Source organism: Pseudomonas sp. Marseille-Q1929 (assembly GCF_017316265.1).
In the GTDB taxonomy this organism is placed as follows: domain Bacteria; phylum Pseudomonadota; class Gammaproteobacteria; order Pseudomonadales; family Pseudomonadaceae; genus Aquipseudomonas.
Map to the genome: position 1 here is coordinate 168610 of NZ_JAFLWU010000007.1, position 42225 is coordinate 210834.

At 60.6% G+C, this 42225-nt stretch carries 43 protein-coding genes and 1 pseudogene (1 of these 44 only partly in view); 28 read left to right on the plus strand and 16 right to left on the minus strand.

Annotated elements, in window-relative coordinates:
• The 4 genes from hrpA to J1G37_RS11400 all read left to right on the plus strand — a co-directional run.
• On the plus strand, positions 1-878 hold the final stretch of the coding sequence (gene hrpA, locus J1G37_RS11385) for an ATP-dependent RNA helicase HrpA (RefSeq protein WP_207041767.1). Its footprint begins 3034 nt before the window's first position; only the last 878 of its 3912 coding nucleotides appear in the window; its start codon lies beyond the left edge, outside the window; its stop codon occupies positions 876-878.
• 343 nt (positions 879-1221) lie between these two features.
• Positions 1222-2343: a beta-ketoacyl-ACP synthase III gene (locus tag J1G37_RS11390; RefSeq protein ID WP_207041768.1), complete on the plus strand. Its 1122-nt coding sequence runs from the start codon at positions 1222-1224 to the stop codon at positions 2341-2343.
• A 109-nt stretch (positions 2344-2452) separates the two neighbouring features.
• A complete protein-coding gene (locus J1G37_RS11395; protein ID WP_207041770.1) occupies positions 2453-3067 on the plus strand; it encodes an RNA polymerase sigma factor in 615 nt (204 codons plus the stop codon).
• On the plus strand, positions 3061-3306 hold the full coding sequence (locus tag J1G37_RS11400; RefSeq protein ID WP_017735354.1) for a zf-HC2 domain-containing protein: 246 nt from the start codon (positions 3061-3063) through the stop codon (positions 3304-3306). The genes J1G37_RS11395 and J1G37_RS11400 overlap by 7 nt, the downstream gene beginning before the upstream one ends.
• Before the next feature lie 107 nt (positions 3307-3413).
• Here J1G37_RS11400 and J1G37_RS11405 read toward each other — a convergent pair whose 3' ends face one another.
• Complete coding sequence (locus J1G37_RS11405) at positions 3414-4760, minus strand: putative porin (RefSeq protein ID WP_207041772.1); 1347 nt, start codon at positions 4758-4760, stop codon at positions 3414-3416.
• 282 nt (positions 4761-5042) lie between these two features.
• Between J1G37_RS11405 and J1G37_RS11410 the strand changes: the two genes are divergently transcribed.
• The 3 genes from J1G37_RS11410 (at position 5043) to J1G37_RS11420 (ending at position 6750) form a co-directional block, all read left to right on the plus strand.
• A complete protein-coding gene (locus J1G37_RS11410; protein WP_207041774.1) occupies positions 5043-6167 on the plus strand; it encodes a GNAT family N-acetyltransferase in 1125 nt (374 codons plus the stop codon).
• Between the two features lie 78 nt (positions 6168-6245).
• On the plus strand, positions 6246-6524 hold the full coding sequence (locus J1G37_RS11415; protein ID WP_124526593.1) for a BrnT family toxin: 279 nt from the start codon (positions 6246-6248) through the stop codon (positions 6522-6524).
• A complete protein-coding gene (locus J1G37_RS11420; RefSeq protein WP_026136614.1) occupies positions 6502-6750 on the plus strand; it encodes a BrnA antitoxin family protein in 249 nt (82 codons plus the stop codon). The genes J1G37_RS11415 and J1G37_RS11420 overlap by 23 nt, the downstream gene beginning before the upstream one ends.
• A 55-nt stretch (positions 6751-6805) precedes the next feature.
• On the opposite strand, the gene aqpZ is transcribed toward J1G37_RS11420, so the two are convergent.
• From aqpZ to J1G37_RS11445, 5 genes are all read right to left on the minus strand, one after another.
• Positions 6806-7507, minus strand: a complete 702-nt coding sequence (gene aqpZ / locus J1G37_RS11425) for an aquaporin Z (protein WP_207041776.1) — start codon at positions 7505-7507, stop codon at positions 6806-6808.
• Positions 7508-7773: 266 nt separating this feature from the next.
• Positions 7774-9606, minus strand: coding sequence for an ABC transporter ATP-binding protein (locus tag J1G37_RS11430; RefSeq protein ID WP_207041778.1), 1833 nt, complete (start codon positions 9604-9606; stop codon positions 7774-7776).
• 82 nt (positions 9607-9688) lie between these two features.
• Entirely contained in the window at positions 9689-10252 is a 564-nt protein-coding gene (locus tag J1G37_RS11435; RefSeq protein ID WP_017735360.1) for a peptidylprolyl isomerase A, read from the minus strand.
• 3 nt (positions 10253-10255) lie between these two features.
• Positions 10256-11059 carry an alpha/beta hydrolase gene (locus tag J1G37_RS11440; protein WP_207041780.1) on the minus strand — a complete coding sequence of 268 codons (804 nt, stop codon included), beginning with the start codon at positions 11057-11059 and terminating at the stop codon, positions 10256-10258.
• 14 nt (positions 11060-11073) lie between these two features.
• On the minus strand, positions 11074-11997 hold the full coding sequence (locus J1G37_RS11445; protein ID WP_207041782.1) for a LysR family transcriptional regulator: 924 nt from the start codon (positions 11995-11997) through the stop codon (positions 11074-11076).
• A 49-nt stretch (positions 11998-12046) separates the two neighbouring features.
• Here J1G37_RS11445 and J1G37_RS11450 point away from each other — a divergent pair, with 49 nt between their 5' ends.
• From J1G37_RS11450 to J1G37_RS11470, 5 genes are all read left to right on the plus strand, one after another.
• Complete coding sequence (locus J1G37_RS11450) at positions 12047-12361, plus strand: 3-phosphoglycerate kinase (protein WP_207041784.1); 315 nt, start codon at positions 12047-12049, stop codon at positions 12359-12361.
• A gap of 151 nt (positions 12362-12512) precedes the next feature.
• Positions 12513-13112: an FMN-dependent NADH-azoreductase gene (locus tag J1G37_RS11455; RefSeq protein WP_207041786.1), complete on the plus strand. Its 600-nt coding sequence runs from the start codon at positions 12513-12515 to the stop codon at positions 13110-13112.
• A gap of 203 nt (positions 13113-13315) precedes the next feature.
• Complete coding sequence (locus J1G37_RS11460) at positions 13316-14167, plus strand: carboxylate/amino acid/amine transporter (protein ID WP_207041788.1); 852 nt, start codon at positions 13316-13318, stop codon at positions 14165-14167.
• Between the two features lie 125 nt (positions 14168-14292).
• A complete protein-coding gene (locus J1G37_RS11465; RefSeq protein WP_207041790.1) occupies positions 14293-15918 on the plus strand; it encodes a methyl-accepting chemotaxis protein in 1626 nt (541 codons plus the stop codon).
• A 134-nt stretch (positions 15919-16052) separates the two neighbouring features.
• On the plus strand, positions 16053-16367 hold the full coding sequence (locus tag J1G37_RS11470; protein WP_207041792.1) for a hypothetical protein: 315 nt from the start codon (positions 16053-16055) through the stop codon (positions 16365-16367).
• 91 nt (positions 16368-16458) lie between these two features.
• On the opposite strand, the gene J1G37_RS11475 is transcribed toward J1G37_RS11470, so the two are convergent.
• A complete protein-coding gene (locus J1G37_RS11475) occupies positions 16459-17742 on the minus strand; it encodes a mechanosensitive ion channel family protein (RefSeq protein WP_207041794.1) in 1284 nt (427 codons plus the stop codon).
• A 193-nt stretch (positions 17743-17935) separates the two neighbouring features.
• Between J1G37_RS11475 and J1G37_RS11480 the strand changes: the two genes are divergently transcribed.
• Entirely contained in the window at positions 17936-19282 is a 1347-nt protein-coding gene (locus J1G37_RS11480; RefSeq protein WP_124526583.1) for a DEAD/DEAH box helicase, read from the plus strand.
• A 106-nt stretch (positions 19283-19388) separates the two neighbouring features.
• Here the strand turns inward: J1G37_RS11480 and J1G37_RS11485 are convergent, their stop codons facing one another.
• Positions 19389-19664, minus strand: a complete 276-nt coding sequence (locus J1G37_RS11485; RefSeq protein WP_207041796.1) for a hypothetical protein — start codon at positions 19662-19664, stop codon at positions 19389-19391.
• A gap of 155 nt (positions 19665-19819) precedes the next feature.
• Between J1G37_RS11485 and J1G37_RS11490 the strand changes: the two genes are divergently transcribed.
• The 5 genes from J1G37_RS11490 to copD all read left to right on the plus strand — a co-directional run bounded on the left by J1G37_RS11490 (position 19820) and on the right by copD (position 24146).
• Positions 19820-20209, plus strand: a complete 390-nt coding sequence (locus J1G37_RS11490; protein WP_207041798.1) for a transcriptional regulator — start codon at positions 19820-19822, stop codon at positions 20207-20209.
• A gap of 126 nt (positions 20210-20335) precedes the next feature.
• A complete protein-coding gene (locus J1G37_RS11495) occupies positions 20336-22033 on the plus strand; it encodes a copper resistance system multicopper oxidase (protein WP_207041800.1) in 1698 nt (565 codons plus the stop codon).
• 10 nt (positions 22034-22043) lie between these two features.
• Positions 22044-22859 carry a copper resistance protein B gene (locus J1G37_RS11500; protein WP_277990719.1) on the plus strand — a complete coding sequence of 272 codons (816 nt, stop codon included), beginning with the start codon at positions 22044-22046 and terminating at the stop codon, positions 22857-22859.
• A 49-nt stretch (positions 22860-22908) separates the two neighbouring features.
• Entirely contained in the window at positions 22909-23283 is a 375-nt protein-coding gene (gene copC, locus J1G37_RS11505) for a copper homeostasis periplasmic binding protein CopC (RefSeq protein WP_017735372.1), read from the plus strand.
• The gene (gene copD, locus J1G37_RS11510) at positions 23280-24146 is read left to right on the plus strand and encodes a copper homeostasis membrane protein CopD (RefSeq protein WP_207041801.1); all 867 of its coding nucleotides are present in this window, start codon (positions 23280-23282) and stop codon (positions 24144-24146) included. Before copC ends, copD begins: the two co-directional genes overlap by 4 nt.
• Here copD and J1G37_RS11515 read toward each other — a convergent pair.
• The 3 genes from J1G37_RS11515 to J1G37_RS11525 form a co-directional block, all read right to left on the minus strand.
• Positions 24143-25009, minus strand: coding sequence for a DUF6279 family lipoprotein (locus J1G37_RS11515; RefSeq protein ID WP_207041802.1), 867 nt, complete (start codon positions 25007-25009; stop codon positions 24143-24145). The two genes, copD and J1G37_RS11515, sit on opposite strands and share 4 nt — an antisense overlap.
• 66 nt (positions 25010-25075) lie before the next feature.
• Positions 25076-25798 (minus strand): TorF family putative porin, encoded by a 723-nt coding sequence (locus J1G37_RS11520; protein ID WP_207041803.1) that lies wholly within the window; start codon positions 25796-25798, stop codon positions 25076-25078.
• A gap of 206 nt (positions 25799-26004) precedes the next feature.
• On the minus strand, positions 26005-26184 hold the full coding sequence (locus tag J1G37_RS11525) for a hypothetical protein (protein WP_003193095.1): 180 nt from the start codon (positions 26182-26184) through the stop codon (positions 26005-26007).
• A gap of 323 nt (positions 26185-26507) precedes the next feature.
• On the opposite strand from J1G37_RS11525, the gene J1G37_RS11530 reads away from it, so the two are divergent.
• The 3 genes from J1G37_RS11530 (at position 26508) to J1G37_RS11540 (ending at position 29436) form a co-directional block, all read left to right on the plus strand.
• Positions 26508-27344: a S1-like domain-containing RNA-binding protein gene (locus tag J1G37_RS11530; RefSeq protein ID WP_017735376.1), complete on the plus strand. Its 837-nt coding sequence runs from the start codon at positions 26508-26510 to the stop codon at positions 27342-27344.
• 52 nt (positions 27345-27396) lie between these two features.
• Complete coding sequence (locus tag J1G37_RS11535) at positions 27397-27795, plus strand: DUF2177 family protein (RefSeq protein WP_207041804.1); 399 nt, start codon at positions 27397-27399, stop codon at positions 27793-27795.
• A gap of 198 nt (positions 27796-27993) precedes the next feature.
• Complete coding sequence (locus J1G37_RS11540; RefSeq protein WP_207041805.1) at positions 27994-29436, plus strand: NCS1 family nucleobase:cation symporter-1; 1443 nt, start codon at positions 27994-27996, stop codon at positions 29434-29436.
• On the opposite strand, the gene J1G37_RS11545 is transcribed toward J1G37_RS11540, so the two are convergent.
• Positions 29348-30544 carry a YbfB/YjiJ family MFS transporter gene (locus J1G37_RS11545; protein WP_207041806.1) on the minus strand — a complete coding sequence of 399 codons (1197 nt, stop codon included), beginning with the start codon at positions 30542-30544 and terminating at the stop codon, positions 29348-29350. The two genes, J1G37_RS11540 and J1G37_RS11545, sit on opposite strands and share 89 nt — an antisense overlap.
• A gap of 104 nt (positions 30545-30648) precedes the next feature.
• Here J1G37_RS11545 and J1G37_RS11550 point away from each other — a divergent pair, with 104 nt between their 5' ends.
• From J1G37_RS11550 to J1G37_RS11555, 3 genes are all read left to right on the plus strand, one after another.
• Positions 30649-31542 (plus strand): LysR family transcriptional regulator, encoded by an 894-nt coding sequence (locus J1G37_RS11550; protein WP_207041807.1) that lies wholly within the window; start codon positions 30649-30651, stop codon positions 31540-31542.
• A 142-nt stretch (positions 31543-31684) separates the two neighbouring features.
• Entirely contained in the window at positions 31685-31807 is a 123-nt protein-coding gene (locus J1G37_RS29135) for a PA1414 family protein (protein WP_003193089.1), read from the plus strand.
• 473 nt (positions 31808-32280) lie between these two features.
• Positions 32281-34335 carry an NAD(P)-dependent oxidoreductase gene (locus J1G37_RS11555; protein WP_207041808.1) on the plus strand — a complete coding sequence of 685 codons (2055 nt, stop codon included), beginning with the start codon at positions 32281-32283 and terminating at the stop codon, positions 34333-34335.
• A gap of 68 nt (positions 34336-34403) precedes the next feature.
• Here the strand turns inward: J1G37_RS11555 and J1G37_RS11560 are convergent, their stop codons facing one another.
• Genes J1G37_RS11560 through speB form a run of 4 tightly spaced genes read right to left on the minus strand, consistent with a single transcriptional unit; the run spans position 34404 to position 38713 of the window.
• A complete protein-coding gene (locus J1G37_RS11560; RefSeq protein ID WP_207041810.1) occupies positions 34404-35786 on the minus strand; it encodes a sodium:solute symporter in 1383 nt (460 codons plus the stop codon).
• A gap of 24 nt (positions 35787-35810) precedes the next feature.
• A complete protein-coding gene (locus tag J1G37_RS11565; RefSeq protein WP_207041812.1) occupies positions 35811-37319 on the minus strand; it encodes a cytosine permease in 1509 nt (502 codons plus the stop codon).
• A 21-nt stretch (positions 37320-37340) separates the two neighbouring features.
• Positions 37341-37763 carry a nuclear transport factor 2 family protein gene (locus J1G37_RS11570; protein ID WP_207041814.1) on the minus strand — a complete coding sequence of 141 codons (423 nt, stop codon included), beginning with the start codon at positions 37761-37763 and terminating at the stop codon, positions 37341-37343.
• Positions 37763-38713: an agmatinase gene (gene speB / locus J1G37_RS11575; protein WP_017134866.1), complete on the minus strand. Its 951-nt coding sequence runs from the start codon at positions 38711-38713 to the stop codon at positions 37763-37765. The genes J1G37_RS11570 and speB overlap by 1 nt, the downstream gene beginning before the upstream one ends.
• A 161-nt stretch (positions 38714-38874) precedes the next feature.
• Between speB and J1G37_RS11580 the strand changes: the two genes are divergently transcribed.
• The 4 genes and pseudogenes from J1G37_RS11580 to J1G37_RS11595 all read left to right on the plus strand — a co-directional run.
• Positions 38875-39768, plus strand: a complete 894-nt coding sequence (locus tag J1G37_RS11580) for a LysR family transcriptional regulator (protein WP_034108063.1) — start codon at positions 38875-38877, stop codon at positions 39766-39768.
• A 6-nt stretch (positions 39769-39774) separates the two neighbouring features.
• Complete coding sequence (locus J1G37_RS11585; protein WP_207041816.1) at positions 39775-40383, plus strand: DTW domain-containing protein; 609 nt, start codon at positions 39775-39777, stop codon at positions 40381-40383.
• Between the two features lie 103 nt (positions 40384-40486).
• Positions 40487-41389, plus strand: coding sequence for a cysteine synthase CysM (cysM, locus tag J1G37_RS11590; protein ID WP_017735422.1), 903 nt, complete (start codon positions 40487-40489; stop codon positions 41387-41389).
• Positions 41389-42081 (plus strand): annotated as a pseudogene (locus J1G37_RS11595) (TRAM domain-containing protein); the annotation flags it as partial. The gene cysM and the pseudogene J1G37_RS11595, both read left to right, overlap by 1 nt.
• Between the last annotated feature and the right edge of the window lie 144 nt (positions 42082-42225).

Sequence of the window (42225 nt, forward strand, 5' to 3'; positions counted from 1 at the left end):
CCGCGAAAAGCCAACAGCCGGTGGAAGCCAAGGTGTTCGCCGCTATCGCCGAGAAGACGCAACAGAAGATTGCCGGCCTGTCGATGACGGTCTATCCGGCACTGGTGGAAGAAAACGGCACGGTCAAGGAGGGGCGTTTCTCCACGGCGGCCGAAGCTGAGTTCCAGCATCGCCGCGCCTTGCAACGCTTGCTGATGCAGCAACTGGCGGAACCGGCCAAATTCCTGCGCGGCAAATTGCCCGGTCTGACAGAGCTGGGGCTGATGTACCGCGAACTGGGGCGCATCGACGCCCTGGTGGAAGATATCCTGCTGGCCAGCCTCGACACCTGCGTATTGGAAGGCGAAGCCAGCCTGCCGCGCGATGGCGCAGGCCTGGCCGCCTTGGCCGAGCGTAAGCGCGGCAGCTGGACCGAACACGCCGAGCGCCTGGCGCGTTTGACCCTGGAAGTGCTGAAGCTCTGGCATGCGCTGCAAAAGCGTTTCAAAGGCAAGATCGACCTGGCCCAGGCCGTGGCTTTGAACGATATCAAGCTGCAACTGAGCAACCTGGTGTACCCAGGTTTTGTCCGCGAAACCCCGGCGCAGTGGTTCAAGGAACTGCCGCGTTACCTCAAGGCCATCGAACTGCGCCTGGAGAAACTGCCGAGCCAGGTGCAAAAGGACCGGGTGTGGAGCGGCGAACTCAGCGGCTTGTGGGCGCAATATGAAAACCGCCTGAAAAAACACGCCCAGGAAGGCAAGCGCGATCCGCAGCTGGAGCTGTACCGCTGGTGGTTGGAGGAGTATCGGGTGTCGTTGTTTGGCCAGCAGTTGGGCACCAAGGTGCCGATTTCCGACAAGCGCCTGAGCAAGCAATGGAGCCTGGTCGAGGCCTGAGACCCAAATCCCAATCCCCTGTGGGAGCGGGCTTGCCCGCGATAGCGGTCTATCAGTTGCTGATGTGCAAACTGACCCGCCGCCATCGCAGGCAAGCCAGCTCCCACAGTTCAGGTACACCCATGGAAAAGGGTGTTTGTCCGCAGATAGCGCCAAATTCCGAGGGTTGTGGCAAACTTCGCGCCTATAAATGCCGGGATCGTCGTTACAGGCTGGCGCTTGCTGCCACGGCGCGATGGAATAAAGCGATGCCAGTTTGATGTCCGCCGGGCGGAATCGGACTACTTACAGTTTGGTACGAAGGTACCAACAATCCCTGCCTGACAGATTTAGAGGAACGACCGTGCATAACGTCGTCATCAGCGGCACTGGCCTGTACACCCCTGCCAACAGCATCTCCAACGAAGAGCTGGTGCAGTCCTTCAATACCTACGTGCAACAGTTCAACAGCGACAACGCCGCCGCCATCGAGCGCGGTGAAGTGCAGGCGCTGACTGAATCCAGCGCCGCCTTCATCGAAAAAGCCTCGGGCATCAAGAGCCGTTTCGTGATGGACAAGGAAGGCATCCTCGACCCTAAGCGCATGGCCCCACGCTTGCCTGAGCGCAGCAACGACGAATGGTCGGTGCTCTGCCAGATGGCCGTCGGCGCTGCCGAACAGGCCCTGCAACGTGCAGGCAAGACGGCTGCCGATATCGACGGTGTGATCGTCGCCTGTTCCAACTTGCAGCGCGCTTACCCGGCTATCGCCATCGAAGTCCAGGAAGCCCTGGGCATCGAAGGTTTCGGTTTTGACATGAACGTCGCGTGTTCCTCGGCCACCTTCGGCATCCAGAACGCCGCCAACAGCATCGCGCTGGGCCAGGCCCGGGCGATCCTGATGGTCAACCCGGAAGTCTGCACCGGCCACCTGAATTTCCGTGACCGTGACAGCCACTTCATCTTTGGCGACGCGGCAACTGCCGTGATCCTGGAGCGTGCCGACCTGGCGACGTCCGAGCACCAGTTCGACGTGGTCAGCACCAAGCTGCTGACCAAGTTCTCCAATAACATCCGCAACAACTTCGGCTTCCTCAACCGCGCGGCGGAAGAGGGCATCGGTGCGCCTGACAAGCTGTTCGTGCAGGAAGGCCGCAAAGTCTTCCGCGACGTGTGCCCGATGGTCGCCGAGCTGATCGGCGTGCACTTGGCGGAAAACCAGTTGGACGTGGCGGACGTGAAGCGCTTCTGGCTGCACCAGGCCAACCTGAGCATGAACCACCTGATCGTGAAAAAACTGCTGGGCCGCGAGGCCACGGTGGAAGAAGCGCCGGTGATTCTTGATACCTATGCCAACACCAGTTCGGCGGGTTCGGTGATTGCGTTCCATAAGTATCAGGACGACTTGCCCAAGGGGGCCGTGGCAGTGCTTAGCTCGTTTGGTGCTGGGTACTCAATTGGCAGCGTAATCCTGCGCAAACGCTGATTGGTCGGGAGTACGCGGTCAAAAATGTGGGAGCGGGCTTGGCGGTGTATTCAGTTTTCAGGCCCGGCCCCACATTGATCGCATTCTCAAAGTGAAATTGAGGTAGCCCATGGCAGCAGCCGACGACGCGCACCTGCTTGAGCGCCTGCTCAAGGGTGAGCAACAGGCCTACAAGGAATTGGTCACCACCTACCAGAGCGCCATGCGCGCGGTGGCCTATGCCATTGTCGGCCAGCGCCATGCCGATGAAATCGTCCAGGATGCCTGGCTGTCGGTGGTCCGCAACCTGGCCAAGTTCGAAGGACGCTCCAGCCTCAAGACCTGGCTGCTGACCATCACCGCCAACGCCGCCAAGGGCCGCTACAAGCAGAATCGCCGCGAAGTGCTGCTGGATGATCTGCCTTCACCCCACGGCACGATTGGTGATGATCGTTTTACCCCCGATGATGGCCACTGGGCCGTCGCCCCGTACGCCTGGCACCAGGACACCCCGGAAGCCCTGCTTACCGAGGATGAACTGCGCAACTGCCTGGAACACACCTTGCTGAGCCTGTCGGAGTTGCAAAGCAGTGTGCTGGTATTGCGTGAACGCCAAGGCCTGGAGTTGGAAGAGATCTGTAATCTTCTGACGCTCTCTCTCTCCAATGTCCGTGTGCTGTTGCATCGAGCACGGCTTAAAGTCTTCGCCACGGTGGAGCATTTTGAGGAAACGGGTGAATGTTGACCTGTAAAGAACAAGTGGCACGTTCCAGTGACTATCTCGATGGGCAACTGACCTTTCGTGAACGCTTGCTGGTGCGTCATCACCTGATGTTTTGCCCGAACTGCCGACGGTTTATCCGCCAGATGCGCTTGATGCAGGCCACGCTGAAGATACTGCCGGACGAGCCGGTGGGGGATGTGGATGCCTTGGCGCAGCAGCTGGCTGCCGAGCGGCTCAAGGATCAAAAAGGCGGGGAGTAAGCAGGCTCGCGTGGCGGGATCGAACGGATGATGGGGACCGATCCAACCACGCAAGACTGTTGCAGCCACCTCGGGCCGTCCTGGCCCAAGGCTTCAAGCACTCACATTTAGAACTTGGCTTCTGCGTCCAGCTGCAAGGTGTTGACCTTGGCATCGCGGTAGTTTGTCGCGCTGGAGTAATCGGCCTTGGTCAGGAAGTAAGTGGCGCCGATGGCGAAGTTCTTGTCGATGTCGTAACCGACCTTGAACTTGTGACCGCGCGAACCGGTAACACCGCCGGCGAAGTCCGAATCGGTGAAGCCACCGACCACGGCATAACGCTGGATGTCGCGGTAGTTGTAGTCCAGGTTCAAGCCAAACACTTTGGACTTGGCACCCACCAACCAGGCAGTGTCCTTGTCGCTTTCAGTGGCTTTGGTGTTTTGTACGTACTGACCGTAGAACGACAACGGTACGGCCAGGCCGCCGACGTCGATCTGGCTGAAGCCTTCATACAAGCGGTATTCGCTGGCATTGCCGGCCACGGTGTTCAGGATGGTTTCCTGTGGGGTCAGGCAGGCGGTCGAGCCGGCTGACGGGCAGCGGCTGTCTTCGTCGTTCTGGAACGCGTAGACGCTACCGCCCAAGGTCACTTTCAGGTTGTCGGTCACGGCGAAACGCGCGCCCAACTGGCCGGACGTCATGCGCATGTCGTTGCGAAATTGCACGCCTTCGCCGTTGACGTTGTCTTTGAGGCTGTAGTTACCCGCGCTGCCGAACAGCTCGGCGCTGCCACCCAGTGGGTATTTGTAGGTCAGTGCCAGACCTTCCGGGTTCACGTCGGTGTCCCAGATCACGTCGCCCATGCTGACCCACGGTTGCAGCATCTTGCCGCCGATCACGTGCAGGTTCTTGATCTGGTCTGGGTGGTAGTCGATGTAGCCGAGGTCCAGCCACAGCGCTTTCTTGTTGAAGTAGCCGTCCAGGTCCACGTTGGTGGAACGGGCGTCGTCGCTGCTGCCGGTGGCGATACGGATACCGGTGTCCACTTGCGAGTTGATCTCGGTGTAGGCACCCAGACGGGCACGCAGACGTTGGCGATCCTTGTCCTTGCCACCGTTGTTTGGCGAGCCTTCGACCTTGACGGTCTCCTGGCGCACGCGCACGTCGCCTTTGAATTGAGTCTTGGCCGCCCAGGCCAGCTTCTGGTCGAAGCTGCTCAGTTCGTTGGTTTTTTTCGCGGTGGCCGCGATCTGTTCGTTGGTCTCTTGTTGAGCTTGCCGTGCGATCTGCTGTTCTTTCTGATCCCGTGCCAGCTCAGCTTGCAGCTCGCCGTACTGGGCATTGGTGATCTGGCCGTTGGCCTTGAGCATGTCGAGCAATTTAGCGTCGACTGCAGCGTTGGCCGGTACGCTCAGGGCCAGCAACAGGCCGCCGCACAGGATCGCCGCAGTTTTAGTGGAAGCAAGACGCATATCAATCTCCGAAAGTGAGGAGGGATGGCAAACCATCCAGGACACAACCGACCGATGACGGACGGAAAAATAGCCGCCTGGTAGCACCAGACGCTCTAAAAACAGGCGTCAGTATCGCGATCGTTTATGACGGAGCAGTGGCGAAGTGATGTCATCTACATGACAAATTTTTCATGATGGGAACTATTGCTTTAGAGCCTTGTCGGCGATTCGAGGGTGTGCGAAGGCCGGCGATAAGCGATACTCGCGAGGCTTTCACGCCCTTGAGCAATGAGGATTCCGATGCCGCTGCAACGTCTGACCAGACTGTCCGAAATCGCCCCGCAGACCTGGGATGCACTGGTGCCAGACGCCCAGCCATTTGTGCGGCACGCGTTCCTCAGTGCGTTGGAAGACAGCGGTAGCGTTGGCCCGCACTCGGGCTGGCAACCGGAACACTTACTGCACTGGGAGGGCGAGCGGCTGGTGGCGGCACTGCCCAGTTATCGCAAGTGGCACTCCTATGGCGAGTACGTGTTCGATCACGGCTGGGCCGACGCCTGCGAGCGGGCCGGCATCGACTACTATCCCAAGCTGCTCACCGCCGTGCCGTTCAGCCCGGTCAGCGGGCCACGCCTGCTGGCGGCGAGTGCCGAGGACGGTTTTGAACTGCTCAAAAGCCTGCCGGGGTATCTGGAAATTGAAGGGCTCTCCAGCGCCCATATCAACTTCACCGACGGTTTGGCCGATGATGCGCTGGCCAATCAGCCAGGCTGGTTGCAGCGTCTGGGCTGTCAGTTTCACTGGCAGAACCGTGGCTACCGCGACTTCCAGGACTTCCTCGACGCCCTCAGCTCACGCAAGCGCAAACAGATGCGCAAAGAGCGTGAACAAGTGGCCGGGCAGGGCATCGATTTCGAATGGTTGCACGGCCATGAGCTGAGCGAGGTGCAGTGGGATTTTGTCTACGCCTGCTACGCCAACACCTATGCGGTGCGCCGTCAATCGCCGTACCTGACCCGCGAGTTTTTCAGCCTGCTCGCCGAGCGCATGCCCGAAGCAATCCGCGTGGTGCTGGCCAAACAAGGCACACGGCCGGTGGCCATGGCCTTCAGCCTGATCGGTGGCGACAGCTTCTACGGCCGTTACTGGGGCTGCGTGGCGGAATTCGACCGCCTGCATTTTGAAACCTGCTTCTACCAGGGCATGGACTACGCCATCGCCCATGGCGTGCAACGCTTTGACGCCGGGGCACAGGGGGAGCACAAGTTGATTCGCGGGTTTGAGCCGGTGATTACGCGGTCTTGGCACTACTTGCGGCATGCGGGATTGAAGAGCGCCGTGGAGGACTTCCTGGACCGTGAACGGGTGGGGATTGTGGCGTATGCCGAAGAGGCGCGGGCGGCGTTGCCGTATCGGCAGAACTAAGCCAGTGGTCTGGTAGCCCTTTTAAGGAAGAAAGAAATGGCACATCCTGTATGTACAAAAGTACATACAGGATGTGCCATGCTTTTTGAATGGGATGAATCCAAGAATGAGGCCAATATTGCTAAGCACGGCATCGATTTCAATGACGTTCCCGATATCTTTCGGCATCCAATGCTGGCCTTGCGCGATGATCGAGTGGATTATGGCGAAGAGCGTTGGATCAGTATTGGCTGGATCAAAATGTTAATGGGTGTGGTCGTATACACCGAACGGAGTGGTGATGTGATTCGTATCATTTCCGCCCGAAAAGCAACCAAGAAGGAGGCCAAATATTATGACGCAAACATCGAAAACTGATTGGGAGCGCCTGGCCAAGATGAATGACGAAGACATCGATACCAGTGATATTCCTGAGTTGGACGCCGACTTTTTCAAGCGTGCGGACTTACGTGTTCCGGTAAAACAAGCCGTCACGATTCGACTTGATGCGGATGTCCTGGAGTGGTTCAAAGGTCAGGGTACTGGCTATCAGACGCGTATTAATCAGCTATTGCGCCAGTACATGCAGGCCCATCAAGGCTGAAAACAGTTCAGGAATTTCAGCCCTGCCTTATCGGCAGGGCTGAGCCCGCTGTGCTTCAGGCCGGCTCCTCCTTGCCCAGCCATCGATAAGTAAAACCACCGATCACCGCACCCAGGATCGGCGCGAGCCAGAACATCCACAATTGCTGGATCGCCCACCCGCCAACGATCAAGGCTGGCCCCGTACTGCGCGCCGGGTTGACCGAGGTGTTGGTGACGGGAATGGAGATCAAGTGGATCAGCGTCAAGGCCAGGCCGATGGCGATGGGCGCGAGGCCCTTTGGGGCGCGGTGGTCGGTGGCGCCGAGGATGATCAGCACGAACATCGCCGTCATCACCAGCTCACAGACAAACCCCGCCGCCATCGAATAACCGCCGGGCGAATGCTCGCCATAGCCGTTGGATGCCAGCCCCGACGCCAGTTCAAAGCCGGGTTTGCCACTGGCAATGAAGTACAACAAGGCCGCGGCAACTGTGCCGCCGATGACCTGCGCGACGATGTACGCCGGTAACTCCTTGGCCGGGAACCTCCCGCCGACCACCAGCCCCACCGACACTGCCGGGTTGAGGTGACAACCGCTGATATGGCCGATGGCAAACGCCATGGTCAGCACCGTGAGCCCGAACGCCAGGGACACCCCCAGCAAACCGATCCCGACTGCCGGAAACGCTGCGGCCAACACCGCACTCCCGCAACCGCCCAACACCAGCCAAAACGTACCTAGACTCTCCGTGACTGAACGCTTGAACAAAGACATGGAACACGTCCTTGATAGATCGCTCTACCGAATCAGTAAAACCGTGATGCTCCCTGCACTTACTACAGCGCCTGTCTGGGCACTGCGTTGATTACAGCAGGGTTGTGGCACAAATCCAGTGCCCGAATCTGGGAGAGGCTCAATCAAATGTGGGAGGGGGCTTGCCCGCGATAGCGGAGTGTCAGTCAATGAATCTGGCGACTGATACACCGCATTCGCGGGCAAGCCCGCTCCCACATTTTGGACTGTGTTTGAGCTGTAGATTTTTAGTCGATGCCGACGAAGCCTCCCGTCTGGTGCTGCCACAACCGCGCATACAACCCACCATGGGCGAGCAACTCGGCATGGCTGCCCGTCTCGGCAATCTGGCCTTTCTCCAGCACCACCAGGCGGTCCATGCGCGCGATGGTCGACAAGCGGTGCGCAATCGCGATCACGGTCTTGCCTTGCATCAGGGTCTCCAGGCTCTCCTGGATCGCCGCTTCCACTTCCGAGTCCAGGGCCGAGGTGGCTTCGTCCATGATCAGGATCGGCGCATCCTTGAGCAGTACGCGGGCAATGGCGATGCGTTGGCGTTGCCCACCGGAGAGTTTGACCCCGCGCTCGCCCACGTGGGCGTCCAGCCCGGTGCGGCCTTCGGAATCCGACAGCAGGGGGATGAACTCATCGGCCCGGGCCTTGTGGATGGCGGCCCAGAGTTCCTCGTCGGTAGCGTCCGGCTTGCCATACAGCAGGTTGTCGCGGATCGAACGGTGCAGCAGGGAAGTGTCCTGGGTGATCATGCCGATCTGTTCGCGCAAGGACTCCTGCGCAACCTCGGCGATGTTCTGCCCGTCGATAAGGATGCGCCCGCCTTGCAGGTCGTACAGGCGCAGCAACAGGTTGACCAAGGTGGATTTGCCGGCGCCGGACGGGCCGATCAGGCCGATTTTCTCGCCAGCCTTGATCTCCAGGTTCAGCCCGCCAATGATCCCGCTCTTTTTGCCATAGTGGAAATCCACCTGTTCAAAGCGCACTTCGCCACGGGGCACCGCCAGGCGCGGCGCGTTTTCGCGGTCGACCACGGCCAGGGGCTGGGCGATGGTTTTCAAGCCGTCCTGCACCATGCCGATGTTTTCGAAGATGCCGTTGACCACCCACATGATCCAGCCGGACATGTTGACGATACGAATCACCAGGCCGGTCGCCAGGGCAATCGCGCCCACGGAAATCAGCGACTGCGTCCACAACCACAGGGCCAGGCCGGTGGTGGTCACGATCAGCAGGCCGTTCATGCTGGTGATGACGATGTCCATGCTGGTGACCACACGGCTGGCCAGCTGGGTTTTTTCGGTCTGCTCGATGATCGCTTCCTTGGCGTACTGCTGCTCATATTGGGTATGGGCGAACAGCTTCAAGGTGGTGATATTGGTGTAGCCATCGACAATGCGGCCCATCAACTTGGAGCGCGCCTCGGAGGAAATCACCGAGCGCTCCTTCACCCGTGGCACGAAGTAGCGCAGGGCCAGGCTGTAGCAGATGATCCAGGTCACCAGCGGAATCATCAGGCGCCAGTCGGCCTCGGCAAATAGCACCAGGGAACTGATGGCGTAGATCGCCACGTGCCAGATTGCGTCCACTGCCGCCACGGCGGAGTCGCGCAGGGAATTGCCGGTTTGCATGATGCGCTGGGCGATGCGCCCGGCGAAGTCGTTCTGGAAGAAGTTCAGGCTCTGCTTGAGCACGTAGCTGTGGTTCTGCCAGCGGATCAGGCTGGTCATGCCGGGGCTGATGGTCTGGTGCACCAACAGGTCGTGCAAGGCGCCGAAGATCGGGCGCAGCAGCAGGGCGACCACGGCCATCCAGATCAGCTCGGTGCTGTGCACCTGGAAGAAATTCGCGGGCGGCGTGCCCTGGGCCAGGTCGATGATGCGGCTGAGGTAGCTGAACAGCGCGACCTCGATCAATGCGCCGATCAGGCCGACGACCAGCAAGGCGGCAAAATGCGGCCACACCTGGCGCAGGTAATAGAGGTAGAAGGGCAGGACTTTATCGGGCGGGGCGTCGCTGGGGGCGTCGCGGAAAATATCGATCAGTTGTTCAAAACGACGATAGAGCATTAGGTATGACGCCCGCGGGGCGGGCTCTCCTTTCAAAGGCGCGCATGGCCTTGTGGGCCATGCGCGCAAAGCCCTGTAGACCTCAGTCGATGCGCTTGGCCGACTTGATCAGGACAGGATCGATTGGCACGTTCTGCATGCCCTGCTTGGTGGTGGTCTGGGAGTTGACGATGATGTCGACCACGTCCATGCCCTTGACCACTTTGGCGAACACCGCATAACCGGCGTCGCGGCCTGGGTCGAGGAACGCATTGTCGGCGACGTTGATGAAAAACTGGCTGGTGGCCGAGTTCGGGTCGTTGGTGCGGGCCATGGACAAGGTGCCGCGCACGTTATGCAAACCATTGCTGGCTTCGTTGCGGATCGGCGCTTCGGTCGGCTTTTGCGACATTTGCGTGGTGAACCCGCCGCCCTGGACCATGAAGCCCGGGATCACGCGGTGGAAGATCGTGTTGGTGTAGAAGCCCTTGTCCACATAGGCCAGGAAGTTCTTGGTACTGATCGGCGCCTTGACCGGGTCCAGTTCGATTTCAATGTCGCCGTTGGTGGTGGAGATCAGCACGTGGGGCGCCTTGGCAGGCTCGGCCGCCATCAGGTTGGCAGCGAACAGAACAGAACCGGCGAAGAAGGCGATTTTTTTCAGCATGGGTCAGTGATCCTGGGTAGTGGTTTCGACTGTCTTTAGAAAATCAAGCAAGGTAGCGTTAAAGACTTGGGGTTGGTCCAAGGGCGTGGCATGGCGGGAATCTTCGATCACCACCAGCCGCGCATCGGGCAGCAGTTTTACATAGTTTTGTTTTTGCGCCACGGGGGTGTAGTCGTGGTCGGCGCTGATGACCAGGGTTGGACAGGTGATCCGCGAAAGTTGTTCCTGCACGCCCCAGCCCACAATCGCATCGAAGCTGGCGAGATAAGCACGTTTGTCGTTTTTTGCCCAGCGTTCGGCCATCTTGCGGCGCAGGTCGGCCTGGTCCGGCTTGGGGAATAGCCGGTCGCCCAGGGCCTTGCCGATCGTGGCCAGGCTGAGCACGCGCGCCAGGCTCCAGCGCTTGGCCCACTGCCAATAATCATTGGCACTGCGCACCTTGACCTCGGGCGCGCTGTTGACGATGCACAGGCTCTTGACCCGGGCCGGTTCGTCCACCGCCAATTGGAAGGCGATCATGCCGCCCATGGACAAGCCCACCACGTGGGCGGGCGACAAGTCCAGGTGTTCGATCAGGGCCAGCAGGTCGAACGTGAAGCCCCGGATGCTGTAGCGCTCGCGGGGTTTGTCCGAGCGCCCATGGCCGCGCACATCCACTACGATCAGGCGGTAATGCCTGGCCAGCACCGGAATCTGCAACTCCCAATCCTGGCTGCTGGAGCCCAGGCCGTGGATCAGGATCAGTGGCGTGCCATGGCCATATTCCTCGTAGTGCAGGCTGCATCCTTCGTGGTCGAACCAGGCCATGCGTGAACTCCGTTTCAGGCTTGCTGGGGGGCGGCGAAAGGCGCGTCCAAGGGGGCGGTGTCAAAGGTGCGCAGCAGCTCCACGAGGATCTGCGTGGCCGGCCCCAAGGGTTTGTCCTTGTTTGAGTACAGGAAGAACGTCGGGTGGCGGCTGCCGCCCTGTTCCAAGGGTAGCTGCTTGAGCACGCCTTCGGCGAGTTCGCGTTCGATCATGTGCCGGGGCAGCCAGGCAAAGCCCAGGCCGCTGCCGACAAAGGCCGCAGCGGTGGCCAGGCTGCCGACGGTCCAGCGCTGTTCGGCGCCGAGCCAGCCGACATCGCGCGGTTGCTGGCGGCCGGAGTCGCGGATCACCACCTGCATCTGGCTTTCCAGGTCCTGGAAGCTCAGTTCGCGATGCATGCGGTGCAAGGCATGTTCGGGGTGGGCCACGGCGACAAATTCCACATCGCTCATCTCCGTGCCCAGGTAGCCGGGAATGCTGAAACCGCAGATCGCCAGGTCGGCCACGCCTTCTATCAGCAATTCTTCGACGCCGGACAGCACCTCTTCGCGCAGGCGCACACGGCAACCACGGCTTTGCGGCATAAAGGCGGAGAGGGCACGGACGAGGCGCGCATTCGGGTAGGCGGCGTCCACCACCAGGCGCACTTCGGCTTCCCAGCCTTGTTCCATATGGTGGGCGAGGTCTTCCAGTTGGCTGGCGTTTTTCACCAGCTGCCGCGAGCGGCGCAGCAGCACTTCGCCCGCGTCGGTGAGCACGGCCTTGCGCCCGTCGATGCGCAGCAGCGGCACGCCAAGCTGGTCTTGCATGCGGGCCACGGTGTAGCTCACCGAGGACTGCGAACGGTGCAGCGCTTCGGCCGCCTGGGCGAAGCCGCCATGGTCGACCACGGCTTGCAGCGTGCGCCATTGATCGAGGGTAACGCGGGGCGCTTTCAAGATGGGTTCCTCTTGTCCTAAGCTGGCGGTCCTTATTGGAGACTGCCGAATGAGAAAATTCTGTTGTGTGTTGCTGGCGCTGCTGCCGATGAGCGCGTTTGCCTACCCCATCGACGTGACAAAAAAGATCGACGGCGTGAGCATTGATTACACCGCCTCTGATGTGGACGGCGACATCAGTTCGATCCGCCTGAATAACTATGGCACCAACGATGCCGTGTGCTCGGTAACCTTCACCAACGGCCCGGAATCGCCGCGCAATCGCAAGGTCACGGTGCCGGCGGGGAAAAGCACCAACACCACGGTCAAGTTCAACCGCGCCATTCTCAAGATGCGCATCGCCCTGGCCTGCACGCCGAAGTAGTCCGGCAGCGGGGCGTCGCGCTAGCAATACTCCGCTTATAAACAAATTTATAGATGGGTTATAGCAGTTTTTTGCGCTTTTTTATCGAATTGGCTCTGTTTAATCTCTACTCCATCGCCTTACAGCATTTACCGATGGAGCCTACCCAGCCATGTCCAACGTTCTGATCATCGAAAGCAGCGCCCGTCAGCAGGATTCGATCTCCCGCCAACTGACCCAGCAGTTCGTCAGCCAATGGCAGGCTGCCCATCCAGCGGACACGATTACTGTGCGCGACGTGGCGCTCAATCCGGTCCCTCACTTGGACGCCAACCTGCTCGGCGGCTGGATGAAACCTGCGGATCAGCGCAATGGCAATGAACAGGCCTCCCTCGACCGCTCCAACGAATTGACCGACGAGCTGCTGGCCGCCGATGTCCTGGTCATGGCTGCGCCGATGTACAACTTCGCCATCCCCAGCACCCTGAAGGCCTGGCTGGACCACGTATTGCGCGCCGGTGTGACCTTCAAGTACACCGCCACCGGCCCGCAGGGCTTGCTCACCGGCAAGCGTGCCATCGTGCTGACCGCTCGCGGCGGGATCCATACCGGCGCCACGTCGGATCATCAGGAACCGTACCTGCGTCAGGTCATGGCCTTTATCGGCATCCATGACGTCACCTTCATTCATGCCGAAGGGGTGAACCTGAGCGGCGACTTCCAGGAAAAAGGCATCAACCACGCCAAGGCCTTGCTGGCACAGGTGGCCTGATCCTTTAATCGCCAGATAATCGCGCCATGTTTATCTAGCCCCACGCAAACCCTTCAAGTACGCGTAATGAACCTCCCTTTGCACTTTTTGCTCCTGAGTGCTCCTGCCCGACTGCCGCTTTAGCGAGGTCGGGTTTTTTTTGCCTTGAGTTTCTTCAACCGCCGAAAACCTTTAATGTCCCGCCCATTCGAAATGAGGCGCGCATGGGCTATCTACTGGTTGTCACCCTGATTCAGGCATTTTCCTTCAGCTTGATCGGCGAATACCTCGCCGGTCATGTCGACAGCTACTTCGCCGTGCTGGTGCGTGTGCTGCTGGCCGGGCTGGTGTTTATCCCGCTGACCCGCTGGCGCTCGGTGGAACCGGGGTTCATGCGCGGCATGCTGGTGATCGGCGCGCTGCAATTTGGCGTGACCTACGTGTGCCTGTACCTGAGCTTTCGCGTACTCACGGTGCCGGAGGTGCTGCTGTTTACCATCCTCACGCCGCTGCATGTGACCCTGATCGAGGACGCCCTCAACCGGCGCTTCAACCCGTGGGCGCTGGTCGCTGCACTGGTGGCGGTGGCGGGCGCGGCGGTGATTCGTTTCGACCAGATCACCCCGCACTTCCTCGGCGGCTTCTTGCTGCTGCAACTGGCCAACTTCACCTACGCCGCCGGGCAGGTGATGTACAAGCATTTGGTGAAACGTTACCCGAGTGACCTGCCGCATTACCGGCGCTTTGGTTTCTTCTATGTGGGCGCAGTGCTGGTGGTGTTGCCGGCGTTCTTGTTGTTCGGCAAAGCCAACTTTCTGCCTGAAGCACCGCTGCAATGGGGCGTGCTGGTGTTCCTCGGCCTGGTCAGCACGGCGCTGGGCATGTACTGGTGGAACAAGGGCGCCTGCCTGGTGCAGGGCGGCACATTGGCAGTGATGAACAACCTGCATGTGCCGGTGGGGTTGCTGCTGAATTTGCTGATCTGGAACCAGCATGAGCCGCTGGGGCGGTTGGCGTTGGGCGGGTTGGTGATTTTGGCGGCGGTGTGGATCAGTCGGTTGGGGGCTGTGAAGTAATGTTCCAAGATCGCACATCTACCGTTCGGTAATCGAACCAGTTCCGACTTCTGCTCCTTAAGCTCCTGAAACAACGCCGATATTAATGTCACTGTTAATTAGTCTGGCCTGTTAGGAGTACTGCCATGTTTGCCCATCTGAAAATTCGTACCGGCATGATTGGGGTGCTACTGTTATTCATTGTTGCACTGCTGTTTTCGACGCTGAACAGTTGGTGGTCGGCGGTCAGCAGTCACAACCAGATTGATGAGTTGAGTCGGACTTCACGACAAATCGACGGCATCAACAACGCCTTGCTGCTGGCCATCCGCACCAGCGCCAATGTGTCCTCGGCGTTCATTGAGAGCGCCGGCGGGCGTTTCGACGAAGCAGAGGCGCGCTTGGTGCGCAGCGAGGCTATCTGGAATGAAGCCATCGCCAAGCTGGACGTCTCTACCAAAGACTTGCGTGATACACAGCTGAACGCCTTGGGCGGAGATCTCAAAGGGGCGTTTGCTGAGTACGGTCGGGCTATCGTCGGCCAGCGCGCGGCCACGCGAGCGCGTTCCCCGGAGCAGTATTTTCAAGTCAATATCGCTGCCGGCAACGGCATGACCAAGCTCCAGGAGATTCGCGTGAAGCTGGTCGGCGCATTGGATGCCCGTGCACAGGAGATCAACCTGGAGGCGGCTGCGCGGCTGCAAACGGCGCAAATGTTGGCTGTCGGCTTGATCCTGCTGACCCTGGCCCTCGCCGTTGTCTGCTGGGTATTTATCGCGGGCACGGTCCTGCGTCCATTGCGCGCGGCGGGTGAGCACTTCAAGCGCATCGCCCGGGGCGACCTGACCCGCGAGGTTATCTCGCCCGGGCGCAACGAAATTGGCGAGTTGTTCGTTGAACTCCAACGCATGCAGGCCAGCCAGCGCGAAACACTGATCCAGATCGCTGATTCCGCCATGCAATTGGCTTCAGCCGCGGAAGAACTCAATGCCGTGACCGAAGAAAGCAACCGCGGCCTCCAGCAGCAGGACATGCAGTTGGAGCAGGCCGCTACCGCCGTCAACCAGATGACCAGTGCGGTCGAAGAAGTGGCGCGCAACGCAGTGTCCACTTCGCAAGCGGCGACAGCGTCCAATACGCTGTCGGAAAAAAGCCGTCAGCAAGTACGCGAGAACATCAGCGGTACGCAATCGATGACCGCCGAGATTCAGGGCAGCGCCGAGCAAATCCGCGAGCTTGCCGACAAAGTGCGCAACATCGGCAAGGTGCTGGACGTGATACGCGCCGTCTCGGAGCAGACCAACCTGCTGGCCCTCAACGCAGCAATCGAGGCGGCCCGGGCGGGTGAAGCCGGCCGCGGATTTGCGGTCGTGGCCGACGAGGTACGCACCCTCGCATACCGCACTCAGGAATCGACCCGCGAGATCGAACAGATGATTGCCAGCGTGCAGAGCACTGCCGAACAGGCGGTTGACTCGATGCGCAGCAGCACGGCACGCGCCCTGGGCACACTGGAGATCACCCAGGCGTCGGGGGCCGTGCTGGAGGATATCTTTGCGGCAATCGGCCAGATCAATGAGCGCAATCTGGTGATTGCCAGTGCAGCCGAAGAGCAGGCCCAGGTGGCCCGTGAAGTGGACAGCAACCTGGTAGCGATCCGCGACCTGTCCGCGCAATCGGCGGCGGGAGCCTTGCAGACCAGCGCGGCAAGCAATGAGCTGTCGCAGTTGGCCGCGCAACTGAGCGGGCTTGTGGGACGCTTTCGTACCTGATCGTTCGCCCTTATCTCCTGAGTATCACCCTTCTGTAATTGACAAAGTGTTTTGTCGTGCGAAGTTGAAAGGGCAGATGATGTTCTGCTCTTTGACGCGCGCGGTCGTGTAGAGAGTGAAAGGAACAAATAAAAATGAACAACTATGGCAGGCCAAACTCGGTACTGAAGGCCGAGGTCAATGATGATGTTTTACATGTCATCAGGGCGCTTGTTGTTTTAGCGCTAGACGGCACTTCTGACGCAGAACCCGTTGCTGCTTTTCTTATGGCTTGGTATGACTCTGATACTTATGGCGGGTTTAATTTCGGTTGCCTTTGGCAGATGGATAAGAAAAATCGACAAAATGTCGCCTATCTATTTGACTGGATCAGCAATAACAAAGTGACGCCGCAAGACTTTGAGCTGGACCTGTTGTTTGAAGTGATAGGTGCCCGGTGGGCTGTCTAGATAAGCTCACGTTGCAGGTGATTGCCAGATAACACCGCTATCGGGGGGGCAAGCCGAATCGCCACACCGCCCCCCTCACATTTACTTCGGTTTACCCCGCTTGCAAATGACTGGCCCCCAGCAGGGCCGGCAACACCCCGGCTCGCAAATCATTGCCACTCGGCTGCTGATACAGGCTCAGGCCAAACTCCGGCAACACCGCCAGCAGATAATCAAAAATATCCCCCTGGATCCGCTCGTAATCCGCCCAGGCCGTGGTGCGGGTAAAGCAGTAGATCTCCAGCGGCACACCCTGCGCCGTGGTTTGCATCTGGCGCACCATGCACGTCATGTTCGGCTGGATGTCCGGGTGGCTTTTCAGGTAGGCCAGGGCGTAGGCGCGAAAGGTGCCGAGGTTGGTCATGCGCCGACGGTTGGCCGACAGTTGTGCACTGTGGCCCTGGGCTTCGTTCCAGGCCTTGAGCTCGGCCTGCTTGCGCCCGATGTAGTCGGTGAGCAGGTGCACCTGGGTCATGCGCACTTCTTCATCGTCGCGCAGGAAGCGCACGCCGCTGGCGTCGATAAACAGGCTGCGCTTGATCCGCCGCCCGCCCGACGCCTGCATGCCGCGCCAGTTCTTGAACGACTCGGACATCAGGCGCCAGGTGGGGATGGAGACGATGGTCTTGTCGAAATTCTGCACCTTGACCGTGTGCAAGGTGATGTCCACCACATCGCCATCCGCGCCGACCTGGGGCATTTCGATCCAGTCGCCGACCCTTAGCATGTCGTTGCTGGTCAACTGCACGCTGGCGACGAACGACAGCAGGGTGTCCTTGTACACCAACAGGATCACCGCCGACATCGCACCCAGACCCGACAGCAGCAAGAGCGGCGAGCGGTCGATCAGGGTGGCGACGATGATGATTGCGCCAAACACGTACAAGACCATCTTCGCCAACTGCACGTAGCCCTTGATCGAGCGGGTGCGGGCGTGTTCGGTGCGCGCGTAGATGTCCAACAGGGCGTTGAGCAGGGCACTCATGGCCAGCATCAGGAACAGGATGCTGATGGCCAGGGCCACGTTGCCGATGAACAGGATCGCGGTCTTGCTCAGGTCCGGCACCAGGTACAGGCCGAACTGGATCACCAGCGAGGGCGTCATTTGCGCCAGGCGGTGGAAGACTTTGTTGTGCCGCAGGTCATTGAGCCAGTGCAGCGCCGGCTGCCGGCCGAGCAATTTGATCGTGTGCAGGATCAGGTAGCGCGCTACCCGTCCGAGCAACAGCGCCACCACCAGCAGCACCACAAAGCCGAGGCTGGCGTGCAGCAGCGGGTGTTCATCGAGGGCGCCCCAAAGGTCTTGGACGTTGAGCCAGAGCTGTTTGATATCCATGGGTGAAACCGATTCTTCTGTAAGACAAGACGGGGCGATTAGAGCATTGAAGTGCTACAAAGTTGGCTTCACAGACAAAAGTGCTCACAAAAAAGCAGCTGATTAGCACCGTTCGCGTAAAGAAACTCGGTTTGGCCGCCCGAAACCGGTACCCTATGCCGCTGATATTTTGTATTTCTTCGAGGTAGCACCCGTGTTTTCCCAATTCGCCCTGCACGAACGCCTGCTCAAAGCCGTGGCCGAGCTTAAATTTGTCGAGCCTACGCCTGTGCAAGCAGCGGCCATCCCGCTCGCGCTCGAAGGGCGTGACCTGCGGGTGACAGCTCAAACCGGTAGCGGCAAGACCGCCGCTTTCGTCCTGCCGGTGCTGAACCGCCTGATCGGCCCGGCCAAGGTTCGCGTCAGCATCAAGACCCTGATCCTGCTGCCAACCCGCGAGCTGGCCCAGCAGACCCTGAAGGAAGTGGAGCGTTTCTCCCAGTTCACCTTCATCAAGTCCGGCATCATCACCGGCGGTGAAGACTTCAAGGTCCAGGCCGCCATGCTGCGCAAGGTGCCGGACATCCTGATCGGCACCCCGGGCCGCATGATCGAGCAACTCAACGCCGGCAACCTTGACCTCAAGGAAGTCGAAGTGCTGGTGCTGGACGAAGCCGACCGCATGCTCGACATGGGGTTTGCCGACGACGTGCAGCGCCTGGTGGCCGAGTGCGTCAACCGCCAGCAGACCATGCTGTTCTCCGCCACCACCGGCGGTTCGACCCTGCGCGAGATGGTCGCCAAGGTCCTGAACAACCCTGAGCACTTGCAGGTCAACAACGTCAGCGACCTGAACGCCACCACGCGTCAGCAGATCATCACCGCCGACCACAACGTGCACAAAGAGCAGATCCTCAACTGGCTGTTGGCCAACGAGACCTATCAGAAGGCCATCGTGTTCACCAACACCCGTGCCGCCGCCGACCGTATCTACGGCCGCCTGGTTGCCCAGGAATACAAGGCGTTCGTGCTGCACGGCGAAAAAGATCAGAAGGACCGCAAGCTGGCCATCGACCGCCTCAAGGCCGGCGGCGTGAAGATCCTCGTGGCCACCGACGTTGCCGCCCGTGGCCTCGACGTTGACGGCCTGGACCTGGTGATCAACTTCGACATGCCCCGCAGCGGCGACGAATACGTCCACCGTATCGGCCGTACCGGGCGTGCCGGCAACGATGGCCTGGCCATCTCGCTGATCTGCCACGGCGACTGGAACCTGATGTCGAGCATCGAGCGCTACCTCAAGCAGTCGTTCGAGCGCCGCACCATCAAGGAAGTCAAAGGCACCTACACCGGGCCGAAGAAGGTCAAGGCGTCGGGCAAGGCCGTTGGCGTGAAGAAGAAAAAGACCGACGCCAAGGGCGACAAGAAAAAAACCGGCGCCAAGTCGCCGACCAAGCGCAAGATTGCCAACCGGCCGAAGACCGACAACCTGTCGCTCGTCAGCAAGGACGGCATGGCCCCGCTCAAGCGTCGCAAGCCAGAAGCACCGGCAGCCGAATAAGGTTGGGTTGATGTGAAAAAACCGGACGTATGTCCGGTTTTTTTTGATCGTTCCCACGCTCCGCGTGGGAATGCCTCCAAGGACGCTCTGCGTCCTGCCTCTGGCTTCAATTCTTGGCTTTGGCCGCCGCTTCCTTGAGTTCCTTGAGCCGGGCGTCGATCAGTTGGCACTTGTCTGGGAACTGCGCGCTTTCCGTATCCAGATCCATCTTCTGCAGCTCGTCGTTCATCTCCTTGGCTTGGGTCGCGTTCTGTTCGGTCAGCTTGGCCACTTCCTGGCCCAGTTGCTCGCGCTTCGCCGTGGCCTCTTCCGGCGTACAGGCCCAGGCGGGCAGGGCGGCCAACAACGTGGCCGCGATGGCCAGGTTCATCAGGGTTTTCATGGGTGGACCTCCTTGGCAGGGATATCTCAGTGGAGGTCGCCGCCACCTGGAAAGTTCACAAAAGTGACGCTCGTCTATTGGGCTGAACGGCCAGTGATGTGCCCGGTCACACCTTTTAACGGGCTACTTTCCACCCGCCCGCAGGAGGAATCAGGATGACGACTTACAACTGGGATCTGATCGAGCGCTTGTTGCACGAAGTGCAGAATGGCGAAGGCAGTTTCGCCCCGCGCCAGTATGCCGAGCAGGAAGCGGCCGAAAAGGCCACGGCAGGCGAATCCACGGGCAATCTGGACGCGTTGAAAAAGACCGCGGCGGATTATGAAGCGCTGTTGCTCAAGCGCGGTTTCATCGAGTCGCGGCCAGAGGCAGAGGGCGGTAACGGCGAGAACTTCATATTGACGCCCTTGGGCGCGCAGTTGCTGGCGTTGATCGACAGTTCGATCCCGGGCAACGACCACCCACGCCAGGTGCTGGACGAGCAAGCCGATGCGCTGGACCCGGCCACCTTCGCCAGAGTCGCGTCCAAGGCCCAGATCGCCTGACCTTAACCGCGCCCGGCACCCGCTGCGGTGCCAGGCGAACCTGTCAGATCGGTAATCTGCCGCTAAGGTGGCTGACAGCCGGCCACCCCTAATCTGCTGCCATTCCCCTGACGGACGTGAATCGGCATGCATTCCACACCCTCCAGACGCACCTTTGTCAAAGGCCTCGCAGTTGGCGGCCTGCTGGGCGGGCTCGGGCTTTGGCGCAGCCCGGTCTGGGCCTTGACCAGCCCTGGTCAACCCACCGTGTTGGCGGGCAGCGAATTTGACCTGTTTATCGACCAGACGCCGGTTAACCTCACCGGCCGCCACCGCACCGCGTTGACCATCAACGGCAGCCTGCCCGGCCCATTGCTGCGCTGGCGCGAAGGCGACACCGTGACCCTGCGCGTAAAAAACCACTTGGCCGAGCCCACATCGATCCATTGGCATGGCATTTTGCTGCCCTCGACCATGGACGGCGTGCCGGGCCTGAGCTTCAAGGGCATCGAGGCGGGCGGGGTGTTTGTCTACCAGTTCACCGTCAAGCAGCACGGCACCTACTGGTATCACAGCCATTCCGGGTTCCAGGAACAGCAGGGCGTTTACGGCCCGCTGGTGATCGACCCGAAAGAGCCCGAACCCTTCAGCTACCAGCGTGACTACGTGGTGATGCTCTCGGATTGGACGGATGAAGACCCCGTCGCACTGATGAAGACCCTGAAGAAACAGTCCGATTACTACAACCTGCACAAACCCACCGTGGGCGACTTTGTGCGCGATGTAGGGGCGAAGGGTTGGTCTGCCACGGCCGCTGACCGCCTGATGTGGGCGCAAATGAAGATGAATCCCACTGACCTGGCGGACGTCAGCGGCGAGACCTACACCTATCTGCTCAACGGCCAGCCGCCCGAGCGCAACTGGACCGGGTTGTTCGTGGCGGGGGAGACGATTCGCCTGCGTTTTATCAACGGCTCGGCGATGAGCTATTTCGACGTGCGCATCCCCGGGCTGAAAATGACCGTGGTGGCCGCCGATGGCCAGCCGGTCAAACAGGTCAGCGTCGATGAGTTGCGCATTGCCGTGGCCGAGACGTTTGACGTGCTGGTCGAGCCTACGGCGGCGGCCTACACGCTGTTTGCCCAGGCCATGGACCGTAGCGGCTTTGCCCGGGGCACGCTGGCCCGGCAAGTCGGCTTGACCGCGCCAGTCCCGGCCGTCGATCCGCGCCGCTGGATCACCATGGACGACATGGGCATGGGCGGCATGGACCACGGCGCCATGGCGGATATGGAAGGCATGGATCACAGCGCGATGGCGATGCAAAGCCATCCGGCCAGCGAGCAGAACAACCCGCTGGTGGACATGCAAGCCATGAGCCCGGTGCCCAAGCTCGACGACCCGGGCATCGGCCTGCGCAACAATGGTCGCCGCGTCCTCACCTACGCCGACCTGCGCAGCACCTTCGAAGACCCCGACGGCCGCGAGCCCAGTCGCACCATCGAGCTGCATCTCACCGGGCATATGGAGAAGTTCGCCTGGTCATTCAATGGGGTGAAGTTCTCCGCTGCCGAGCCGTTGCAACTGACTTATGGCGAGAGGGTGCGGCTGGTGTTGGTCAACGACACCATGATGAGCCACCCGATTCACCTGCACGGCCTGTGGAGCGACCTGGAAGACGAGAACGGCCAGTTCCAGGTGCGCAAGCACACCATCGACATGCCGCCCGGCTCCCGGCGCAGCTACCGTGTGACCGCCGATGCCCTGGGCCGCTGGGCCTATCACTGCCACCTGCTGTACCACATGGAAATGGGCATGTTCCGCGAGGTACGCGTGCATGAATAAGGACCTGAGGATGAGCCGTCGCGTGGTGCCTGTCGTCATCGCGCTGGTGTGCAGCCCGCTGGCGCTGGCGGATGAGTTTCAAAGCATGGCCCCGGCGTCACCGGCACTCACCGAGAGCCGCACGCCGATCCCGCTGCTGACCGATGCCGATCGCGCGGCGGTGTACAACGCCCCTGGTGGTCACAGGGTGCATGACAGTGGCGTCAATTCGCTGCTGTTGATCAACCAGTTGGAGTGGCAGGGCGGCAGTGGTGAAGGGGCGCTGAGCTGGGATATGAAGGGCTGGCTTGGCGGCGACATCGACCGCCTGTGGCTGCGGACCGAGGGCGAGCGCAGCGCCGGCCGTACAGACAGCGCTGAGGCCCAGGCCCTCTGGGGGCATGCCATCAGCCCCTGGTGGGACTTGGTCGGCGGCGTGCGCCAAGACTTCAAGCCGGGTGATGGGCAGACCTGGGCTGCCTTCGGCGCGCAGGGCATGGCGCTCTACAACTTCGAGGCCGAAGCGACGCTGTTTGTCGGCGAAGCCGGGCGCACCGCCGCACGGTTGGAGGGTGACTACGACATCCTGCTGACCAACCGCCTGAACCTGCAACCGACCGCCGAACTCAACTTCTACGGGCGTAATGACCCCCAGCGCGGCATCGGCGCCGGCCTGGCCGACAGTGAGGTCGGCGTGCGCTTGCGCTACGAGGTACGCCGCGAGTTTGCGCCCTATGTGGGTTTCACCTGGCACCGCAGCTATGGCCAGACCGCGCAATACGCCCGCGATGAAGGCGAAGACGCCAGCCAATGGCGCTGGGTCGCGGGTGTGCGCCTGTGGTTCTGACGTTTCACTCTTCCTATCACTCGCCGCCATGAGCGGCCTGGAGCCTTGCATGTCGATGTTGAAAACCGCGCTGGTGGGCGCTGCGTTGCTCACCAGCCTGTCGGTCACCGCCCATCCCAAACTGCTCTCGTCCATTCCGGCTGCGGGCGCCCGGGGTCCTGCGCCCGCAGTGATTGAACTGCACTTCTCGGAAAACCTGCTGACGCAGTTTTCCGGCGCCAAGCTGACCATGACCGGCATGCAAGGCATGGCCCACGCGCCAATGCCGGTGAAGGCCAGCGTCGCTGCCAGCACCGACCCCAAAGTGATGCTGATCAAGCCCGCCTCCGCACTGACGGCCGGCACCTATCAGGTGGACTGGCGTGCTGTGTCGTCGGATACACACCCGATCCTCGGCAATGTGGTGTTCAGCGTCCAGCCATGAGTGAACTGATCCCGGTGTTGCTGCGCTTTGCGTTGTATTCGGACTTGATGCTGGTGTTTGGCTTGGGGTTGTTTGGCTTTTATGCCGCCGAGCGCCGACTGTTGAGTGTGCAGCCCTTGCTGCGCGTGCTGGCAGGTCTGGGGGGGCTGTTTTCGGTGCTGTCGATGCTGTCCATGACCCAGGCCATGAGCGGCGCCGAGGATTGGCCGACGTTGTGGGCGCACCTGCACATGATGTTGGGGCAGACCGAACTGGGCTGGACGTGGTGGTTGCGCGTGGCGGCGCTGGTGTTGGTTGTGCTGGATACGAGGCTGGCCACGCTGGGCGGCGGTGTCGCGCTGGTCACGCTGACGTGGACCGGGCATGGCGCGATGCACGAAGGCACGTTGCGCTTCTGGCATGTGCTCAGCGACAGCGCGCACTTGCTGGCGGCGGCGGGGTGGGTCGGGGCGCTGGCGGCGTTCGGGCTGTTGCTGGTGAGCCGGTCGTTGCCCCAGGCCGGGCGTGTGCAGGCGCTGGCGCGTACGTTGGCGGGATTTGCGCGTATCGGCAGCGGGTTTGTGCTGGTGTTGGTGGTCACCGGGGTGGCCAATTATCTGTTTGTCGTCGGGCCCAATCTGGACGGCCTCACGGGTGGGCTCTATGCGCTGCTGCTGTGTCTCAAGCTGGGATTGTTCGGCCTGATGCTGGGGTTGGCGGCGCTCAATCGTGTGCACCTGGCGCCGTTGCTGCAACAGTCCCTGGCGGCGGGCGAGCATGGGGCGGCGCTCAAGGCGCTGCGCCGCAGCATCGCCCTGGAGTTGGCGGCGGTGGTGGTGATCCTGGGGCTGGTCGCGTGGCTGGGCACCTTGGCGCCCACTTAGGACGGCGTGCTCTTGAGGCATTTAAGCGCCTGGAAATCGCTGCGTACCTTGTCGATTTTCTGGGTGAGTTTCTGGCGTTGCGCCGGGGTGCTTTCGGCCATCAGATCGACAATCAGGCTGCGCGCTGCGGTTTCCGTTTGTGCGTAGGCGCTGCGGTATTGCGGGGTCCACAGGCTTTCGCGGTCCACCAGCAGTTGCTCGATTTTCTGTGGGAAGTCGGCGTCGTGGCGTTGCTGCACGGCCGCGATGAAGTGCGCCTGCCAGCGGGCGCGGTTGCCGACCCAGGCCTGGTTCTGTTCGCCCAGCGCGACGGACCAGGCGTTGACCCGACTCTGCTGGCTGGCACTGAGCGGGCCGATCCAGGTGTCCAGGCGCTTGCTCATGCGCTCGGCGCGTTCCTGGATCTGCTTGGCCAATGGCGGCTTGAGGTAGTCGTCCTGGCGCTTGCGCAGGTCCTTGGCCAGGGCGTCGTTCATGTCCTGCACCTGCTGGTCGTCGAGGCCTTGCAGCAGCTCGATGGCTGACGGGGTGATCTGCCGGGCGATTTCACCGATCGCCTGCTTGGCTTCGGCAGTACGGGCTTGCAGGGCGGCGTCGCTGACCTCGCGGTTGTCGGCCATCTGTTGCAGGCGGTCCAGCCAGTCGAGGTAGCCCGGCAGTTGGGTGGTGCAGTGCCAGGCCAAGTGTGCCTTGAGGTTGTCGTTGAACCAGCTCTTCTGCCCGGCATTCATGTCCAGGTAGTCGCTGAGGGTCCAGGGGATGATCACATCGAGGTTGCGATAGGCCAGGCCGACGCGATTGCAGCCAGCGAGCACCAGGCTGAGGGCCAGCAATACCACCAGGAGTTTGAGCCGACGCAGCATGGGCGGGTCCTTGCGCAGAGAAGGTGTGTGCATGTGAACCTGCGCGGGGTGCGACAGTTCATCCCATCAATAAAACGACCGCGCGGCCTTCAGCGTCAACAGGCCATCGCATTGCGAGTTGTGTCCGGAGTAGGCCGAGCAATCGCCGCCGCTGAGGCTGGAGTCGCTGTAGATCAGGTTCAGGTCAACGCCCATCCACGCCCGCGAGAATTGCACCGACCAATCGCTGAAGCTACGGATGGAGCCCCCGTCGACCGCGACCGGGCTGCCCAACTGATGAGTGGTGTACTTCATGCTGACGCCGATGCCGAAGGGTTGCGTGCCGCCGAGGTCGGCAAACAGGGTGCTGTCCTGACGCCCTGGGTCATTGCTGAAGGACGCGCCGAAGCGGTTGCCCAGCAGGTTCAGGCCGCCGTAGAACTCCTGGCTGTCGAGGGGGCTGAGCTTGGGGTAGCTGTAGTGGATCAGGCCGACTTCGTAGCCCAGGGTCTGGTCGAAGGGGTGTTTGAAGCCCATGTAGGAATCGACTTCGAGGGTGCTGTCCGGTGACAAGCCCATGCTCGGGGAGAACTGGCCGAAATACAGGCCGCTGTCGTGGCTCAGGTCGAGCCCGCCATGGAATGAATCGCTGCCCGGCGAGGTGGGCTTGACCAGGCCCTGGGCCATGCTGCGGCTGGGCGTGGTGCCCAACTTCAAGTCGAAGTCGCCCCATTCGCGCTGAAAGATCTGCGCTTCGGCAAGGGGGCTGGCGACCAGGGCCGTGAGCAGGAAAATGCAGGGTTTGAACATGCGTCACTCCATGAAAAGCGAGGAGCAGTAACTGAAAAATTCGGGAAGATGCCCGTGCTAGACGTGTGCAAGCATACCGGCGAATGCCTGGGGTTGAGCCCCGTTCGTCGATTGGTGCGAGATTGAATGTGTGAGGAGGGTGTTGCGGGCTCTAGTCCTAGCGCCTTGATGGCAAGGCGCTTAGGGACCAGGTGTGTTGCGCGGTATTACTTCTTGCCCAGGCTGATCTGCTTGGACGGGCCGAAAGTCTGGCCGCTCACGCCCTTGGCAATTTGCTGGATTTCGCCGCCGGACTTGAGGAAAGCAGCAATCTGGCTGTTGATCGATTCGCTGGTTTCAACGGCGGGAGCTGGCTTTGCTTTGCTGTTGGATGCTTTTACGCGCATGGCGGCCACTAACCTGTAGAAAATTAACTTGGCCAGGCATCGTACAGGAAATACTTGACAATTGCTTGGCAAATATCCCCCGAGAATAAGCAGTGCGTGTGGAAATAACCAAAGTTTATCTTTGAAATAAGCCTCTAACTTACTGTTTTAACTCGAAACCACAGGGCTGGCTGCAGCATACGTAGCAGCAAAATCGAGCCGATTGATCGGACGAGCGGAGCAGGGCCATCAGCCTGCCACGCCAGCCCGCGATTTTTCAGGCGCGCGCGCGTGGCGAGCGCAACTCGGGTAGAATGCCGCCCACGTAATGAGGGTATTGAAAAATGGCTTTGGTCGGTCGCTACAACAGCTTGCAAGTGGTTAAACACACTAACTTTGGTTTGTACCTGGACGGCGCGCAAGACGGTGAAATCCTCTTGCCCAACCGGTATATCCCCAAAGATATTCCCAGTGAAGATGAAGACTGGCTGAACGTTTTCATTTATCTGGACAGCGATGACAAACTTATCGCCACGACTGAAAAGCCGAAAGTTCAAGTGGGCGAGTTTGCCAGTTTGAAAGTGGTGGAAGTCAACAGTATCGGCGTATTCCTCGATTGGGGTTTGCCCAAGGACCTGTTGCTGCCGTACTCGGAAGAAAAGCGCCAGATGACCGCTGGTGAATATTGCGTGGTGCACGTCTACCTCGACAAGCACACCAAGCGCATCACCGCGACCGCGCGCCTGGATCGCTACCTGGACAAGACCCCGGCGAATTACCAGGTGGGCCAGGAAGTCAATCTGCTGGTGGCCGAGGCCACCGACATGGGCTTCAAGGCGATCATCAACAACAAGCACTGGGGCTTGATCCACAAGAACGAAGTGTTCAAGTTCCTGCGCCCGGGCAAGGAAGAGAAAGGCTTTATCAAAGAGATCCGCGCCGATGGCAACATCAGCCTGAGCCTGCAGCCCGTGGGCCAGGAAGCGGCCTCCAGCCTGAACTCGAAGATCCTTGCCAAGTTGCGTGAAAACAACGGCAGCCTGCCGGTCAGCGACAAGAGCGACCCGGCGGTGATCAGCAACTTGTTCGGCGTGAGCAAGGGCAACTTCAAGAAGGCCATCGGTGCCCTCTACAAGCAGGGCCAGATCGTGATTCATGCGGATCGCATTGAACTAAGCTGATCGCGGTTTGCTCTTCTGTAGGCGCCAGTTGGCGCCTACAGAGGTTGTCTCGATGTCCAGAAAATTCATCTTCGCCTACCTCGGCACCTTGCTCGCCTTTCTGGTGCTCGACGGCCTCTGGCTCGGCGTCCTCATGGGCCCGACCTATAAGTCACTGCTGGGCCCGCTGATGCTTGATCAGCCACTGTTATTCCCCGCAACACTCTTCTATCTCCTGTATGTCCTCGGTTGCGTCGTACTCGTCGTCTTGCCCAGCGCCAGTTGGCAGCGTGCGGCGCGTTTGGGCGCCTTGTTGGGCCTGGTGGCCTATGGCACCTACGACTTGAGCAACTGGGCCACATTGCACGGTTGGTCTGCCGGGTTAGCGGTGATGGACATGGCCTGGGGCACCTGCCTGACAGCGGCTTGCTGCACGGTGGGGTACCTGTGTGCAGATCGGGTGCGTGACTGATTGTGTACAGGTTCTTTGTGCACCGTTGCTGAGCGAAGTCCACGTATCCGATCCTTCGTCAATCGCTTTGGAGCGCCATCCTGAAAGGATTGTGTGCCATTGGCACGCATTCTGCTGACTGCTTCGTATACAAACCATGCCGCCTCCCGTATGCACGCCGCTACGGCAGCGCAGGCCGGTATGACGAGGAGCCCAGCGATGACCGAACAATTGCCCAAAGGCTACAGCCCGCGCCTGTACAACCAGGACCTGGGCCCACTGCCGCAAAAGTGGACCTGGTACAACATCTTCGCCTTCTGGATGAGCGATGTGCACAGTGTCGGCGGCTATGTGTTTGCCGCCAGCCTGTTCGCGCTGGGCCTGGCCAGTTGGCAGGTGTTGATCGCCTTGCTTGCCGGTATCTGCATCGTGCAGTTGATCGCCAACCTGGTGGCCAAGCCGAGCCAACAAGCGGCGGTGCCATACCCGGTGATTTGCCGGCTGGCGTTTGGGGTGTTCGGCGCGAATATTCCCGCAGTGATTCGCGGCCTGATCGCCGTGGCCTGGTATGGGATTCAGACCTATCTGGCTTCCAGCGCGCTGATCATCGTGGTGCTGCGCTTTTTCCCACAGATGGCGGTATACGCAGAACCGCATTTCGCGGGCCTGTCCTACCTTGGTTGGTTCGGCTTCCTCAGCCTATGGGTGCTGCAAGCGGCTGTGTTCTGGGCCGGCATGGAGTCCATCCGGCGTTTTATCGATTGGGCGGGGCCGGTGGTGTATGCGGTCATGTTTGCCCTGGCCGGTTGGATCGTGTGGAAAGCCGGTTGGGCGAATATCAGCTTTACCCTGTCGGAAAAATCACTGTCAGGCTGGCAGGCGTTCGGTCAGGTGATCGTTGCGACGGCGCTGGTGGTGTCTTACTTCTCCGGCCCGACGCTGAACTTCGGCGACTTCAGCCGTTATTGCCGCAGCATGCACGACGTACGACGGGGCAATTTCTGGGGGCTGCCGGTGAATTTCCTGGCGTTCTCGCTGGTCACCGTGGTGATCGTGTCGGGCACCTTGCCGGTGTTTGGCGAAATGCTCCATGACCCGATTGCCACGGTGTCGCGCATAGACAACAGCATGGCCGTGCTGCTCGGCGCCTTTGCCTTTGTGACCGCCACCATCGGCATCAATATCGTCGCCAACTTTGTTTCCCCGGCGTTTGATTTCGCCAACGTCGCCCCCAGCAAGATCAGCTGGCGCGCTGGCGGCATGATCGCCGCCGTGGCGTCGATCTTCATCACTCCGTGGAACCTGTTCAACAACCCGCTGATGATCCATTACACCCTGGACATCCTCGCCGCATTCATCGGGCCGTTGTTCGGCATCCTGCTGGTGGATTTCTACCTGATCAAAAAGCAGAAGATCGATGTGGACGCGTTGTTCGATGACAGCCCCAGCGGGCGCTATTACTTCGATGGCGGCGTGAACTGGACGGCGGTCAAGGCGTTGGTGCCGGCTACCTTGGTGGGCGTTGCGATCACCTTTACCCCGGCGTTGCAGGGCATGGCCAACTTCGCCTGGTTTACCGGGTGCTTCCTGGGTGGGCTGTTTTTCCTGGTGCTGGCACGCCGGGAACAGCTGCGCATGCCTGTGCCGTTGGTTGCCGGCTGAGCACGAGACCCGCCACTAGCAGGCCGCATCCGGCGATCAGCAATGCCGGGTGCAGGCCGCCGCTCAGGTGGCTACTCACCGACGCCAGCAACGGCCCGCTCAACTGGCCGATGGCAAAGCTGGCGGTGAGCACCCCGGTGCTGCGCTGGTAGCCGTGGGGGGCGATGTCGCGCAGGCGTGCCATCACCAGTAGCATGCACGCCAGGAATGGCGCGCCACACAGCAGCACGCCCAGCGCCAGGCCCCAGGCATTGCCCAGCAGGCAGGCGAACACACCAACGGCTTGCAGCCACAATGTCGTCATCAGCCAGCGCCGCGTGGTGTCCGGGTCCTTGCGGCGCAAGCTGGCGACGGCGACGCCCAGCGCTGCTGCCAAGCCAAAACACGGCCAGAACAGATCGGCCTGCCAGGCGCCTTTGAATTGCGCGTTGGCCATCTGCGACAGAAAGGTCGCGGGGATGATGTAGCCCAAGCCAAATAAAAAGTAGATCCAGCCCAGGTGCGCGATGCTCTGGTTGCTGCCCGCAGTGACTGTGGCCGCAGTGGCCGGTGTCGGCTGGGGCAGGAAGGGCAGGACGACCAGCAGCATCACCAACGCCACCGCCCCATAGACTAGCCATAAGCTGGCCGAGTCCTGGCCTAGCAGGTTAGAGCCCAGTGCCAGCACCCCTGTGAGAAAAATCCCCAGCCCCGGCCCGGCAAATACCAGGGCGCCCAGGCGCGGACGCCCAGCGGCAAGCGCCAGCGGCTGGCTCAGGCTGGTGATCATCACCAACGCCCAGGCACTCGCGACGCCGGTCCCGAAGCGCAACAGCAGATGGGGCCAGAACCCATGGGCCCAGTACGACGCCAAGGTCAGCAGCACGCACAACCACAGCCCGCCATAGAGCCGGCCGCGCACGTGGTGATGGCTGCGGGCGAAGATCGAATCCACCGCCCCGACCAAATACCCCAGGTAATTGGCCGCGGCAATCAGGCCGGCGCCGGTCAGGTCGATCTGCCCTTCGCCGAGTAAATGCGGCATTTGCGGGGTGAGGGCAAAGCGGCCAATGCCCATGGCCATCATCAGGGCGATAAAGCTGGCGAGTAAACGAATCAGGGGCGACATGGGCTGTTTTCCTGCGGGTCAACGAATGACTTTCAGGCTAAGGCGGATTGACTTTCTGTAAAATTGAATAATAGTGAGTAACTTGTTCAGTTTTGGAGAAAGGTATGGAGTTCAGTCAATTGCGCATTTTCCAGGCCGTGGCGGAAGAGGGCTCCATCACCCGTGCGGCCGAGCGCCTGCATCGTGTGCCATCGAACCTGTCGACCCGGCTCAAGCAGATGGAAGAGCAGCTCGGCGTCGAGCTGTTCGTGCGCGAACGCCAGCGCTTGCAGCTTTCTCCGGCGGGCAAAGTCTTGCTGGACTACAGCAGCCGCCTGCTGGCGCTGCACGACGAAGCCCACGGCGCGGTGCAGGGCGGGCAACCGGCCGGCGACTTTGTCCTGGGCAGCATGTACAGCACGGCGGCAGTGCATTTGCCAAAACTGTTGGCCGGCTATCACAAGGCTTACCCGATGGTGAACCTTCAGGTGCAATCGGCGCCCAGTGGCGAGTTGCTTGAAGGGTTGATTACCGGTCGCCTGGATGCGGCATTTGTGGACGGCCCGATCACTATCGCGACCCTGGACGGCGTGCCCTTGTGTGAAGAGCGCCTGGTGCTGATCTGCGAAGCCGATCACCCGCCGGTGCGTGGGCCGCAGGATGTAGCGGGGCGTTCGGTGTTCACGTTCCGACGCAGTTGCGCCTATCGCGCACGCCTGGAAACGTGGTTTTCCCACGAGCGTGTGGCGATGGGGCGGGCCATCGAGATCGAGTCCTATCAGGGCATGCTCGCGTGTGTGATCGCCGGTTCCGGGGTGGCGCTGATGTCTGAATCCATGCTCGACAGCCTGCCCGGCAAGGACAGCGTGTCCGTTCATCCGCTGACAGGGCATTTTGCCACTGCCACCACCTGGCTGATGTGGCGAAAGGGTATGCTCGGCGCTAACCTCAATGCATGGATCGACTTGCAGCAAGCGGGCAAGCGCGAAGTCCTGCAAGACGCGCGGGCGATTGCTTGAACGATCCGTCAGGATTCAGATCAATTCAGTAATAGTTCGTTGTGGTTTCGTCCATGCAATACGTAGGACTTAGGGCTACTATCACTGTAGGAAACGGCGACAGAATTTGCGCCTGCCAGCATTACCCTCAAAGGGGGCAACCATGAAAGAGAAAATTCAAAACTGGCTCCATGACCTCGGTGTTGCATTGGGCCTGATCGAACCGCCATTGCAACCGGTGCCGATTCGTACCGATGACGAGCAGCGTCGGCCACGTCGCAGATAACGCCTGAGGCTACGCAGAGCTAAAAAATGTGGGAGCGGGCTTGCTCGCGAAAGCGGTGTGTCAATCGATGCAAGGTTGACTGACACACCGTCTTCGCGAGCAAGCCCGCTCCCACAGTGGGTTTTATACCAGGCAAAACAACGGGCACGACATCCGACGTCGTGCCCACTGAAGAAACCGCTCTAAACCCTGCGCTACATCAAACCACCCGAGCCACCACCGTCTGTGGCTTGCGCGACTGCACGCTGACCAGCACAAAGATCACCCTTCCGATCCCAGGTTCCAGTCAGTCGGCGCGTTCGCATGCCAGTTGGTTTTTGCCGTTCCAGTGTCGGAATCAGGCTACCTGCTTATCAGAATCGGCTGAGTTATTTAATTTTAGCGATGAGCGTAGGTTCAGTTCCGTAGTGCCTAACTGAATTGAAATCCTCGCCACGAGGCATCCGTAAGTCAGCATTGTTGGAGGCAAAGCTATGATGCTCTCTTCCGTTCCGCCAGTCGTCACGTCACTCATCGCCACTACCGAAACCATTTTGCATATCGCACCTGTATCGAGGCGCTGGAAGGCGGATGCGCCCAGCAATTTAGTGTTTCTTCCCCCGACATTAACCAAGCAAGCCCTGCTCATACAGATCGCCCTGCTGAGTCCATCGACGATCATTGTCGGCGACCAAGCCATTGATGCAGACGTCATTGATCAATGGCGTATATCTCACCCCTTTGGAAAGCTCTGTTTGATTCGCAGGGGCACAAGCCTGGACAAGATTCGGCTGGATCTGTGCAATTCCAACAGCATTCGAGTGGTCAACACATCCGGGGTCAATGCGCCGCATGTTGCTGCTTATATTGCGCATTGGCTGACACTGGCCGATGGCTCCTTACCCCGCGATGTCTGTGTACTGGGATACGGAGCCGTGGGTAAAGAGCTGGTCAAACTGTTGCTGGATCGAGATCCCGACGTTCGGGTCAAGGTACTGGTTCGACACGGGCGAGTGCCGGATTCCGACAGTAGAGTGTCATTTTTCGTGGACTGGCACGCGGCGCTGGAGGGGGCCTATGCAGGGGTCGTATGTTTATCCCTGAATGATGAATCCGCTCACCGTATTGATCGAACCCTGATTCAGTGCCTGCGCAAACAAGCTCGTCTGGTCTGCGTCGCCAAACCGGATGTCTTTAGCGACGATGCTTTACAGGCCCTGGCGATGGCTGAAACTATCCAGCTTGTCTTGGACTACGGCCCAGCGACATTGGATGCGTTTCGCATACGCACACAAGCACTCGGCTGTAGTGTCTCCACATGGCGCACCCCGGCGACGCTGACTACCCAGGCGTCAACCTCCGATGCCTGCAATTGCGATCTCGACTATGCAGTCTCCGTTCAACTGGGCTTGACGGCCTTACACGGTCTTGTGCGACGCAAACTGGCGCAACCATTGATGATCCCTTCTCAACAAGCCGGTATCGATGCGCCGCGCCTGTCGATCATCGGTCGGGGTATCAACGGCCTGCTTCAAGCGGTGATGCTCCGCCTGGCGAACTATCAGGTCACTGTGTACGGAGGCAATGAGCAGAGTGATGGGGCCAGCCACAAGAAAGTAAACATGCGCCATCTTTCTGCAACGGAGACAACTGCAAAACCGCTACATAACGATTACCTATTTGCAGGGAATCAATATTTGGCTGTTGAGTGCAATCGCGCAGGCATTGAACTGTTTGAAAAGTTTCTGGCAGATAATCCGTCGCTGAGACGGTTTGCGCGGGCGCGGATAGTACGAGCCTACATGGATGGAGCCATTGGCGTAGAGGACGCGATCCGCGAGCAGCGTGACATCGAAAATAGGTCTTGGCCGAGCGGCAAGCCAGGGAGTGACCTCGCAGAGATCAGCCCACTGCAATTCCAGGCGCGTTATGGAATTCCAGGGATCGGCCTAGCCGTTGAGGTGTCGGGCTACGATCTGGAATTTATTCATTTAAAGGAAGAGATAGAGACGCTTCTGCGGCACTCAGGTGTTCAGTTCCTGCCCCAGCATCTGAGCCCGGCTCAAATTGCGGAGCTGAGCCGAGATCACTTCGTCGTTACCGCCATGGGGATAGAGGAATCACAGGTAGTCGCGATCATTGGCTGGTTTTTCAAGTTGCGGGCTGTTGGTCATGAGGGTGTCGAACTGCGCGGACTCAAGCTGCAGTACGATCTTCCAGTTGGAGTCATGAATTGCCGCTTGGACGGAGATTGCATTCTTGTCTCCGGGGGGCAGGTTCCGCCCGACTCGGCGCCGGAGTACAAGGAGCAGATACTGGTGGCGTGTCTCGCCGCTGTTTCCAAGCACTTTCCAGCGTCGTACCGGAGGGCAATGGAAAGTGGCGATTTGCAAATTATCGAATGTGCCAGGCCCGGTACTCGAGACGGACTTTCGATAGTTCATCACGCTGCACACCACCAAATAGTAGCCGGGGGCACTTATGCCGCTGGTACAACACAGGGCTTGGTCTGGGCCTCTTTGGTTCAGGAAATCATCCAGGCAAACTGAAACAAAAAAACGGGCACGACATCCGACGTCGTGCCCGCTGAAGAAACCGCTCTAAATCCTGTAATACATCAAACCGTGCGAGCCGCCACCGCCTCTGGCTTGCGCGACAACACACTCACCAGCACAAAACTCACCAGCCCAACCGCGAGGCTGTAGTAGATCGGCGTGTTCGCATCCAAGCCATCCTTGAGCATGAACACCAGCGCCGTGACAAAACCCAGCGCCATCGAGGTAATTGCCCCGGACGTGGTCGCACGCTTCCAGAAGATCGCGCCGATCAGCGGGATCAACATGCCGCCCACCAGCAGGTTGTAGGCCAGGGTCAGCGCGCTGATCACGTCGTTCACCACCAGGGCGATGCCCAGTACGGCGATGCCGGTCAGCATCGTGAACCAGCGGTTGATCGCCAGGCTCGACTGTTTGCCGCCGCGCAGGCGTGGCAGCAGGTCTTCGGTCAGTACGGTGGAGGCCGCGAGCAAACCGGCGCTGGCGGTGGACATCATCGCGGCGAGTGCCGCTGCAATCACCAGGCCCCGGATGCCGTCTGGCAACGAGACTTTGACGATCGCGGCAAACGCGTTGTTGACGTTGTCCAGGTCCGGGATCAGTACATGGGCCGCCATGCCGATCAACGCACAGGCCAGGCCGTAGAGGATGCAGTAGAACCCGGCGAACGTGCCGGCGTACTTGGCGACCTTTTCGTCACGGGCGGTGAACACCCGTTGCCAGATGTCCTGGCCGATCAGGATGCCGAAGAAGTAGATCATGAAGTAGGTGATGATCGTGTCCCAGCCGATGGCGGTGAAGCTGAAACTCGACGCCGGCAGCTTGGCCACCAGCTCATCCCAGCCGCCGACGCGGTACAGGCAGATCGGCAGCAGGATAAACATCAGGCCGACGGTCTTGATCACGAATTGCACGATGTCGGTGAGGGTCAGCGACCACATGCCGCCGATGGTCGAGTACACCACCACCACGCCACCGCCGAGCAGCACCGAGATCCAGAACGGCAGGCCAAACAGCACTTGCAGTACGGTGCCGATGGCGAGGATCGAGGTCACGCCGATCATCAGCGCATAGGCCAGCATGATCACTGCGCTGGCTTGGCGGGCCATAGGGTTGTAGCGTTTTTCCAGGACTTGGGTGACGGTGAAGATCTTCAGTTTCAGCAGCGGCTTGGCCAGGAACAGGTTCAGCGCAATGATCCCCATGCCCAGCGCGGCGCACAGCCAGAAGCCGGAGATGCCATGCACATAACCCAGGCGCACGGTGCCGACGGTAGAAGCGCCGCCCAGCACCGTGGCGGCCATGGTGCCCATGTACAGGGTCGGGCCGAGGTTGCGGCCGGCCACCAGGTAGTCTTCATGGGTCTTGGCGCGGCGCATGCCGAAATAGCCGAGCACAAGCATGCCGGCGGCGTAGATGAGTACGACGAATAAATCCAAAGCCATGACGGCGGTTCTCCGATTTTATTTTTAGGTAGGGGAGTGGGCGGTGGTGAGTGAACGTCCTGTGGCGAGGGAGCTTGCTCCCGCTGGCCCATACACCGCGGCCGGCTCAGGAAAAACGCGCAGCAAGGTCAGATACACCACCGACGCCAACCCCAACGTCACCGGCAAGCTGATATCAATGCCATCCGCCAAGTTGCCCAGCGGCCCGACAAACTGCCCCGGCAAGTTGACGAAGCACAGCCCCACCAACGCACTCGGTATCCACGCCCCCAGCCCGCGCCAGTTCCAGCCATGGCTGAACCAGTAGCGCCCGCCCGTCTCACCGCGGGTAAACACCTGCAAGTCATCCGGGCAGTAGAAGCCGCGGCGCACGATCAGGCCGATGATCATCATCACCATCCACGGCGTGGTGCAGGTGATGATCAGCACGGCGAAGGTCGATACGCTTTGCACCAGGTTGGCGGCGAAACGTCCGATAAAGATGAAGGCAATCGACATCACCCCGATCAGCAGCGTGGCCTTGACCCGCGACAGCAGGCGCGGGAACACGCTGGACATGTCCAACCCCGTGCCATACAGCGACGTGGTGCCGGTGGACATGCCGCCAATCACGGCGATCAGGCACACCGGCAGGAAGAACCAGCTCGGCGCCACCGCCAGCAAACCGCCGACGTAGTTGTTGGCCGCGATGTAGTCCGGTGCCTTGATCGCCACGATGGTCGCGGTGGCCAGGCCGAACAGGAACGGAATCAAGGTGGCGATTTGCGCCAGCACTACGGCCAGCATGATGCGTATTTTCGGCGTCTCACGCGGGATGTAGCGCGACCAGTCACCGAGGAACGCGCCGAAGGAAATCGGGTTGCTCATGGCCACCAGCGCCGCACCGATAAACGCCGCCCAAAAGCCGCTCTGGCCCAGGGCGACACTGCCGGCGAAGTGGCTGTCGAAGGCCGGCGCAAAGGCGAAGATGCCCAGCAAAAACAGCAAACTCGCCGCCCACACCGCGATGCGGTTGACCCACAGCATGAAGCGAAAACCGTAGATGCACACGGTCAGCACCAGAATCGCGAACACGCCGTAGGCCAGGCCCAGGGTCAGGTCGGTTTCCGGCAGGCCGATCAGCCGTTTCGCACCGCCTACCAGCGCATCGCCTGAGCTCCACACTGACAATGAGAAGAAGGCAATTGCCGTCAGCAACGACAGAAACGAGCCGACGATCCGCCCGTGCACGCCGAAGTGCGCACCGGAGGACACGGCGTTATTGGTGCCGTTGATCGGCCCGAACAGGCCCATGGGCGCCAGGATCAGCGCGCCCACCAGCACGCCCAGCACAATCGCCCAGACCCCGGCCTGGAACGACAGGCCGAACAGCACGGGAAAGGAACCCAGCACGGCGGTGGCAAAGGTATTGGCACCGCCGAAGATCAGGCGGAACAGATCCTTGGGGCCGGCGGTACGTTCATGGTCCGGGATCTGTTCGACCCCGTTGGTTTCTATCTTGCGAATACTTTTATCGTTGTTTTTATTATTCATGATCAGCTCCGATCACATTGGCTAAGGGGGCGGCAGCCCTTCCGGCATAGCGGACAAATGTTCGTGACAGGCCAGCCACAGGCCTTCTTTTTGTTCTGTGCGAGATCCTTGCCGTTTGAAGACAATGGTCTCGCGTTCCTGGCTAAAAAATTGCTCCCCTTGCATGCGCAGTTCGGTGGCCACGTCATGCACAAAAATCGCCACGTCACCTTGCAGGCTGACAAAGGCGTTGCTCGACGTGCACGACAGCACCTCGAACCCCTCGTCCCGGCGCCAGCTGTCCCACACTGCCTGGTAGGCATCGCGACTGAGCAGTGGCTGGGGCAGGGTGTAGAACACAAAGCTGGCATCGGCCGTAAACGCGCCGAAGTAGGCGGCGCGGTCATTGCGGGCGAAGGCCGCCACCAGGTCGGCGGCGGCTTGCAGCACCTCGCGGGCGCTCATCAGCGATGCGCCACGCCAGGCAGTACGCAGAGCATCTCGTACAGCAGGTTGGCGCCGAGCAGCGAGGTGTTGCCGGTGGTGTCGTAAGGCGGTGAAACTTCTACCAAATCGCAACCAACCAAGTCGAGGCCCTGGCAGCCGCGAATGATCTCGATGGCCTGGATGGTGGTCAGCCCGCCGATTTCCGGGGTGCCGGTGCCGGGCGCCCAGGCGGGGTCGATGCCGTCGATGTCAAAGCTCAGGTACACCGGGCCGCCGCCGACTTTTTCGCGCACTTCGGCCATCAACGGCGCGAGGGAGTGGTGCCAGCATTCTTCGGCCTGGACCACGCGGAACCCCTGTTTACGGCTCCAGTTGAAGTCTTCGGCGGTATAGCCCTGGGCGCGCAGGCCGATTTGCACGACGCGGTCGCAATCGAGCAGGCCTTCTTCCACCGCACGGCGGAAGGTGGTGCCGTGGGCGATTTTCTCGCCGAACATATGGTCGTTCACATCGGCGTGGGCATCGATGTGCACCAGGCCGACCTTGCCGTGTTTCTTGTGGATCGCCCGCAGGATCGGCAGGGTGATGGTGTGGTCGCCGCCGAGGGTCATCGGGATCACATCGTGTTCGAGGATCTCGTCGTAGGCTTCTTCGATGATGCGCACGGCGTCGAGGAGGTTGAAGGTGTTGATCGCCACGTCGCCGATATCGGCCACCGACAGCGAGTCGAACGGGGCGGCACCGGTGGCCATGTTGTACGGGCGGATCATCACCGATTCAGCGCGGATTTCACGCGGCCCGAAGCGGGTGCCGGCGCGCAGCGAGGTGCCGATGTCCAGGGGCACGCCGATAAAGGCGGCGTCCAGGCCCTTGGCGGTTTGCAGGTGGGGGAGTCGCATCATGGTGGCGATGCCGGCAAAGCGCGGCATTTCGTTGCCGCCCAGTGGTTGGTGGAAAATCTTGTCCACGGGAGTGCCTCATCGTTGTTTTGTTTATTAGAGGCCGATTCTGCGAAATACCCCGCGATGGAAGAATCGGCAGGGGCAAATACTTAGTTCAGATTTTTCTAAACTAATGCCTGGGGTAAACTCCGCTCCCACAGGATTATGTGTGTGCCACCGGAGACCCCATGGCCAACGCCTTGCCCGACCTGAAACTCCTGCGCATCTTCGTCAGCGTCGTGCGTCACCAGGGGTTCGCCAACGCCCAGCACGAACTCAACCTGTCCACATCGGCCATCAGCACCTATATGAGCCAACTGGAGTCAGCGTTGGGCCTGGTGCTATGCCATCGTGGCCGCGGCGGGTTCAGCCTGACCAGCAAAGGCGAGCTGTTCCATCAAGAGACCTTGCGCCTGCTGGGCGAGCTGGAAGGCTTCGAGCAGTACGCCGCCGCGTTGAAAGGCGAGTTGCGCGGCACCCTCAAGCTCGGCGTGCTCGACTCCACCGTCAGCGACAAGGCCCTGCCGTTCGCCGAAGTGATTGGTGCCTACAGCCTGGAACACCCGGCGGTGCACCTGCATTTGTCGGTGATGAGCCCCTACGAACTGCAACTCGGCGTGCAGGACAACCGCCTGGACCTGGCCATCGGCGCCTTTTCCAATCGCATGAGCGGCTTGATCTACATGCCGCTTTACCGTGAACAGCACTGGCTGTATTGCAGCACCCGGCATCCTTTATTCAATGAACGGCGCATCCCCGAACAAGTGATCACCCAGCAACGCATGGTCGGCCGCGGTTACTGGAGCCAGGCGGAGCTGGCGCGCCATGGCTTCAAGCACAGCGCGGCTACGGTGGAAAGTATGGAGGCGCAGCTGATCCTGGTGCTCTCCGGCGCCTACATCGGCTATCTCCCAGAACACTACGCCCAGGCCTGGGCCGACAAAGGTGATCTGCGCGTATTGCTGCCAGCCACCTTTGGCTATCAGGCGCCGTTCTCGATGATCATGCGCCGGGGCCGTAGCCGCGAACCGCTGATCCAGACCTTCCGCGATCTGCTCAAGACCCAGCTAAACCAGGCCTGAAAAAACATGTCCAGACCCCAATGCCCCCGCTGCCTGCGCCCCGTCACCCACTGCCTGTGCGCGCTGATCCCCAGTCTCGACAGCCGCACCCGCGTGTTGCTGTTGCAGCATCCGAGCGAGGTCAACCATGCGCTGAACACCGCACGCTTGGCGGCGTTGGGGCTGAACAATGCGCAGTTGGTGGTGGGCGAGGTGTTTGAGGACTTGCCGACGCTATTGAGCGTGCCCGGTTATCAGGCGCGACTGTTGTTTCCGGCCGATGATGCCCAACTGTTGCAGGCCTACGCATCGTCCGATGAGCCGCTGCTGCTGGTAGTCCCTGACGGCACTTGGCGCAAGGCGCGCAAGATGTTGCACCTCAACCCGTTGCTGGCCGCATTGCCTCGGGTCACCCTGGCCGCGGGCGGTGTTTCCCGCTATCGGCTGCGCAAGGCGCCGGCACCGGGGGCCTTGTCCACCATTGAAGCGATTGCGCAGGCCTTGCAGGTATTGGAAGCACCGCGATCGTTTGACGCGTTGCTCAAGCCCTTCGAGGCGTTGATCGACGGCCAGATTATGGCGATGGGCGATGAAGTGTTTCAGCGAAACCATGGCGATGGCCCTGCCGGCGCATGACCGGCTTATTCCTATAAGCCATAAGCACCGCACTTTGCGTGATATGGCCCGCCGACCTTTCCCGGTATGATGTGCGCCCCGCAGTCTGGATTGCGAATACGCCATGACCTTGCAGTACCCAACAATCGCCGATTGCGTCGGCAACACGCCCCTGGTCCGCTTGCAACGCATGGCGGGTGAAACCAGCAATACCCTGTTGCTCAAGCTTGAAGGGAACAACCCGGCTGGCTCGGTCAAAGACCGCCCGGCGCTGTCGATGATCACCCGCGCCGAACTGCGCGGGCAGATCAAGCCCGGCGACACCCTGATCGAAGCCACCTCGGGTAACACCGGGATCGCCCTGGCCATGGCCGCCGCGATCAAGGGTTACAAGATGGTGCTGATCATGCCCGACAACGGCAGCGCCGAACGCAAGGCGGCGATGACCGCCTATGGCGCCGAACTGGTGCTGGTGACCCAGGAAGAGGGTATGGAAGGCGCCCGCGACCTCGCCGAGCGCATGGCCGCCGAAGGTCGTGGCCAGGTGCTGGACCAGTTTGCCAACGGGGACAATCCCGAGGCGCACTACACCACCACGGGCCCGGAAATCTGGCGCCAGACCGGGGGCACCATCACCCATTTCGTCAGCTCCATGGGCACCACCGGTACCATCATGGGCAACTCGCGCTACCTCAAGGAGCAGAACCCGGCGATCCAGATCGTCGGCCTGCAACCGATGGAAGGCGCGGCCATCCCCGGTATCCGCCGCTGGCCCGAGGAATATCTGCCGAAGATCTACAACGCCACGCGTGTGGACCGCATCATCGACATGGCCCAGCGTGAAGCCGAAGACACCACGCGCCGCCTGGCCCGTGAAGAAGGCATCTTCTGCGGCGTGTCCTCCGGTGGCGCTGTCGCGGGTATGTTGCGCTTGTCCAAGGAAGTGGAAAATGCGGTGATCGTCGCGATCATCTGTGACCGAGGCGACCGTTACTTGTCGACCGGCATTTTCGACGAACCCAACTGATGGCCAAGCACGAGAGAGGCCTGCGCTTCCAACCGACGGGCGGCAGCCGCGCCCCGCAGATTCCGGTGGGCAAGAAACAACGCCTGACCATCGAGCGCCTGGCCAATGACGGCCGTGGCATCGTGTTTTTCGAAGGCCGCACCTGGTTTGTGAATGGCGCGCTGGCCGGCGAAGAAGTCGAAGCACGGGTGTTGGGCGCTCACGGCAAAGTGGTCGAGGCGCGCACCGAACGGGTGTTCAAGGTCAGCGAACTGCGCCGCCCGGCGCCGTGCGCCCACGTTGGCCGCTGTGGCGGTTGCAGCGTGCAGCACTTGCCCCATGACGAACAGCTTGCCCTGAAACAGCGCATGCTCGCTGAGCAACTGTCGCGCGTGGCCGGTGTCGAACCGCAAGAGTGGGCTGCGCCGTTGAGCGGGCCAGAATTCGGCTACCGCCGCCGTGCCCGCGTGGCGGTGCGCTGGGATGCCAAGGCGAAACATCTGGAGGTAGGTTTTCGCGCGGTCGCCAGCCAGGACATCGTCGCCATCGATGATTGCCCGGTGCTGGTACAGGCCTTGCAACCGATCATGCAGCGCCTGCCAAACATGCTGCGTCGCTTGAGCAATCCAAAGGCCCTCGGGCATGTGGAACTGTTCAGCGGTACGTCCATCGCCGTGTTGCTGCGCCATATGGCGCCGTTGTCGGCAGCGGACCTGCTGGTGTTCGTTGCTTCTGGACCCTAATTAACCGTTAGCTTTGATTTTATCAATGTAATTCAATGCTTTAACCTTAGTAACTATTTTTAGGTTTTTCGAGCGTGTTCTACTGAACCCCGCAAATGGAATAATCTGGGCGCC

Bases quoted from the DNA above. Each gene is read 5' to 3' on its own strand.
- J1G37_RS11395 (WP_207041770.1), top strand. From the start codon at position 2,453: ATGGCAGCAGCCGACGACGCGCACCTGCTTGAGCGCCTGCTCAAGGGT.
- J1G37_RS11400 (WP_017735354.1), top strand. From the start codon at position 3,061: ATGTTGACCTGTAAAGAACAAGTGGCACGTTCCAGTGACTATCTCGAT.
- J1G37_RS11405 (WP_207041772.1), bottom strand. From the start codon at position 4,760: ATGCGTCTTGCTTCCACTAAAACTGCGGCGATCCTGTGCGGCGGCCTG.
- J1G37_RS11410 (WP_207041774.1), top strand. From the start codon at position 5,043: ATGCCGCTGCAACGTCTGACCAGACTGTCCGAAATCGCCCCGCAGACC.
- J1G37_RS11415 (WP_124526593.1), top strand. From the start codon at position 6,246: ATGCTTTTTGAATGGGATGAATCCAAGAATGAGGCCAATATTGCTAAG.
- J1G37_RS11420 (WP_026136614.1), top strand. From the start codon at position 6,502: ATGACGCAAACATCGAAAACTGATTGGGAGCGCCTGGCCAAGATGAAT.
- aqpZ (WP_207041776.1), bottom strand. From the start codon at position 7,507: ATGTCTTTGTTCAAGCGTTCAGTCACGGAGAGTCTAGGTACGTTTTGG.
- J1G37_RS11430 (WP_207041778.1), bottom strand. From the start codon at position 9,606: ATGCTCTATCGTCGTTTTGAACAACTGATCGATATTTTCCGCGACGCC.
- J1G37_RS11435 (WP_017735360.1), bottom strand. From the start codon at position 10,252: ATGCTGAAAAAAATCGCCTTCTTCGCCGGTTCTGTTCTGTTCGCTGCC.
- J1G37_RS11440 (WP_207041780.1), bottom strand. From the start codon at position 11,059: ATGGCCTGGTTCGACCACGAAGGATGCAGCCTGCACTACGAGGAATAT.
- J1G37_RS11450 (WP_207041784.1), top strand. From the start codon at position 12,047: ATGAGAAAATTCTGTTGTGTGTTGCTGGCGCTGCTGCCGATGAGCGCG.
- J1G37_RS11455 (WP_207041786.1), top strand. From the start codon at position 12,513: ATGTCCAACGTTCTGATCATCGAAAGCAGCGCCCGTCAGCAGGATTCG.
- J1G37_RS11460 (WP_207041788.1), top strand. From the start codon at position 13,316: ATGGGCTATCTACTGGTTGTCACCCTGATTCAGGCATTTTCCTTCAGC.
- J1G37_RS11465 (WP_207041790.1), top strand. From the start codon at position 14,293: ATGTTTGCCCATCTGAAAATTCGTACCGGCATGATTGGGGTGCTACTG.
- J1G37_RS11470 (WP_207041792.1), top strand. From the start codon at position 16,053: ATGAACAACTATGGCAGGCCAAACTCGGTACTGAAGGCCGAGGTCAAT.
- J1G37_RS11475 (WP_207041794.1), bottom strand. From the start codon at position 17,742: ATGGATATCAAACAGCTCTGGCTCAACGTCCAAGACCTTTGGGGCGCC.
- J1G37_RS11485 (WP_207041796.1), bottom strand. From the start codon at position 19,664: ATGAAAACCCTGATGAACCTGGCCATCGCGGCCACGTTGTTGGCCGCC.
- J1G37_RS11490 (WP_207041798.1), top strand. From the start codon at position 19,820: ATGACGACTTACAACTGGGATCTGATCGAGCGCTTGTTGCACGAAGTG.
- J1G37_RS11495 (WP_207041800.1), top strand. From the start codon at position 20,336: ATGCATTCCACACCCTCCAGACGCACCTTTGTCAAAGGCCTCGCAGTT.
- J1G37_RS11500 (WP_277990719.1), top strand. From the start codon at position 22,044: ATGAGCCGTCGCGTGGTGCCTGTCGTCATCGCGCTGGTGTGCAGCCCG.
- copC (WP_017735372.1), top strand. From the start codon at position 22,909: ATGTCGATGTTGAAAACCGCGCTGGTGGGCGCTGCGTTGCTCACCAGC.
- copD (WP_207041801.1), top strand. From the start codon at position 23,280: ATGAGTGAACTGATCCCGGTGTTGCTGCGCTTTGCGTTGTATTCGGAC.
- J1G37_RS11515 (WP_207041802.1), bottom strand. From the start codon at position 25,009: ATGCTGCGTCGGCTCAAACTCCTGGTGGTATTGCTGGCCCTCAGCCTG.
- J1G37_RS11520 (WP_207041803.1), bottom strand. From the start codon at position 25,798: ATGTTCAAACCCTGCATTTTCCTGCTCACGGCCCTGGTCGCCAGCCCC.
- J1G37_RS11525 (WP_003193095.1), bottom strand. From the start codon at position 26,184: ATGCGCGTAAAAGCATCCAACAGCAAAGCAAAGCCAGCTCCCGCCGTT.
- J1G37_RS11530 (WP_017735376.1), top strand. From the start codon at position 26,508: ATGGCTTTGGTCGGTCGCTACAACAGCTTGCAAGTGGTTAAACACACT.
- J1G37_RS11535 (WP_207041804.1), top strand. From the start codon at position 27,397: ATGTCCAGAAAATTCATCTTCGCCTACCTCGGCACCTTGCTCGCCTTT.
- J1G37_RS11540 (WP_207041805.1), top strand. From the start codon at position 27,994: ATGACCGAACAATTGCCCAAAGGCTACAGCCCGCGCCTGTACAACCAG.
- J1G37_RS11545 (WP_207041806.1), bottom strand. From the start codon at position 30,544: ATGTCGCCCCTGATTCGTTTACTCGCCAGCTTTATCGCCCTGATGATG.
- J1G37_RS11550 (WP_207041807.1), top strand. From the start codon at position 30,649: ATGGAGTTCAGTCAATTGCGCATTTTCCAGGCCGTGGCGGAAGAGGGC.
- J1G37_RS29135 (WP_003193089.1), top strand. From the start codon at position 31,685: ATGAAAGAGAAAATTCAAAACTGGCTCCATGACCTCGGTGTTGCATTG.
- J1G37_RS11555 (WP_207041808.1), top strand. From the start codon at position 32,281: ATGATGCTCTCTTCCGTTCCGCCAGTCGTCACGTCACTCATCGCCACT.
- J1G37_RS11560 (WP_207041810.1), bottom strand. From the start codon at position 35,786: ATGGCTTTGGATTTATTCGTCGTACTCATCTACGCCGCCGGCATGCTT.
- J1G37_RS11565 (WP_207041812.1), bottom strand. From the start codon at position 37,319: ATGAATAATAAAAACAACGATAAAAGTATTCGCAAGATAGAAACCAAC.
- J1G37_RS11570 (WP_207041814.1), bottom strand. From the start codon at position 37,763: ATGAGCGCCCGCGAGGTGCTGCAAGCCGCCGCCGACCTGGTGGCGGCC.
- J1G37_RS11580 (WP_034108063.1), top strand. From the start codon at position 38,875: ATGGCCAACGCCTTGCCCGACCTGAAACTCCTGCGCATCTTCGTCAGC.
- J1G37_RS11585 (WP_207041816.1), top strand. From the start codon at position 39,775: ATGTCCAGACCCCAATGCCCCCGCTGCCTGCGCCCCGTCACCCACTGC.
- cysM (WP_017735422.1), top strand. From the start codon at position 40,487: ATGACCTTGCAGTACCCAACAATCGCCGATTGCGTCGGCAACACGCCC.